Source organism: Halomonas sp. B23F22_3 (genome assembly GCF_043496965.1).
Taxonomy (GTDB): domain Bacteria; phylum Pseudomonadota; class Gammaproteobacteria; order Pseudomonadales; family Halomonadaceae; genus Halomonas.
This window is the reverse complement of record NZ_JBIEKG010000004.1, coordinates 54,764-110,570: the sequence shown is the minus strand read 5'-3', so window position 1 is coordinate 110,570 and position 55,807 is coordinate 54,764. Positions and strand designations below refer to the sequence as shown.

The window sequence follows — 55,807 nt, the reverse complement described above, 5'->3', positions numbered from 1 at the left end:
CGGCGCCCTCCACGCCCTGTCCGGCGGACCGATCGACGTCGACGCGCTCGACCCACAGCGGCACGCCGAGGTGCGAGGCGAGCCGGCGGCAGTGGCGCGCGAAGTCGTTACCGGCGGCCTGCAGGCCGTGATGGACGTGCAGGGCGCGCAGCGGGCGGGGATGGCGTCGGCAGGCGTCGACCGCCAGCGTCAGCAGCAGGGAGGAGTCCAGGCCGCCCGACAGGGCGATCCAGACACAACGCCCCGGCGGGGTTCCCGCCAGGGCGTCGTCGATCGAGGACTGCAGCGCGCTTTCCTCGCGCATCGGGGGCTTACACCGGGGCGCCGTAGCTCATCAGGCGCTGGTAGCGGCGCTCGAGCAGGCTCTCCATGTCCATCGCCTCGAGACGATCGAGGCTCGCCAGCAGCGAGGACTTGATGCGCTCGGCGGTGGTCACCGGGTGACGGTGGGCGCCGCCCAGCGGCTCGGCGACCAGGGTGTCGACCAGGCCCAGCTCCTTCAGGCGCTCGGCGGTGATGCCCATGGCCTGGGCCGCATCGGGAGCCTTGTCGGCGCTCTTCCAGAGGATCGAGGCGCAGCCCTCGGGAGAGATCACCGAGTAGGTGGAATACTGCAGCATGGCGAGCTCATCGCAGACGCCGATGGCGAGCGCCCCGCCGGAGCCACCCTCGCCCACCACGGTGGCCAGGATCGGCGTCTTGAGGCGAGACATCACGGCGAGGTTGTAGGCGATGGCCTCGGACTGGCCACGCTCCTCGGCGTCGATGCCGGGATAGGCCCCGGGGGTGTCGATGAAGGTCAGCACCGGCATCTTGAAGCGCTCGGCCATCTCCATCAGCCGGCACGCCTTGCGATACCCCTCGGGGCGCGGCATGCCGAAGTTGCGGCGCACCTTCTCCTTGACGTCGCGGCCCTTCTGGTGGCCGATGACCATCACCGGCTTGTCGTCCAGCCGGGCGATCCCGCCGACGATGGCGGCATCATCGGCGAAGTGGCGATCGCCATGGAGCTCGTCGAAGTCGGTGAAGACGTGCTCGAGGTAGTCCAGGGTGTAGGGCCGCTGGGGATGACGCGAGAGCTGGGAGACCTGCCAGGGAGAGAGATCCTTGAAGATGGACTCGGTGAGCTTGCGGCTCTTCTCCTCGAGGCGGCCGATCTCGTCATTGAGATTGACCTGGCTGTCGTTGCCGACCAGCCGCAGCTCCTCGATCTTGGCCTGGAGCTCGGCAATGGGCTGTTCGAAATCGAGATAGTTGGGGTTCATTGGCCAGACGCCTTGTCATGTTTCATCGCCCCTCCCACCCGGGAGGGCGATGCCAAAAAATTGCGCGTGGCGAGCATTATCGCACCCTCAACGCAAGGCGCAAGGCAGCAGCGAATGGCGCCTGGGCGAGGAGCGTCGGGGACGGCGCGAAAGGGAGGTCATTTGCCAGGGATGGCAAATGTAGCGCCCAGGGAGGGGTTCACCGCGCCTCCCTGTAGCGCCGTCGCCGGCATCGATCGGGTCGGAAACGCTCGTACCAGCCTCCCGGACTCGCTCCTGATCTCTCCTCCGCTCAGCGGTACTTGAGGCGCACCCCGTTCTGCCCCTGCACCTCGCGCAGGCCCGTGAGCAGGTCGTCGGAGGGCGTGACCCGCCAACCGTCGGCGAGCTCCAGCCAGCCCGATGCCTCGGCGTTGCGATACTTGAGCCGCACCGGCAGGCCCGCCTCGTCGCAGTAAGGCGCTAGGCTCGCGCGCAGGCTGTCCACCAGGCGGCCATTGAGGCGCTCGCCGTCCAGGGAGAGCTCCACCGCCTGGCCGAAGCGGCTGCGCGCCTCGACCATGGGGGTGACCTCCTTGCCGCGCAGGCGCAGCCCGCCGGAGTAGTCGTCGCTGGAGACCTCGCCCTCGACGATCATCACCTGATCGGCCTCGAGGCGGCCGCGCAGCTGGTCGAAGAGCTCGCCGAACAGCGACGCCTCGATGCGCCCAGTGCGATCGTCCAGGGTGAGGAAGGCCATGGTGTCGCCGCGCTTGGACTTCATGGTCCGCACGCCGACGACCAGCCCGGCGACGCGCTGGGGCTCCCGCGACGGCTTGAGGTCGCCGATGCGGGTCGAGACGAAGCGGGCGAGCTCCTGCTCGTACTCGTCGATGGGGTGCCCGGTGAGGTATAGCCCCAGGGTGTCCTTCTCGCCGGCCAGGCGCTCCTTGTCGGTCCACTCCCGGGCCTGGCGATAGTCGGCGTAGGCGTCCTGCTCGCCTTCGTCCGGCGCGGCGAAGGCCTCGCCGAACATGTCCATCATGCCGAGGTTCTGGTTGGTCTGGTTCTGGGCCGCGGCCTTGAGGGCATCCTCCAGCGCCGCGGTGAGCACCGCGCGGCTCGGCCCCAGGGTGTCCAGCGCTCCGGAGCGGATCAGCGCCTCGAGGGTGCGCTTGTTCATGCGCTTGGGGTCGACCCGGCGACAGAAGTCGAAGAGGTCCGCGAAGGGGCCGTCCGCCTCGCGAGCCTCGACGATGGCGCCGATGGGCCCCTCGCCGACGCCGCGGATCGCGCCCAGGCCGTAGACCACCCGCGCCTGCTCATCGACGGTGAACTTGTAGCCGCCGACGTTGACGTCCGGCGGGGTCACCGTGAGCCCCAGGTGGCGGCATTCCTCGATCAGCGGTACCACCTTGTCGAGGTTGTCCATCTCGGTGGACATCACCGCGGCCATGAAGGGCCCCGGGTAGTGCGCCTTGAGCCAGGCGGTCTGGTAGGAGACCAGCGCGTAGGCCGCCGAGTGCGACTTGTTGAAGCCGTAGCCGGCAAACTTCTCCACCAGGTCGAAGATGTTGCCGGCGAGGTCCTTGTCGATGCCGTTGGCCGCGCAGCCCTCCATGAAGCCGGCGCGCTGCTTGGCCATCTCCTCGGGCTTCTTCTTGCCCATGGCGCGGCGCAGCATGTCGGCCTGGCCCAGGCTGTAGCCGGCCATCACCTGGGCGATCTGCATCACCTGCTCCTGGTAGAGGATGATGCCGTAGGTGGGCCCGAGCACCGGCTTCAGGAGCTCGTGCTGATAGTCCGGGTGGGGGTAGGAGATCTCCGCCCGGCCGTGCTTGCGGTTGATGAAGTCGTCGACCATGCCCGACTGCAGCGGGCCGGGGCGGAACAGCGCCACCAGGGCGATCATGTCCTCCAGGGAATCGGGCAGCAGGCGCTTGATCAGCTCCTTCATGCCGCGGGATTCGAGCTGGAAGACCGCCGTGGTCTCGGCCTTCTTGAGCATCTCGAAGGTCGGGGCGTCGTCGAGCGGGATGGTGTCGATGTCCAGCGGCCCCTGCCCCTCGACGGCGCGCACCTTGTCGACCATCTCCAGCGCCCAGTCGATGATGGTCAGGGTACGCAGGCCCAGGAAGTCGAACTTGACCAGGCCCGCGTCCTCGATGTCGTTCTTGTCGAACTGCACCACCAGGCCGTTGCCCTCCTCGTCGCAGAGCAGCGGCGAGAAGTCGGTGAGCTTGGTCGGCGCGATCACCACGCCGCCGGCGTGCTTGCCGGTACCCCGGGTGATGCCCTCGAGCTTGAGCGCCATCTCCCAGATCTCGGCGGCCTCCTCATCGGCCTCGAGGAACTCCTTGAGCTGGGGTTCGGCCTCGATCGCCTTGGCCAGGGTCATGCCGACCTCGAAGGGGATCAGCTTGGAGAGCTTGTCGCCCAGCGAATAGGGCTTGCCCTGGGCGCGGGCCACGTCGCGCACCACCGCCTTGGCGGCCATGGTGCCGAAGGTGACGATCTGCGAGACCGCGTCCCGGCCGTAGCGATCGGCCACGTAGTCGATGACGCGGTCGCGCTTCTCCATGCAGAAGTCGACGTCGAAGTCGGGCATCGAGACCCGCTCGGGGTTCAGGAAGCGCTCGAACAGCAGGTCGTAGCCGATGGGATCGAGATCGGTGATCTTCTGCGCGTAGGCCACCAGCGAGCCGGCACCGGAGCCGCGCCCCGGCCCCACCGGGACGTCGTTGTCCTTGGCCCACTGGATGAAGTCCATCACGATCAGGAAGTAGCCGGGGAAGCCCATCTGGATGATGATGTTGAGCTCGAAGTCGAGGCGCTCGCGGTAGCGGGCATCGATCTCAGCGTACTCCTGGCCGTCCCTCGGATAGCGCTCAGCCGGAAAGAGGAAGTCCAGGCGCTCGGTGAGACCGTCGTGGGAGACCTTGCGGAAGAACTCGTCCTGGGTCATCCCCTCGGGGATCTCGAACTCGGGCAGGAAGATCTCGCCCAGGCGCACGTCGACGTTGCAGCGCGCCGCGATCATCACGCTGTTCTCGATCGCCTCGGGGATATCGGCAAACAGCTCGGCCATCTCCTCGGGGCTCTTGAGGTACTGCTCCTCGGTGTAGCGGCGCTCGCGGCGCTTGTCGTCCAGCGCCTTGCCCTCGCCGATGGAGACCCGGGTCTCGTGGGCCCAGAAGTCCTCGCGCTCGAGGAAACGCACGTCGTTGGTGGCCACCACCGGGGTGCCGGTCTCGAGGGCGAGATCCACCGAGAGGTGCACGCACTCCTCCTCCAGGGAACGCCCGGTGCGGGTCAGCTCCAGGTAGAAGCGCCCCGGGAAGGCGGCATTCCACTCCGCGAGCAGCTCGCGGGCCTCGTCGGGGTGGTCGCTCAACAGGTGACGGCCCACCTCCCCTTCCCGGCCGCCGGAGAGCGCGATCAGCCCCGCGCTCTGCTCCAGCACCCAGGCCTTGTCGAGCAGCGCCTGGCCCTGGCGCTGGCCGTGCATCCAGCCCCGGGAGATCAGTTCGGTGAGGTTGCGATAGCCGGTGTCGTCCATGGCCAGCAGGGTCAGGCGATAGGGGTGCGCCTCGTCGTGGGGATTGGCCAGCCACAGGTCACTGCCGATGATCGGCTTGAGCCCGGCGCCCTGGGCGCCCGTGTAGAACTTGACCAGGGCGAAGAGGTTCGCCTCGTCGGTGAGCGTCACGGCGGGCAGGCCCTGCGCCACGGCGGCCTTGATCAGCGGCTTGAGACGCACCAGGCCGTCGACCAGGGAGAATTCGCTGTGCACGCGAAGATGAACGAAGGGTGCGGTCATGGCAGGCTCAGGCTTGAGTGATGAATGAATCAGCGAAAGAACGAAGGCACAGGGCTAGCGACTCCGGCGCTGTCCTCGGGGCTGATCCGTCGACGAGTCTGCGAGGAGGCGCTGTGAACCCATCCCTGGGCGCTACTTTTGCCTTCCCTGGCAAAAGACCTCCTCTTCGACTCGTCCCCGGCGCCCCTCGTCGCGGACACTGTTACTGGGCTAAAGCAGCGCCAACTGGCGCTTTACCGGGCCGAAGGAGCGGCGATGCTCGGACAGCGGCCCCAGGCGCTCTAGGGCGGCCAGGTGCTCGCGGGTCGGGTAGCCCTTGTGGCGGGCGAAGCCGTAATCGGGATGCCGGGCATCGAGGGCCACCATGCCGGCGTCGCGCTCGACCTTGGCCAGGATCGAGGCGGCAGCGATGGCCGGATGGCGGGCATCGCCCTTGACCACCGCCTGGCCGGGAACATGATGCCCGGGCAGGCGATTGCCGTCCACCAGCAGGTACTCGGGCCCCGGGTCCAGGGCGTCGATGGCACGACGCATGGCGAGATGGGTCGCGTGATAGACGTTCAGCGCATCGACCTCGGCGGCGCAGGCCTCGGCCACGGCGAAGGCCAGCGCCCGCTCGCGGATCTGGATGGCCAGCGCCTCGCGCCGACGCGCCGTGAGCGCCTTGGAGTCGTTCAGGCCCTCGATGGGGCGCTCAGGATCGAGGATCACCGCCGCGGCGACCACCGGGCCGACCAGCGGGCCGCGACCCACCTCGTCGACCCCGGCCAGCCGGTCGCCGACGTAGTCGATCGAGAGCGGCGGTAGCGTCTTGCCCTTCACGACCGGCCCTTTCATCGCTCGCCCTCGAGGAGGGCGGCCTCGCCCGCCTCGGGGGCCACGCTCGCCGGCAGGGCGCGCCCCGCCACCAGCGCCTCGATGGCCTCGCTGGCGCGCCGACTGGCGTCACGTTGCAGGGCCGCGTGCATCTCAACGAAGCGCGCCTCCAGGGCCTGGCGTCCCGCCTCGTCGTCGAGCAGTGCCCCGAGGCGCTCAGCGATCGCCTCGGGGCTCGCCGCGTCCTGGATCAGCTCCGGTACCAGGGTCTCGCGGGCGATCAGGTTGGGCAGCGAGATCCACTCGGTGTTGACCAGGCGCTTGGCCAGCCAGTGGGTCGCCGGCGCCATCTTGTAGGCCACCAGCATGGCGCGGTGGCAGAGCATCGCCTCCAGCGCCGCGGTGCCGGAGGCGAGCAGCACGGCATCAGCGGCCACCATGGCCTCCCGCGAGCGGCCGTCGATCAGGGTCACGCGCCCGTCGAGCGCCGGACGCGTCGCCAGCAGCGCCTCGAGCTCGCCGCGCCGGGCCGGGGTGGCGGCCGGCATCACCACCGAGAGCGTCGGGCGCTCGCGGCACAGCCGCTCGACGGCCTCGAGGAAGGTCGCGCCGAGGAAGCGGATCTCGTTGGCGCGGGAGCCGGGCAGCACCGCCAGCAAGGGGCCCTGCTCCGGTTCCGGCAACCCCAAGGTCTTCCGCTCACCCTGCCGGTCATTGACCAGCGGCAGCTCATCGGCCAGCGGGTGGCCGACGAAGGCCACCGGCACCCGGTGTCGCGCGTAGAAGGCCGCCTCGAAGGGCAGGAAGGTGAGCATGGCGTCCACGGAGCGGGCGATGCCTTTGACGCGCCCCTGGCGCCAGGCCCATACGGAGGGGCTGACGTAGTGGGCGGTGGTGAGGCCGGCCTCGCGCAGCTGACGCTCGAGGCCCAGGTTGAAGTCCGGGGCGTCGATGCCGACCATGATGTCCGGCCGCCAGGCCAGCGCATCGCGCTTCAGCGCACGGCGCACCATGACGAGCCCCGGCAGGTGCTTGAGCACCTCGACGAGGCCCATCACCGAGAGCGTCTCCAGGGGATAGCGGGTTTCGATGCCCTCTTCGATCATCTGCGGGCCGCCGATGCCGCGGAACTCGACGCCCGGATGGCGCGTCTTGAGCGCACGCATCAAGCCGGCGCCGAGGATGTCGCCGGAGAGCTCGCCGGCGACGAGATAGACGCGGCGGACCGTCATGACCTCGCCCACCTCAGCGGACGATGCCGCGGGTCGAGGCCTCGATGGAGGCGGCGAAGGCCTCGGTCTCGGGCAGCGCAAAGCTGACACGGATCTGCTCGAGCGCCTGGTCGGTGGTCAGTCCCTGGCGATAGACCAGCTTGTAGGCCTCGCTCAGGCCACGGATGGCCTCCTTGGAGAAGCCGCGGCGGCGCAGCCCCACCAGGTTGAGGCCATGCACCTGGGCGGGGTTGCCGTTGATCATCACGTAGGCCGGGGTGTCCTTGGTGATAATCGAGCCGCCGCCGGCCATGGCATGGTCGCCGAAATGGCAGAACTGGTGGACCGCCGAGAGCCCGCCGAGGATCACGAAGTCGCCCAGCTTCACGTGGCCGGCCAGGGTCACCTGGTTGGCGAAGATGCCGTCATTGCCGATCACGCAGTCATGGCCGACGTGGACGTAGGCCATGAAGAGGTTGCGCGAGCCGATGACGGTCTCGCCGCGATCCTGGACGGTGCCGCGGTGCAGGGTGACGCCCTCGCGGATGACGTTGTCGTCGCCCATCACCAGGCGGGTCGGCTCGCCGGCGTACTTCTTGTCCTGGCAATCCTCCCCCACCGAGGCGAACTGGAAGATGCGGGTGCGCGCGCCCAGCACGGTGGGGCCCTTGATCACGACATGGGGACCGATGCGGCTGCCGGGCCCGATCTCGACATCGGCCCCGATCACGCTGAAGGGGCCGACCTCGACATCATCGGCCAGGCGCGCCGCGGGATCGATGAGGGCGGTGGGGTGTATCAAGCGACCTTCCTCTCGGCACAGGTGATGTCGGCCTCGCAGGCCAGCTCGCCGCCCACGGTGGCACGGCAGATGAACTTCCAGATGCCGCGCTTGGTGCGCTCGACCCGAGCCTCGAGCACCAGCTGATCGCCGGGCATCACGGGGCGCTTGAAGCGCACGTTGTCGCTGGCGACGAGGTAGTAGACGTAGCCGTCGGCGGGCAGCTTGTTGACGGTCTTGAAACCGAGGATGCCGCAGGCCTGGGCCAGGGCCTCGACTACCAGCACGCCGGGCATGATCGGGTGATGCGGAAAGTGGCCGTTGAAGAACGGCTCGTTGATGCTGACGTTCTTGTAGGCAACGATGGATTCGCCCAGCGTGAGCTCCGTGACCCGATCCACCAGCAGGAAAGGATAGCGGTGGGGCAGATACTCACGAATCTCGTTGATGTCCATTACCATCGTAGCGACCTCTGAAATGACAGGATGCCCTTCCCGGGGAGGGGCACGGCCGGCGCTCGGGCGCCGGCGAAGACAGGCGGTGGATTATACCGCCCCATGACCGGGCCTCAACCGCCGCGACCGACCTTCTCGAGCCGCGACAGGCGACGGGCGATGTCGTCGAGCTGCTTGAAGCGCACCGCGTTGCGGCGCCACTGGGCGTTATCCATGGCGCCGGTGCCAGACGAATAGATACCCGGCTCGAGGAGCGAGTTGGTCACCAGGCTCATGCCGGTGACCTGCACGCCATCGGCGATGGTCAGGTGGCCGGAGAGGCCCACGCCGCCGCCCAGCATGCAGTGCTTGCCCACCCGGGTGGAGCCGGCGATGCCCACGCACCCGGCCAGGGCGCTGTGATCGCCGATCTGCACGTTGTGGGCGATCTGCACCTGGCTGTCGATCTTCACGTCGTCGCCGATCACGGTGTCGCCCAGCGCGCCGCGATCGATGCTCGAGCAGCTGCCGATCTCGACGTCGTCGCCCAGCACCACGCCCCCCAGCTGGGCGATCTTGTGCCAGCGCCCGCCGTCATGGGCGAAGCCGAAACCGTCGCCGCCGATCACGCAGCCGCTGTGCAGGATCGCCCGCCGGCCGATCACCACCCCGTGGCAGACGGTGACGTTGGCGTGCAGGCGCGAGCCTTCGCCGATGCGCGAGTCCGCCCCCACCACGCAGCCGGCGCCGATGACGACGTCGTCGTCGAGCGTGACCCCGGCCTCGATCACCGCCTGGGGACCGATGGCCACGTTGTCGCCCAGGCGAACGTCATCGGCGACCACCGCCGTGGGGTGGGTGCCGGTCGGCGTGCGACCGATCAGGGGGTCGAAGAGGCGCGACAGCTCGGCATAGCCGAGGTAGGGGTTGTCCAACTCCAAGCTGGCCACCGGGCAGGCCTCGCCGTGGGCGGGCGCCAGCAGTACCGCGGCGGCGCGGGTGTCGGGCAGGTCCTTGAGGTAGGCGCGATTGGCGAGGAAGGCCACCTGATCCGGCGTGGCGTCGCGCAGCGTGGCCAGGCCGCTCACCCGCCGCTCCCCGTCGCCCTTGAGGCGGGCTCCCAGGCGCTCGGCGATGTCGGCCAGTGTGAGGGTTCGGGCGTCTTGATTCATGGGGACTCACTATCGTGGGGGGACGGCCGGCTCAGTAGAGGGCGTTGAGGCGCTCGGTGACTTCGCCGGTCAGATCCGGCAGGTCCTGCTCGGCGTGCAGCACGCCGTTGGGCTCCACCAGCACCGCGACGCCATGGCGATCGATGACCTGCCGGACCACCTGATCCAGCTTGGGCTCGGCCTCTTCGAGGAAGCCCTGCTCGGCCTCGCGGCGCGCCTGGCCGATCTCCCGGCGCAGCTGCTCGAAGCGCCGCCCCTTCTCCCGGAACGCCTGAAGGGTGGTGCGTCGCTCGGTCTCGGTCATGCTCTCACGGCCGCCCTGCAGGCGCTGCTGCATGCCCTGAAGCTCCTCGCCCAGGGCCTTCGCTTCCTGCTGCTGGCCGGCGAGGCGAGCACGCAGGTCGTTCATGGTGCGCTCGGCGGCATCGGTCTCCATCAGCGCGGCCCGCCAGTCGAGCACCGCCACCTCGGCGGCCTGGGCCGGCGCGATGGTGGCGACCAGCAGGCCGAGGCAGAGGGCGGCAGTCAGCTTGCGCATGCGGGCTTCCTCGGACGGGGCCGGATCAGAAGGTCTGACCCAGCGAGAACTGGAAGAACTGGGTATCGTCCCCGTCCTTGTCGTTGAGCGGCTCGGCGACGCTGAAGGTCAGCGGCCCCACCGGCGTCAGCCAGGAGAGGCCGATACCGGCGCTGTAGCGAAGCTCGCCCAGATCCACGCCGGACTCGCAGCGCTGGCGGTCGGCGTCCTCGTCGAGCACCGGGTAGCAGTCGGTGAGGAAGGTGTTGCCGGCATCCAGGAACAGCGAGGCCTGCAGCGAACGCTGGTCCTCGACGAAGGGCACCGGGAAGAGCACCTCGGCGCTGCCCTCCACCAGGACGTTGCCGCCCAGTGTGCGATCGTCGCCGCCGGCACGCTCGGTGGTGGGCGGCCCCAGGGTGTTGCCGGTGAAGCCGCGCACCGAGCCGAGGCCCCCGGAGAAGAAGTTCTCGTAGAACGGATAGGGATCGTTGCCGACGGTATCGGCGTAGCCCAGCTCGCCGCTGAACTTCAGCCCCCAGGTCTGCTCCTCGTTGAAGGGGATGATCTGGCGGGCCTGGGCACGCATCTTGTAGTACTCGGCATCGCTGCCGGGCACCGAGGACTCCAGCGACAGCCGCTGATAGTTGCCGGAGGTCGGCATGATGCCGCGATTGAGGTTGTTACGGGTCCAGCTGGCCGAGAGCTTCAGGCTCTGCGCATCGCTGCCCTGGTCGTCGACGTAGCGCTGAACCTCCGAGGAGGTGTCGCGATAGGTCTTGATCGACAGGTCCTCGACGCTGGCACCGAAGTTCAGGCGGGTCAGCTCGTTGATCGGGTAGCCGAAGTTGATCCCGCCACCGAAGGAGTCGGTGGAGTAGGTCGAGATGTCGGAATCCTCGTAGTCGGTCTCGCGGTAGAAGAGGTTGTAGCCGCGGGAGATGCCGTCGAGGGTCCAGTAGGGATCGGTGAAGCCGAAATTGAGGCTGGTGTAGGTGTCGCTGCGCTGGGCGCCGATGTTGACGCGATTGCCGGTGCCCAGGAAGTTGTTCTGGGAGAGCGAGGCGCCGTAGATCACCCCGGCGCTCTGGGAGAAGCCGATGCTCGCCGAGATCGAGCCCGAGGGCTGCTCCTCCACCGTATAGGTGACGTCGAGCTTGTCGGGCTGGCCGGCCACGGGCCGCGTCTCGACGTCGACCTGCTTGAAGAAGCCCAGGCGCTCCAGGCGCTGCTTCGAGCGACTGATCGACTCGGTGGAGGCCGGCGCGCCCTCCATCTGGATCATCTCGCGGCGCAGCACCTCGTCCTGGGTGGTGGTGTTGCCGGTGAACTCGATGCGCCGCACGTAGGCGCGTCGGCCGGGCTCGACCCGGAAGACCAGGTCCACGGTATCGCCGGAGGTCGCGACCTCGGGAATCCCGTCGACGTTGGCGAAGGCGAAGCCCTCGGCACCGAGCCGCGAGCGCAGGGCCTCCGTGGAGGCGGTGACGTCGCTGCGCGAGAAGATCTCGCCGCTCTCGACCTCCAGCAGCTCCCGGGCCTCGCGCTCGGCGATGCGCAGGTCGCCGGAGAAGCGGATGTCGCCGAGCCGATACTGGCGGCCCTCGTCGATGTTCACGGTGACGAAGATCTTTGACTTGTCGGGGCTGATCGAGACCTGGGAGGACTCGATGGCGAAGTTCACGTAGCCGCGATCCAGGTAGAAGGAGCGCAGCCGCTCCAGATCGCCGGCCAGGGCCTCCCGGGAGTACTCGTCGCTGGAGAACCAGCCGAAGAACCAGCCCGGGGAGTCCTCGAGTTCGAAGAGCTCGCGCAGGCGCTCGTCCTCGAAGTCGCGATTGCCGACGATGTTGATCTGGCGGATCTTGGCGACCGCGCCCTCGTCGATGTCGATGTTGACCTGGACCTGCCCCTCGCCCACCTCCTCGACGGAGGTCTCGATGCGGGCGCTGTAGCGACCCTGGGACTGGTAGACGCCCTCCAGCTCACGCTGGATCTCCTCGAGGGTGGAGAGCTGCAGGACCTGTCCCTCGTTGAGGCCGGCCTGCTTAAGGCCGTCGCGCAGATCCTCGTCGGGAATCTGGCTGTTGCCCTCGATCTCGAGCCGCGCCAGCGTCGGCCGCTCGACCACCTGGATGATCAGCACGTCGCCCTCGCGGGCGAGGCTCACGTCCTCGAACAGGCCGGTGGCGAAGAGCTCGCGGGCCGCCTCGGCAAGTTCGCGCTCGTCGACCCGGTCGCGCGCCGTGACGGGGAAGGCGTTGAACACGGAGGCAGGAGAGACACGCTGCAGTCCTTCCACCCTGATGTCGGAAACGTCAAAGGGATCCGCCAGTGCCGTCTGGGCACCGGCAAGCAGCAGCGCCGCCAGTCCGATGGTCTTGATTTTCATGCAATCGATTCGCTCGCGTTGGTCTGCCGTCCGGTCCAGACAGGCACCTTATACATTTGTCATGGCCACTGACAAGCCGGCGCCCGGCTACCAGAGCCGCATCAGGTCGAAATAGAGCGCCATCAGCATCAGGGTGCCAACCAGGGCCAGACCGATGCGCAATCCCACCGCCTGGGCCTGCTCGGAGACCGGACGACCGCGCACCACCTCGACGAAGTAATAGAGCAGGTGGCCGCCATCGAGCACCGGGATCGGCAGCAGGTTCAGCACCCCGAGGCTGATCGAGAGGTAGGCCAGGAAGCTGACGAAGCTCTCGAAGCCGCTGCGCGCGGAATCGCCGGCGATGCGGGCGATGGTGATCGGGCCGGAGAGGTTGGACGGCGAGATCAGGCCCACCACCATCTTGCGAATGGCGCCCAGGGTCAGCACCGTCATCTCACCGGTGCGAGCAAGCGACTCGCCGACGGCGGCCAGCGGCCCATAGCGGATCTCGCGGCGATACTCCTCGGGCCAGGCGACGGGCTCGGCACCGGCGCCGATATAGCCGATGGCCTCCCCCGCCTCCTGCGGGCGACGCCGGGGCGTGAGGGAGAGGGTGCGCCGCTCGCCGTCACGGCGCACCGCGACCTCGAGGGTCTCGCCGGGGCTTGCGCGCACGCGATCGACGAAGGCCATCCAGTCGGCCACCGGCTCGCCGTTCACCGCCACCACCTCGTCGCCGGCCCGCAGGCCGGCCTCGGCGGCGGCCTCGCCCTCGACCACCTGGCCGAGCACCGCCGGGATCATCGGTCGCCAGGGCGTCACGCCCAGGGTCGTCAATGGCTGCGGCGGATCCTGACGCACCAGCCAGTCCTCGACCGGCAGTCGATAGGTCCGGGGCGTGGCGGTGGCATCGTCGCGCGCCGCCACCTCGAGCGCGCCGCTCTCGCCGATGGCCGACACCAGCTTGAGGTTGATCTCCTCCCAGGAGCGCACCGCCGCGCCCTGCACCGCGGTGATCTCCTGACCCGGCGTGAGCCCCCCCTGGCTCGCCGGGGAGTCGGGCGTGACGCTGCCGACCACCGGCGCCACCGTGGTGGTGCCTGCCACGAACAGCGCCCAGTAGGCGACGATGGCCAGCAGGAAGTTGGCCAGGGGGCCCGCGGAGACCACGGCGATGCGCTGCCAGACGGTCTTGTTGTTGAAGGCGAGGTGCCGCTCGGCGGGGTCGACGGGGCCCTCGCGCTCGTCGAGCATCTTCACGTAGCCGCCCAGCGGGATGGCGGCCACCGCGAACTCGGTGCCGTGGCGATCCCGGCGCGACCAGAGCGGTTTGCCGAAGCCCACCGAGAAGCGCAGCACCTTGACGCCGCAGCGCCGCGCGACCCAGAAGTGGCCGAACTCGTGAAAGGTGATCAACAGGCCGAGTACCACGATGACGGCCAGCACGTTCTGGATCAGGCCCACGGCAGTCTCCTTGCAGTCAACAGCGTCATGGCGCGCGCCTCATTGCCGCGCCAGCCAGTCATGGGCCGCCTGCCGGGCGAGGGCATCGGCCGCGAGCACGGTCTCGAGATCGCGCACGGCCTCGACCGGACGCGCCTCGCGCACCCGCGCCACCAGTTCGCCGATGCCGGTGAAGCCGAGGCGGCCATCGAGGAAGGCCTCCACCGCCACCTCGTTGGCGGCATTGAGCACCGCCGGCGCCGTCCCTCCGGCCGCCATGGCCTCGCGGGCCAGGCGCAGGCAGGGGAAAGCAGATTCGTCGGCGGGCTCGAAGTCGAGCCGCGCGACCTGGAAGAGGTCCAGCGCCTCGACGCCGGCCTCGATGCGCTCCGGCCAGGCGAGCCCGTAGGCGATCGGCGTGCGCATGTCCGGGTTACCCAACTGGGCGATCACCGAGCCGTCGCTGTAGGCGGCCATCGAGTGGATCACGCTCTGCGGATGCACCACCACCTGCACCTGATCGGGGCGGGCATCGAAGAGCCAGCACGCCTCGATCAGCTCGAGCCCCTTGTTCATCAGGCTGGCGCTGTCCACCGAGATCTTGCGTCCCATCGACCAGTTGGGATGGGCGCAGGCCTGATCGGGGGTCACCGAGGCGAGATCGGCCGCCGTCCAGCCGCGAAAGGGGCCGCCGGAGGCGGTCAGCAGCAGCTGCGTCACCCCATGACGCGCCAGGCCGCCGCGATGTTCGACGGGTAGACACTGGTAGATGGCATTATGTTCGGAATCGATGGGCAGCAGGGTGGCGTCGTGGCGCGCGACCGCGTCCATGAACAGCGCCCCGGACATCACCAGGGCCTCCTTGTTGGCCAGCAGCACCCGCTTGCCGGCCCGCACGGCGGCGAGCGTCGGCAGCAGGCCGGCGGCGCCGACGATGGCCGCCATCACGGTGTCCACCTCGGCGGCCTCGGCCACCTCGACCAGAGCCTCGGCCCCGGCACGTACCTCGGTGGCGAGCCCCGCCTCGCCCAGGCGTGCGCGCAGCCAGGCGGCATCCCGCTCGGTGTCGAGCACCGCCAGGGCCGGCCGGTGGACCCGGCACTGGGCCAGCAGCGCCTCCCGGGAGCGATGGGCGGTCAGCGCATGCACCCGGTAGCGTTCCGGGTGGCGAGCGAGCACCTCCAGGGTGCTGGTGCCGATGGAGCCGGTCGCGCCCAGCACGGTCACCCGGCGCGGCATCACAGCACGCCTCCCTGCAGCAGGGCGAACAGCGGCACCGCGGCGGTCAGGCTGTCGATGCGATCGAGCACCCCGCCGTGGCCCGGCAGCAGCCGGCTGGAGTCCTTGATGCCGCGATGGCGCTTGAGCATGCTCTCGAGCAGATCGCCCAGCACCGAGGCGAGCGCCACCACCAGAGTCGCCGCCAGCAGCGCCAGGCCGGAAGCGAGGCCGAGGCCCTGCCAGACGGCGAAGACGATCGCCAGCACGGCGGTGACCGCGAGCCCCCCGGCCACGCCCTCACGGGTCTTGCCGGGGCTGACGGCGGGCGCCAGCTTGCGACGGCCGAACGCCTTGCCGACGAAGTAGGCGCCGATGTCGGCGCCCCACACCAGCAGCAGCACGAAGAGCAGCCAGACGGCACCGCTCTCGCGCAGCACGTTGAAGCCGACCCAGGTGGGCAGCAGCACCCAGAGCCCCATGGCCAGGCGCATACCGGTCGATTGCCACTGCGCGAGGCGATCGGGATAGCCGGTCACCCAGTAGAGGTTGACCAGCCAGCCCAGCGCGCCGAGCCACAGCGGCCAGGTGGCCCCGGCCGCGCCACTCGACCAGCACAGCGCGATCAGCACGGCGAGGCCGGCCACCGGCCACAGGCGCCGCGCCGGCGCGGCGATGCCGGCGAGGTTGGCCCACTCCCAGGCGCCGAGCAGCACGATGGCCGCGGTGAAGAGGCCGAAACCCCCGCCCTCGAGGCCGAACAGGCCGAACAGGGCCAGGGGGGCCAGCCAGGCCGCGGTGATGATGCGTTGTCTGAGCACGTGGTTACTCCCCCTGCTGCGCCTCGAGCTGCTCATCGGTCATGCCGAAGCGCCGCTGGCGGCCCTGGTAATCGGCCAGGGCACGATCGAAGGCCTCGCCGTCGAAGTCCGGCCACAGCACGGGCGTGAAATGAAGCTCGGCGTAGGCCATCTGCCAGAGCAGGAAGTTGGAGATACGCTGCTCGCCGCTGGTGCGGATGCAGAAGTCCACCGGGGCGTCGCCGGCCAGGCTCACCGCCTCGTCCATGGCCTGCTCGTCGATCGCCTCGGGGGCGAGCTCGCCGGCGGCGACCCGCTCGGCCAGGCGACGCGCGGCGCAGGCGATGTCCCAGCGCCCGCCGTAGTTGGCCGCGATCACCAGGTGCAGGCCGGTATTGTCGCGGGTCAGCGCCTCGGCGCTCTCGATGTGCTTCTGGATCGAGGCGGAAAAGCCGCTGCGCTCTCCGATCACCGAGAGGCGTATGCCGTGGCGGTGGAGCTTCTTGACCTCGCGCTGGAGCGCCATCAGGAAGAGCTCCATCAGGGCGTTGACCTCGCTGGGAGGACGCTTCCAGTTCTCGCTGGAGAAGGCGAACAGGGTGAGGGTCTCGATGCCGCGCTCGGCAGCGCGGCGAATGACGGCACGCACCGCCTCGACGCCGGCGTGGTGGCCGCGGATGCCGGACAGGCCGCGAGCCTTCGCCCAGCGGTTGTTGCCGTCCATGATGATCGCGACATGGCGCGGCAGCGGGGCCTCGGAGGCGGCAGAGCCGCGGGGGGAGTGCGGTGACGTCATGATGTCTCGCATGGCGGGTAAGAGCATGAAGGCCGACGAGCCGCGAGCCGAGGGCCCGCGGCTCGCCGAGGGGCGTTCCGTCGCCGTCGGCGCTCGCCAGCGCCGATCGCCGTCCTCAGACCTGCATCAGGTCGTGTTCCTTGGACTCCAGCGCCTTGTCGATCTCGGCGACGATGCTGTCGGTCAGCTTCTGGATCGCATCCTCGGCCTGGCGCTGCTCGTCCTCGGTGATCTCCTTCTCCTTGAGCAGCGACTTGATGTCGCCGTTGGCGTCGCGGCGCACGTTGCGCACCGCCACCCGGGCGTGCTCGGCCTCGGAGCGCGCCTGCTTGATGTAGCCCTTGCGCGTCTCCTCGGTCAGCATCGGCATCGGCACGCGAATCACGTTGCCGGCGCTGGCCGGGTTGAGGCCCAGATCGGAGGTCATGATGGCCTTCTCGATCTTCGGCACCATGCTCTGCTCCCAGGGCACCACGCTCAGGGTGCGGGCGTCCTCGACGTTGACCGAGGCCACCTGGTTGAGCGGCATCTGGCTGCCGTAGTACTCGACGGTCACCGCATCCAGGATGCTGGGATGCGCCCGACCGGTACGGATCTTGTTGAAGTTGGAGTGAAGGGCCTCGAGGCTCTTCTTCATGCGGCTTTCCGCATCCTTCTTGATGTCGTCGATCACTGTCTCACCCTCTGTCAATCAGCGTGCCTTCCTTGCCACCCACCACCAGGTTCAGCAGGGCGCCCGGCTTGTTCATGTTGAAGACCCGCACCGGCATGTCATGGTCCCGCACCAGGCAGATAGCGGTCAAATCCATCACGCCGAGCTTCTGGTCGAGCGCATCATCATAGGACAGCTGCTCGTACTTGACCGCATCGGCGTACTTGACGGGGTCCTTGTCGTAGACGCCGTCCACCTTGGTGGCCTTGACCACCACGTCGACGTCGATCTCGATGCCGCGCAGGCAGGCCGCGGAATCGGTGGTGAAGAAGGGGTTGCCGGTACCGGCCGAGAACATCACCACGTCACCGGAGGTCAGGTAGCGAATGGCGGTGCGGCGATCGTAATGCTCCACCACGCCGCTCATCGGAATCGCCGACATCACCCGCGAGCGGATGTTGGAGCGCTCCAGGGCGTCGCGCATGGCCAGGGCGTTCATCACCGTGGCCAGCATGCCCATGTGGTCGCCGGTGACGCGATCCATGCCCGCCTCGTGCAGGGCGGCGCCGCGGAACAGGTTGCCGCCGCCGACCACGATGCCGACCTGGACGCCGATGCCCACCAGCTGGCCGATCTCCAGCGCCAGGCGATCCAGCACCTTGGGGTCGATGCCGAAGTCGGCATCTCCGGTGAGCGCCTCACCGGACAGCTTGAGCAGGATACGCTTGTACTTGGACACCTCGGAACGGGATTTCTCGGGCTTGCTGGGGGCGGGTTGATCGGCGCTGGTCATGGGATGTCTCCGGAATTCTCGACGCATGGGACCTGGTGGGGTGGCCGGATCTACCGGCCGGATACGCGATGGCGTGCGCTCGCGCGCACGCCATCGTCACTCTGGAACCTGCGACCTTAGCTGCGCTTGGCCTGTTCCATCACTTCCGTGGCGAAGTCGACCTCTTCCTTCTCGATGCCCTCGCCCACTTCGAAGCGGGTGAAGCCGATCACTTCGCCGCCAGCGGCCTTGGCGAACTCGGCCACGGTCTGGTCCGGGTTCTTGACGAAGGCCTGCTGGGTCAGGCTGTTCTCGGCCAGGTACTTCTTCAGGCGGCCCTGAACCATCTTCTCGGCGATCTGCTCGGGCTTGCCGGCCATGTCCGGCTGGGCCAGGATGATCGCCTTCTCGGCGTCCAGCTGCTCCTGAGGCATGTCCTCGGGATGCGCCACGGTCGGGTTGATGGCGGCGACGTGCATGGCAACGTCACGGGCCGTCTCGGCGTTGCCGCCCTTGAGCACGGTCAGCACGCCGATGCGGCCACCGTGGACGTACTCGCCGACCAGGTTGCCATCGCCGGCCTCGATCACGACGCAGCGACGCACGCCGATGTTCTCGCCGATCTTCTGCACCAGCTGCTCGCGCGCGGTCTCGAGCTCACCGTCCATCACGGCGGCCACGTCTTCGCTCTTGGCGGCGAAGAAGGCGTCGGCGATCTTCTTGGCGAAGGCCGTGAAGTTCTCGTCACGGGCGACGAAGTCGGTCTCGGAGTTGATCTCGACCATCACGCCGTAGCTGCCGTCCTCGGCCACACGGGTGACCACGGCGCCTTCGGCGGCGGTACGGCCGGCCTTCTTGGCGGCCTTGAGGCCGGAGTTCTTGCGCAGGTTCTCGATCGCCTGCTCGATGTCACCATCGGTCTCGGTGAGTGCCTTCTTGCACTCCATCATGCCGAGCCCGGTACGCTCGCGCAGTTCCTTGACCTGGGAGGCGCTGATAGCTGCCATGGTAGTGTCCTCTGAATGGTTCGACCTGGAATAATAGCGGGGAAGAAGAGAGAAAAGGGGGCCTGGGCCCCCTTGCGCCTGTCCGGCGAGCCGTCACCGAAGTGACGGCAGACGGGCCGGCCCAGGCGGGCCGACGATCACTCGGCGGCGGCGTCGCTCTGGCTCTCTTCGGCTTCGGTCACTTCGACGAACTCGTCGGGACGACCTTCCTTCGCACGGGCGCAGGCGTCGGCGACGGCCTTGACGTAGATCTGGATGGCGCGGATGGAGTCATCGTTGCCCGGGATCACGTAGTCGACGCCATCGGGGTTGGAGTTGGTGTCCACCACGCCGATGACCGGGATACCCAGCTTGTTCGCCTCGTTGATGGCGATGCGCTCGTGATCGACGTCGATCACGAACAGGGCATCGGGCAGGCCGCCCATTTCCTTGATACCGCCCACGGACCGCTCGAGCTTGTCCTGCTCGCGGGTCGCCATCAGCACTTCCTTCTTGGTCAACTTCTCGAAGGTGCCGTCCTCGTGCATGGTCTCGAGGTCACGCAGGCGCTTGATGGAGACGCGGATGGTCTTGTAGTTCGTCAGCATGCCGCCGAGCCAGCGGTGGTTGACGAACGGCTGACCGACGCGGTTAGCCTCTTCCTTGATGATCTTGCTCGCGCTGCGCTTGGTGCCGACGAACATGATCTTGTTGTTGGCCGCTGCCATCTTCTCGACCACGTCGATGGCCTCGTTGAGGGCCGGCAGGGTGTGCTCGAGGTTGATGATGTGAATCTTGTTGCGGGCGCCGAAGATGTACTTGCTCATCTTCGGGTTCCAGTACTTGGTCTGGTGACCGAAGTGAGCACCTGCTTTGAGCAGGTCACGCATGTTGACGTGTGCCATGGATGACTCCTGAAAAATCGGGTTAGGCCTCCACGCACCCCATGGATCCGACCGTCGCGTCATCGAGGATGGCCACGACAGCACCCGGGACCATGTGCCGGTGCATGTGTGTTTTCAAGGCATTGCGTTGATTGTCGCGCCTCCCCGTGGCTCGCCGAGGTGCCGAAGTCTCGACCAAGCTCCGCGATTGCAGGAAAGCGCGCAGCTTTATACCATGGATGACCTCCAAGATGAAGTCGCCCGTTGTCCGTCCCTGCCGTTTCCGGGCGGCCCCACCCCTGATTCGAGATTCCATGAACGTACCCATCAAGACGCCCGACGAGATCGAGAAGATGCGCGAGGCCGGTCGTCAGGCCGCCAGCGTGTTCGAGATGATCATCCCGCACGTGAAGGCCGGCGTGAGCACCGGCGAGCTCGACCGGCGCTGCCACGACTTCATCGTCGACGAGCTCGGCTCGACCCCGGCGCCGCTCAACTATCACGGCTTCCCCAAGTCGATCTGCACCTCGATCAACCACGTGGTCTGCCACGGCATCCCCGATGACGCCAAGAAGCTGAAGAAAGGCGACATCATGAACATCGACATCACCGTGAAGACCGCCGACGGCTATCATGGCGACTCGAGCATGATGTTCATCGTCGGCGAGAGCATCCAGGGCGAGCGCCTGTGCCGCGTCACCCAGGAGTGCCTCTACCGCAGCATGGCCCTGGTCCGCCCGGGCGCGCGCCTCTCGGAGCTGGCCCGCGCCATCCAGTCCCACGCCGAGGAGAACGGCTACTCGGTGGTGCGCGACTTCTGCGGCCACGGCATCGGCGCCGGCTTCCACGAGGACCCGCAGATCCTGCACTACGACGGCTACGCCCCCGAGGCCGACATCGCCCTCGAGGAGGGCATGTGCTTCACCATCGAGCCGATGATCAACGTCGGCGGCCACCAGACCAAGGTGCTGCGCGACGGCTGGACGGCCGTGACCAAGGACAAGAGCCTCACCGCCCAGTGGGAGCACACGCTGCTGGTCACCGCGACGGGGGTCGAGGTGCTGACCGCCCGCAGCGACGAAGACCTCTCCTTCCTCGACCGCTGAGTCGACGCCATGCTGCTGCACCACTATCGCTTCACGCCCGACGAGAGCCTCTTCGACGTCGAGGCCTTCCGGGCCGAACTCGCCGGCGAGCGCTCCCCCATCGCCCCCTTCAAGGCGGCGCTGCGGGGCATCCAGGCCCGCCTCGACGAGCGCTTCCGCGCCGGGGCCGACATCCGCGATCTGGTGCACGGCCGGGCCTGGTGCCTGGACCGCCTGCTGGCCATCGCCTGGGAGCAGCATGACTGGCCCGGCGATGGCGTGGCGCTGCTCGCCGTGGGCGGCTACGGCCGCGGCGAGCTGCACCCCCACTCCGACGTCGACCTGCTGCTGCTGCTCGAGGAGGACGACGACACGCCCTTCCGGGAGGCGCTGACCGCCTTCATCACCTTCCTGTGGGACATCGGCCTGGAGATCGGCCACAGCGTGCGCTCGCTCGCCGACTGCGAGCGCGAGGCCGACGCCGACGTGACGGTGATCACCAACCTGCTCGAGACCCGCACCCTGGCCGGCCCCGAACGGCTGCGCGAGGCGATGCAGGCACGGCTCGCCACCGACCGGCTGTGGCCGGCGGACCGCTTCTTCGAGGCCAAGTGGCAGGAGCAGATCAGCCGCCACTACCGCTACAACAACTCCGAGTACCACCTCGAGCCCAACATCAAGAGCTCGCCCGGCGGGCTGCGCGACATCCAGATGATCGGCTGGGTGGCCAAGCGCCACTTCGATACCCAGCGCTACGAGGACCTGGTCGCCGGCAGCTTCATGAACGATGCCGAGCTGCGCATCCTGAGCCAGGGCCAGGCCTTCCTGTGGCAGGTGCGCTACGCGCTGCACATGCTCACCGGCCGGGCCGAGGATCGACTGCTGTTCGACCACCAGCGCACCATCGCCGAACTGTTCGGCTTCCGCGACACCCCGGAGCGGCTGGCCGTCGAGCAGTTCATGAAGCGCTACTACCGCCATGTCACGGCGCTGGCCGGGCTCAACGACATGCTGCTGCAGCACTTCGACGAGGCGATCCTGCACGCCGGCCAGGTGCTGCCCACGGTGCCGCTCAACGAGCGCTTCGAGATCAAGGGCAGCTACATCCAGGCCCGCTCGCGCCACGTCTTCCGCAAGCGCCCCTCGGCGCTGCTCGAGCTCTTCCTGCTGATGGCCGAGCACCCGGAGATCGAGGGGGTGCGCGCCGCCACCATCCGCCTGCTCCGCGACCACCGCCACCAGATCGACGATCTCTACCGCGACGACCTGCGCCACCAGAGCCTGTTCATGGCCCTGCTGCGCTCCGGCGGCAACGTCGCCCGCCAGCTCAGGCGCATGAACCGCTACGGCCTGCTCGGCAAGTACCTGCCGGAGTTCGGCCAGGCCGTGGGGCTGATGCAGCACGACCTCTTCCACATCTACACCGTGGACGCCCACACCCTGCGCCTGCTCAAGTGCATCCACGGCTTCCGCAAGCCCGAGGCCCGCGAGGAGTTCCCGGTGGCCGCCACCCTGATCCACCAGCTGCCCAAGCTGGAGCTTCTGTGGATCGCCGGGCTCTACCACGACATCGGCAAGGGCCGCGGCGGCGACCACTCGATCCTCGGCGCCCGGGATGCCGAGCGCTTCTGCGAGCGTCACGGGCTCTCGGGCCGCGACACCCGCCTGGTCAGCTGGCTGGTGGAGCACCACCTGATGATGTCGATGGTGGCCCAGAAGCGCGACATCACCGACCCCGACGTGATCGCCGAGTTCGCCCGCCTGGTCGGCGACGAGACCCGGCTCGACTACCTCTACGTGCTGACGGTGGCCGACATCAACGCCACCAACCCGACGCTGTGGAACGGCTGGCGCGCCTCGCTGCTGCGCCAGCTGCACGGCGAGACCAAGCGCGCCCTGCGCCGCGGCCTGGAGAACCCCCTGGAGCGCGACGACTGGGTGCAGGAGACCCGCAGCGAGGCCCACTCGCTGCTGGCCACGGTGGGCGCCGACATGGCCCGGGTCGACCGGCTCTGGGAGTCGCTCGGCGAGGACTACTTCCTGCAGTACGCGCCCAGCGAGATCGTCTGGCAGACCCAGGGCATCCTCGACCACGGCGACAGCCAGCTGCCGCTGATCCTGATCAACGCCCCCACCGACGACATGGCCGAGGGCGGCACCAAGGTGTTCATCCACACCCGCTCGGTGGACGACCTGTTCGCCGCCACCGCCGCCGCCATGGACCAGCTGGGGCTGTCGATCCATGACGCCCGCATCGCCACCTCGAGCAACGACTGGACGCTGAACACCTTCATCGTGCTCGACGATCACGGCCAGGCGATCCGCGACCCCGAGCGCATCGCGGCGATCCGCCGCCACCTGGTGGAGGAGCTCGACGACCCGGACGACTATCCGCAGATCGTCACCCGCCACACCCCGCGCCAGCTCAAGCACTTCCGCGTGCCCACCGAGGTCAGCATCGAGCAGGACCCGGCCAACGAGCGCACCCTGCTCGAGGTGGTCGCCCCCGACCGCCCCGGCCTGCTGGCCCGGGTGGGGCGCATCTTCATGGAACAGGACATCGCCCTGTCGGCGGCCAAGATCGCCACTCTCGGCGAGCGGGTCGAGGACGTCTTCTTCATCACCGACAAGGCCGGCGCGCCGCTCACCGATCCCGAGCGCCAGCAGCAGCTGCGCGAGCGGCTCATCGAGGTGCTCTCGGTCGCCGGATGAGCGCGCAGGGCGGTCGGCGTTTGAGGCCGCCCCGGGGCTTCCCTATAATCGACGCCCTCCCCGCCCGCGCGCCTCGGCCCGAGTGGGGCATCACCGATAACGACGCCGGCGCTCGAACGCCCAAGGCGCACCTGGACACCCATGAACCCCGACCTCGACGCCCTCAAGCCCTACCCCTTCGAGAAGCTCGCCGCCCTCCGGGCCGAAGTGACGCCGCCCGAGGGGATCGCGCCGATCTCGCTGACGATCGGCGAGCCCCAGCACGCGCCCTACGCCGCCGCGCTCCAGGCGCTCGACGACCACCGCCAGGCCTTCGCCCGCTACCCGGCCACCGCCGGCATCCCGGAGCTGCGCGGTGCCATCGCCGCCTGGGCGACCCGGCGCTTCGGCCTGTCGAGCCTCGACGCCGAGCGGCAGGTGCTGCCGGTCAACGGCACCCGCGAGGCGCTCTTCGCCTTCGTGCAGGCGGCGCTGGATCGCAGCCGCCCCGCCCGGGTGGCCATGCCCAACCCCTTCTACCAGATCTACGAGGGCGCGACCCTGCTCGCCGGCGGCCAGCCGCTCTACCTGGACTGCCGCGCCGAGACGGGCTTCCGGCCGGATCTCGAGGCGGTGCCGGCCGAGACCTGGCGCGAGGTCCAGCTGGTGTTCGTCTGCTCGCCGGGCAATCCCACCGGCGCGGTGACGCCCTTCGCGGAGTTCGAACGGCTGCTCGAACTCGCCGACGAGCATGACTTCATCATCGCCTCGGACGAGTGCTACTCCGAACTCTACCTGGACGAAGCCACCCCGCCGCCCGGGCTGCTCGAGGCCTGCGCGCGCCTGGGCCGCCACGACTACCGGCGCTGCCTGGTGTTCCACTCGCTCTCCAAGCGCTCCAACCTGCCGGGGCTGCGCTCGGGCTTCGTGGCCGGCGATGCCGACCTGATCGCCCCCTTCCGGCGCTACCGCACCTATCATGGCTGCGCCATGTCGCTGCCGCTGCAGCACGCCTCGATCACCGCCTGGAACGACGAGGCCCACGTGCGCGCCAACCGCGACGCCTACCGCGAGAAGTTCGCCGCGGTCACCGAGATCCTCGCCCCGGTGATGGACTTCCCCTCCCCCGAGGCCGGTTTCTACCTGTGGCCCGCGGTGCCGGGCGGCGACGACGAGGCCTTCGCCCGCGCCCTCTACGCCGAGGAGCACGTCGGCGTGCTGCCCGGCAGCTACATGGGACGGGCGGGACACGACGGCACGAACCCCGGCGCCGGACGCCTGCGCCTGGCCCTGGTGGCCGAGGTCGAGGCCACCGCCGAAGCTGCGCGCCGCCTGCGCCGCTTCATCGAGAGGAGCCCCCGATGCTGACGCTCTACGTGATCAAGAACTGCGACACCTGCCGCCGCGCCCGCAAGGCCCTGGACGAGAAAGGCATCCCCTTCCAGGTCCACGACCTGCGCGAGGACGGCCTCTCGGCCCCGCTGCTCGAGCACATCCTGCACCGGGTGCCGCTCCTGGAGGTGCTCAACAAGCGCAGCACCACCTGGCGCCAGCTCGACGACGAGGAGAAGGAGAACCTCGACGCCAACTCGGCCCGCGAGCTGCTGCTGGCCCACCCCACCCTGCTCAAGCGACCGCTGCTGGAGAACGGCGACGAGATCCTCGTCGGCTACCGCGACGGCGACTACGACTCACTCTAAGAGGGCGCCCCCGCCCCTCCCCACGCTTTCAGAGGACACCTCCCATGCTGAGCTTTGCACTCGGAATCGGCACCCAGAACACCCAGGGCGACTGGCTGGAGATCTACTACCCGGCCCCGCTGCTCGGCCCGGACGCGAGCCTGGTGGCCGCCGCCGCCGAGGTGCTCGACGCCCCCGACGGCAACGCCGCGGTCAGTTTCCTGCCGGAGCAGTGCGGCGCACTGGCCGGCGCGCTGCGTGACGCCGGCCATCCGGAGCAGGCCGAGCTGGCCGAGACCCTGGCGGCCAGCCAGCGTCCGCTGGTGGCGATGTTCCTCGACGTCGACGCCCCGCCCCAGAGCGCCCCGGAGGTCTATCTCAAGCTGCACCTGCTCTCCCATCGCCTGGTCAAGCCCCACGGCCTGGACCTCACCGGCATGTTCGGCCTGCTGCGCAACATCGCCTGGTCGAGCGAAGGCGCCATCGACATCGAGGAGCTGCCGGCGCGTCGCCTCAAGGCTCGCCTGGCGGGCCGCCCGCTCTCCGTGGACTGCGTCGACAAGTTCCCCAAGATGACCGACTACGTGGTGCCGACCGGGGTGCGCATCGGCGACACCGCCCGGGTGCGCCTGGGCGCCTACCTCGGCGAGGGCACCACGGTGATGCATGAAGGCTTCGTCAACTTCAACGCCGGCACCGAGGGCCCGGGCATGATCGAGGGCCGCATCTCCGCCGGCGTGATGGTCGGCAAGGGCTCGGACCTGGGCGGCGGCTGCTCCACCATGGGCACCCTCTCCGGCGGCGGCAACATGGTCATCAAGGTCGGCGAGGGCTGTCTGATCGGCGCCAACGCCGGCATCGGCATCCCGCTGGGTGATCGCTGCACCGTCGAGGCCGGCCTCTACATCACCGCCGGCGCCAAGGTCACCGTGCTCGACGACCAGGGCCAGGTCGCCGACACCGTGGCCGCCCGGGAGCTCGCCGGCCAGGACGACCTGCTGCTGCGCCGCAACTCCCAGAACGGCCGCATCGAGTGCCTCACCAACAAGAGCGCCATCGCGCTGAACGAGGCGCTGCATGCCCACAACTGAGGCCGCCGAACTCTCGCCGACCCTGGCGCTCGCCTGCGAGCTGATCCGGCGCCCCTCGGTGACGCCGGATGACCTGGGCTGCCAGGCGCTGATGATCGAGCGCCTGGAGGCGCTCGGCTTCCACATCGAGCGCCTGCCGTTCGGCGACGTGGAGAACTTCTGGGCCACCCGCGGCCACCACGGCCCGCTGCTGGCCTTCGCCGGCCACACCGACGTGGTGCCGAGCGGTCCGCACACGCACTGGGACACCCCGCCCTTCGAGCCCGTCATCGACGACGACGGCATGCTGCGGGGCCGCGGCGCCGCTGACATGAAGGGCAGCCTGGCGGCGATGGTCACCGCGGTGGAGCGCTTCGTCGCGGCCCACCCGGATCACCACGGGCGGATCGGCTTCTTGATCACCTCCGACGAGGAGGGCCCGGCGGTGGACGGCACCCGCGCCGTGGTCGAGCACCTGCGCGAGACCCACGACCGGCTCGACTACTGCATCGTCGGCGAGCCCTCCTCCACCGACCGCCTCGGCGACGTGATCAAGAACGGCCGGCGCGGCTCGCTGGGCGGCGTGCTGCACATCAAGGGCATCCAGGGTCACGTGGCCTACCCGCACCTGGCGCGCAACCCCATTCACCAGGCGATGCCCGCCCTGGACGCCCTGACCCACGAGCACTGGGACGAAGGCAACGCCTTCTTCCCGGCGACCAGCTTCCAGATCTCCAACCTCCGCTCGGGGACCGGCGCGACCAACGTCATCCCCGGCGACGTGGAGGTGGTGTTCAACTTCCGCTTCTCCACCGAGGTGACCCACGAGCAGCTCCGGGCCCGCACCGAGGCGCTGCTCGATGCCCACGGCCTCGACTACCGGCTGGACTGGACGCTCAACGGCGAGCCCTTCCTGACCGCCGAGGGCGATCTGGTCGAGGCCGCGGTGGCCGGCGTGGAGGAGGCCGTGGGCATCCGCCCGACGCTCTCCACCTCCGGCGGCACCTCCGACGGGCGCTTCATCGCCACCCTGGGCAGCCAGGTGGTCGAGCTCGGCCCCTGCAACGCCACCATCCATCAGGTCAACGAGCGGGTACGGGCCACCGATCTCGACGACCTGAGCCGGGTCTACGAGGCGATCCTCGGACGGCTCTTCGTCAACGGCACGGCGCGGCCCTGAGGCATCCATGGAATCCTATCCCGATATCGAGATCTACCTGGCCCGCGGCGACATCGCGCGCCTCGACGCCTGGCTCGCCGAGGCCATCGGGGCCGCGGCGCTGGCCCCCGCCGGCAAGCGCCAGTGGCGCACCCGCGGTGGGAAGGACGCGGCGCCGGTACCGGTGCTGCTGGTGGAGAAGGCCGCCGACGGCTTCGCCAGCCTGTGGTTCGACAGCCCCGAGACGCCCTGGGCGACGGACGCCGAGTGCGCCCGGGAGGCCGCCCGGCGGCTCGAGTGCGAGGTGCGCTGTTCGCTGGGCGGCTGGCAGCCCGGCGACGATCCGGACCGCTTCCTGCAGGTGCTGCCCGACGGCACCGAGCAACCGATCGACTGGCCCGATTCTGGTCAGTAGCCCCGACACGACAGCGCCCCGCTCAAGGCGGGGCGCTGTCGTTGGAGGCGCTGCGGGTACGCCGAGCGCAGGCGCTTCGATTTAGGTGATAACGGTGACGTCGTCGGCTTGAAGCCCCCGCTCGTTCTGGATGACGTGGTAGCGCACCTTCTGACCCTCGGCCAGGGTGCGATGTCCGCGCCCGCGGATGGCCCGGAAGTGCACGAAGACATCCTCGCCGTCGTCGCGGGTGATGAAGCCGTAGCCCTTGTTGACGTTGAACCACTTGACCTCGCCGATCTCGCGATCGTCGTCCTCGACCTCGGCCAGGTTGACCAGCTGGGGCGTCAGGGCGTTGAGCGCCAGGGTGGCAATCAGCAGCAGCAGGAAGACCGCGACCGCGGCGGCGAAATAGACCGCGGCCACGCCGCCGACCTCGAGGCTGGCAAACAGCTCACGGGACAGCACGCCGCCGGTGAGATGGACGAGCAGGGCGATCAACAGCGGCGCTGGCGCCGCCAGCAGCAGGCTGATAATACTGCAACGAAACACGACCTTTCGATTCATGGACCTGTAAAACTCTCTGGTAGTGGTGAAAGGAAGAAAGGGACCCTCATGCATGAAGGTGCCACGATGAACGGTGACACGCAGCACAAGGATTCTATCATGAGCGATGCAACGACGCCTGGCGAGCTGGCCCGCCGCCTGGAGGCCCTGGAGAGCCGGATCGCCTACCAGGAGCACTGGCTCGACACCCTGGACGAGGCCGTGGCCGGCCAGGAGCGGCGGCTCTCGCAGCTCGAGCGGATCAACGTCCTGATGCAGGAGCGGCTGCGCCACCAGCAGCGGGCTCTACAGGAGGGCGATGAGGCCGCCCCCCGCCCCGAGGACGAGCTGCCGCCGCACTACTGATCCAAGGGCAAGGAGCAAGGGGCAAGGAGCCAGGAAAGTATGGCGCCACCAAGGTGAGCGGCGCCGGGGCAGGTCGGAAGGGGGTCCTATGCCAGGGATGGCATCGGTAGCGCCCAGGGAGGGGTTCACAGCGCCCCCGAACCGGCCTGCCCCCCCGGATAAGCCGCGACATCGGGCCGGCAGGCTCACCCCCTCTGCTATAGCTCGTCGAGGTAGCGCTCGGCGTCCAGTGCCGCCATGCAGCCGGTGCCGGCGGAGGTCACGGCCTGGCGATAGACGTGGTCCATGACGTCACCGGCGGCGAATACGCCCGGCACGCTGGTGGCGGTGGCGTTGCCCTCGAGGCCGGACTGCACGCGGATGTAGCCGCCGGCCATCTCCAGCTGCCCCTCGAAGATGCCGGTGTTGGGGCTGTGGCCGATGGCGATGAACACGCCCGGCGCCGCCAGCTCCCTGGTCTCGCCGGTCTCGGTGGAGCGCAGCCGCACGCCGGTCACGCCGCTGTTGTCGCCCAGCACCTCGTCGAGGGTCTGGTTCCACTCGAGCACCACGTTGCCGCTCTCGGCCTTCTCGAAGAGCTTGTCCTGGAGGATCTTCTCGGCCCGCAGGCTGTCGCGGCGATGCACCAGGGTCACCTTCGAGGCGATGTTGGAGAGGTAGAGCGCCTCCTCCACGGCGGTGTTGCCGCCGCCCACCACCACGACCTCCTGGTTGCGGTAGAAGAAGCCGTCGCAGGTGGCGCAGGCCGAGACACCCTGGCCCATGAACGCCTGCTCGGAGGGCAGCCCCAGGTAGCGTGCACTGGCGCCGGTGGCGATGATCAGGGCGTCGCAGGTGTAGGTCCCGCCATCGCCCTTCAGGGTGTAGGGCTTCTCGCGCAGCTCGACCTCGTTGATGTGATCGAACAGCACCTCGGTGTCGAAGCGCTCGGCGTGGCGCTTCATGCGCTCCATCAGCTCCGGGCCCTGCACGCCTGCGTCATCGCCCGGCCAGTTGTCGACGTCGGTGGTGGTGGTCAGCTGGCCGCCGGCCTGGATGCCGGTGATCAGCAGCGGCTTGAGGTTGGCGCGGGCCGCATAGACGGCCGCGGTGTAGCCGGCGGGGCCGGAGCCGAGGATGATCAGGCGTTCGTGACGCGCGTCGCTCATGGAAGGACCTCGTGGAGTCGGGAATGGCACAGTGGGCTGGGCGATGCCGACGGATGGTACCGGCATGGCGCAGGCCGCTGGACGCTCGTGAAACGCGCCGGCGCCGTTGGCACTATCAACGCTTGCTAGAGCACGTCGTCGTCGCGCCCCAGCATGAGCGAATCGAGTTCGCCGCTGACCGGCGAGACCTCGATGCGCAGCTGGATCGGGGCGCAGCAGCGCGGGCAATCCTCCCAGGTGGCGTGACTGCCCTGGGAGAGATCGACCAGCAGGTCGAACGGCGTGTCGCAGTAGGGGCAATTCACCTCCCGCGACTCGAGCTGTTCCTCGTTCATTCGGCGTTCACCGCCTTTTGTGGTGTTGCAGCAATATGGAGGGCCACGTCCACCATTTCAAGGGTGCCCGGGGGCCGACGACCCCGGGCACCGCTTGAAAACGCCCTCTATCATGACCATGTAGCGAAGAGGCGCCAGGATGGTGGCCCCTACTCCCCGCGATGCGAAAGGAGGACAGACAGCATGAGCAACGACGCCCTACCGGATACCCTGGAGACGCTGGATGCCGGCGGTCATACCTACCACTTTCATAGCCTGCCCAAGGCCGCCGAGGCGCTCGGCAACATCGATCGACTGCCCAAGACGCTGAAGATCCTGCTGGAGAACCAGCTGCGCTTCGCCGATGACGAAAGCGTCGAGCGCGAGGACCTGCAGGCGCTGGTCGACTGGCAGCAGCAGGGCCACTCCGATCGCGAGATCGGCTATCGTCCGGCCCGGGTGCTGATGCAGGACTTCACCGGCGTGCCCGGCGTCGTCGACCTGGCCTCCATGCGCGCCGCGGTGGAGTCCCTCGGCGAGGATCCCGCGCGCATCAACCCGCTCTCCCCGGTGGACCTGGTCATCGACCACTCGGTGATGGTCGACAAGTTCGGCAACCCCACGGCGTTCAAGGACAACGTCGCCATCGAGATGGAGCGCAACCACGAGCGCTACGAGTTCCTGCGCTGGGGCCAGCAGGCCTTCGACAACTTCCGCGTCGTGCCCCCCGGCACCGGCATCTGCCACCAGGTGAACCTGGAGTACCTGGGCCAGACCGTGTGGACCAAGGAGCAGGACGGCAAGACCCTGGCCTACCCCGACACCCTGGTCGGCACCGACTCCCACACCACCATGATCAACGGCCTGGGCGTGCTCGGCTGGGGCGTGGGCGGCATCGAGGCCGAGGCGGCCATGCTCGGCCAACCGGTCTCGATGCTGATCCCCGAGGTGGTCGGCTTCAAGCTCACCGGCAAGCTGCGCGAGGGCATCACCGCCACCGACCTGGTGCTGACCGTCACCGAGATGCTGCGCAAGAAGGGCGTGGTGGGCAAGTTCGTCGAGTTCTACGGCGACGGCCTCAAGGACCTGCCGCTGGCCGACCGCGCCACCATCGCCAACATGGCGCCGGAGTACGGCGCGACCTGCGGCTTCTTCCCGGTCGACGATGAGACCCTCACCTACATGCGCCTGACCGGCCGCGACGACGCCCAGCTGGCGCTGGTCGAGGCCTACAGCAAGGCCCAGGGCCTGTGGCGCGAGCCCGGCGACGAGCCGATCTTCAGCGACACCCTGGCGCTCGACATGAATGACGTCGAGGCGAGCCTCGCCGGCCCCAAGCGGCCCCAGGACCGGGTGGCGCTCAAGGACATGAGTGCCGCCTTCGCCAAGGTGATGGAGGACGACGGCAAGCCGCTGTCGAGCACCGAGAAGGGCAAGCTGATGTCCGAGGGCGGCCAGACCGCCGTCGGGGTCGAGGCGAGCTACGAGCATCACGACAGCCAGGACGTCGATCTCGACGGCGAGGCCTTCCGGCTGAACCCCGGCGCCGTGGTCATCGCCGCCATCACCTCCTGCACCAACACCTCCAACCCCAGCGTGATGATGGCCGCCGGCCTGCTGGCACGGAAGGCCCGCGAGAAGGGACTCGGCACCAAGCCCTGGGTCAAGACCTCCCTGGCGCCGGGCTCCAAGGTGGTCACCGACTACCTGGCCGCCGGCGGCGTGCAGGAGGACCTCGACGCGCTGGGCTTCCACCTGGTGGGCTACGGCTGCACCACCTGCATCGGCAACTCCGGTCCGCTGGCGGGCCCGATCGAGGAGGCCATCGAGACGGGCGACCTGGCCGTGGCCTCGGTGCTCTCGGGCAACCGCAACTTCGAGGGCCGGGTGCATCCGCTGGTCAAGACCAACTGGCTCGCCTCGCCGCCCCTGGTGGTGGCCTATGCGCTGGCCGGCAACGTCCAGCTCGACCTGACCCGCGAGCCGCTGGGCACCGACCGGCACGGCGAGCCGGTGTTCCTCAAGGATATCTGGCCCAGCCAGGCGGAGATCGCCGAGGCCGTGGAGCAGGTCAACACCGAGATGTTCCGCAAGGAATACGCCGAGGTCTTCGACGGCGACGAGGTCTGGAAGGCCATCGAGGTGCCGAAGAGCAAGGTCTACCAGTGGTCGACGGACTCCACCTACATCCAGCACCCGCCCTTCTTCGAGGGCATGGGGCGCACCCCCGAGGCCATCGAGGACGTCAAGGACGCCCGGGTACTCGCCCTGCTGGGTGACTCGGTGACCACCGACCACATCTCGCCGGCCGGTGCCATCAAGCCCGACAGCCCCGCCGGGCGCTACCTGCAGGAGAACGGCGTCAAGCCGGTGGACTTCAACTCCTACGGCTCGCGGCGCGGCAACCACGAGGTGATGATGCGCGGCACCTTCGCCAACGTGCGCATCAGAAACGAGATGCTCGACGGCGTGGTCGGCGGCGAGACCCGCCACGTGCCGAGCGGCGAGCAGATGGCGATCTACGATGCGGCGATGCGCTACCGCGAGGAGGGCACGCCGCTGGTGGTGATCGCCGGCAAGGAGTACGGCACCGGCTCCAGCCGCGACTGGGCGGCCAAGGGTACCCGCCTGCTCGGGGTGCGCGCGGTGCTGGCCGAGTCCTACGAGCGCATCCACCGCTCCAACCTGATCGGCATGGGCGTGGTGCCGCTGCAGTTCCCCGAGGGCGAGAGCCGCACGTCGCTGGGCCTGACCGGCGACGAAACGGTCTCCATCGAGGGGCTCGACGCCCTCACCCCGGGCGGCAAGGTCACGGTGACCATCGCCTCCGAGAAGGGCGAGAAGAAGATCGAGGCGCTGTGCCGCATCGATACGGCCAACGAGCTGGAGTACTACCGCCACGGCGGCATCCTCCACTACGTGCTGCGCAAGATGATTGGGGCGGCCTGACCCCAACGGGCGAGAGGCCGTCGGGGACAGGCCTAAGAGGGGGTCCGATGCCAAGGATGGCATCGGTAGCGCCCAGGGATGGGTTCACAGCGCCCCCTCGTGTCCTGTCGCCGAAAGAGCCCGAGCCCTGCCACCATGACGAGCAACGAAAAGGCCCCGCCGGAAAACCGGCGGGGCCTATTTCATGCCCGGAATCCGCTCAGAAGGAGCGGCGACGATAGCGACGATACTCCGGCGTCCAGCTGTTGCGCTCGATGGCCTGGCGCAGCTTGATGCCGTTGGTCTTCAGCGCCACGCCCTCGCCCTGGGCCTGGGCGGCGACGTCGAAGGCGATCGCCTTGGAGAGTTCGCGGATCTGGGAGAGCGGCGGCAGCAGCGCGCCCTTCCCTTCCTTGACCAGCGGCGCCTCGCGGGCCAGCGCCCGGGAAGAGGCCATCAGCATGGCATCGGTGACCCGCTTCGCCCCGGCCGCCACCACGCCGAGGCCGATGCCCGGGAAGATGTAGGCGTTGTTGCACTGGGCGATGGGGATGCTGCGCCCCTCGTACTCGACCGGCGCGAAGGGGCTGCCGGTGGCAACCAGGGCCTGGCCGTCGGTCCAGCGGATCACGTCCTCCGGCACCGCCTCGGCCCGCGAGGTCGGGTTGGAGAGCGGCATGATCAGCGGCATCTCGCAGTTGGCATGCATGGCGCGCACCACCTCCTCGGTGAAGATGCCCGGCATGCCGCAGACCCCGATCAGCACCGTGGGCTCGATGCGGCGCACCACCTCGAGCAGCGACTGGCCCTCCCACTCGGCCACCAGGGCCGGGTCGTGGGCGAGGCGCCCCTGGAAGTCGCGCAGCCAGGCCTGCTCGTTGGTGACCAGGCCCTCGCGATCGACCATGTAGATGCGCGAGCGCGCCTCCTTCTCGGTCAGCCCCTCGGCCTGCATGGCCACCACCACCTGCTCGGCGATGCCGCAGCCGGCGGAGCCCGCGCCCACGAACACCACCCGCTGCTGGCCGATGCCCTCGTCGCGCGCCTGGCAGGCCGCCATCAGGGTGCCCACCACCACCGAGGCCGTGCCCTGCACGTCGTCATTGAAGCAGCACAGCTCGTCGCGATAACGATCCAGCAGCGGCAGGGCGTTGGCCTGGGCGAAGTCCTCGAACTGCAGCAGCGCATTGGGCCAGCGGCGCTTCACGGCGGTGATGAACTCCGCCATGAAGGCATCGTACTCCTCCTGGGAGACCCGCCGGTGGCGCCAGCCCATGTACATGGGGTCGTCGAGCAGCGCCTGGTTGTTGGTGCCCACGTCGAGCATGATCGGCTGGGTATAGGCCGGGCTGATGCCGCCGCAGGCGGTGTAGAGCGCCAGCTTGCCGATGGGGATACCCATGCCGCCGATGCCCTGGTCGCCGAGCCCCAGGATGCGCTCGCCGTCGGTGACCACGATCACCTTGACGTTGTCCTTGGTGGAGCTCCTGAGGATGTCATCCATGCGATCGCGGTCGGGATAGGCGATGAAGAGACCGCGGTGGTTGCGGTAGATGTTGGAGAACTCCTCGCACGCCTTGCCGACGGTGGGGGTGTAGATGATCGGCAGCATCTCCTCGAGGTGCTCGGAGACCAGCCGGTAGTAGAGGGTCTCGTTGTCATCCTGGATGGCGCGCAGGTAGATGTGCTTGTCGAGGTCGTTCTGGCACTGGCTGTACTGCCGATAGGCCCGTTCCGCCTGCTCCTCGATGGTCTCCACATTCTGCGGCAACAGCCCGATCAGGTTGAATTCCAGTCGCTCCTCACGCGTGAAGGCGCTGCCCTTGTTGAGCAGCGGCATCTCGAGCAGCGGTGGACCGGCATAGGGAATGTAGAGGGGACGCTTGTGTTCGATGGTCATCTCTCGCCTCGATAGGGTGACTGGAACGGGCCGTTGGCGCTCTCCCGGCGCCATTGGCGACACTCTACCACGCCCGAAAAGACGACGCCCCGACCGGGGCCGGGGCGCCTGAGATGTCGATGACCGCGAAGCTCAGCAGCCCTTCGCCGTCGCGACCCGAGCGGCAGGCCCCGAGAAGAAGAAGGGCCGCAGCTTCACCCCGAGCATGTTGCCGGCGAAGGCCGCCACCAGCCACACCCAGCCGTGCAGGCTGCCGGAGGCGATGCCACCGAAGTAGGCGCCGATGTTGCAGCCGAACGCCAGGCGAGCCCCGTAGCCCAGCAGGATGCCGCCGATCACCGCGGCGACCACGGAGCGCGCGGGGATGCGCAGGTTGGGGGCGAACTTGCCGGCCAGCGACGCCGCCACCAGGGCGCCGACCATGATGCCGACGTTCATCACCGTGGTGATGTCGCCCCACACGCTGGCCTCCAGCGCCCTGGCGTTCCACGAGGCCTGCCAGTAGCCCCACTGGCCGACGTCGCCGCCCAGCCACTCGAAGCCCTTGGCGCCCCAGAGGGCGAAGGCCGAGGTCACCCCCCAGGGACGCCCGGCGAGCGACAGGGTCGCGAAGTTGAGCAGCGCCAGCGCCACGGCGCCGGCCAGCAGTGGCCAGGGGCCGGTGAGCCAGCGCCGGTTGCCGACGTCGATCCGCGGCGCCTGCTCCAGCTGGCCGTGGCGGCGACGCTCCATCACCACGGTCAGCGCCGCGATGGCGGCGAACAGCGCCAGGCTGATGGCGATGCCGCCGCCGGCGCCGGCGCTCTTCACCAGCGAGACCGGCTGGAAGGCCGGCAGGCTCTGCCACCAGCTGAAATGGGCCGTGCCGATCACCGAGCCGACCACGAAGAACAGCAGGGTGATCAGCATGCGGGCGTTGCCGCCGCCGGCGGTGAACAGGGTGCCGGAGGCGCAGCCGCCGCCCAGCTGCATGCCGATGCCGAACAGGAAGGCGCCGACGACCACCGATACGCCGATCGGCGCCACGAAGCCGTAGACGGACTGGCCGAACAGGCTGCCGGCCGAGAGCGCGGGGAAGAAGAGCGCCACGGCGATGGCCAGCATCACCATCTGCGCGCGCAGGCCGCGGCCGCGACGCTCGGTGATGAAGACCCGCCAGGCGGCGGTGAAGCCGAAGGCGGCGTGGTAGAGCACCATGCCGAGCAGTCCGCCCACCACCATCAGTGCGCCCAGCCGGGCGCCGAAGGCGCTGCCCACGGCCAGCGCCCCCAGCAGCAGGCCGGCGGCGGCGAGAAGCGGCAGGGTCAGGCGGGAACGCCGGATCAGGGCGACATCACTCATGGGGGAATCCTCCGGATGCATCCGGGTCAGCGGTCGGGGTAGAGCGCAGCCTAACGAATCCGGAGCAGAACATGAAATCATCGTATGGATGGTTTTCATGCGATCCGGCAATAAAAGGGCCGGACTCCCCCGGGAGTCCGGCCTGTGGCCCGCGCGACGTCGCTCGGTCGACGTTTAGACGAAGCGGCCGAGGCCCGCCGCCTGCCGCAGGCGGTCCATGAAGGGCGCCGCCTCGGCGCGGGCCCGCTCGGCGCCCTGGAGCAACACCCGCTCGATATGGCCGGGATCCTCCATCAGCCCCTGATAGCGCTCGCGGGGCTCGCGCAGCTGCTCGTTGAGCAGCTCGAAGACGCGGTTCTTGGCCTCGCCCCAGCCGATGCCGTTGGCGTACTCGGTGCGCATGGCCTCGGTCTCGTCGGCCGTCGCGAAGGCCGCGAAGATCTGGAACAGCGTGCAGCCCGCCGGGTCCTTGGGCTCGCCGGGCTCCAGGGAGTTGGTCTTGATCTTGCGCACCAGCTTCTGGAGCTTCTTCTCGGAGACGAACAACGGGATGGTGTTGTTGTAGCTCTTGGACATCTTGCGCCCATCGAGCCCGCCCAGCACCTCGACCCGCTCATCCACCACCGCCTCGGGCTGGGTGAAGTACTGCCCCTTGTAGAGGTGGTTGAAGCGTCCGCCGATGTCGCGCGCCATCTCGATGTGCTGGATCTGGTCGCGTCCCACCGGCACCTTGTGGGCGTTGAACATCAGGATGTCCGCCGCCATCAGCACCGGGTAGCCGAACAGCCCCATGGTGATGCCCTTGTCCGGGTCCTGGTTGCCGGCGGCCTCGTTCTCGGCCACCGCCGCCTTGTAGGCGTGGGCGCGATTCATCAGGCCCTTGGCGCAGACGCAGGAGAGCATCCAGGTCAGCTCCGGGATCTCCGGCACGTCCGACTGGCGGTAGAAGATGGCGTTGTCGGTATCCAGGCCCAGCGCCAGCCAGGTGGCGGCGATCTCCAGGCGCGACTCCTGCACCCGCCGCGGATCCTGGCACTTGATCAGCGCATGCAGGTCGGCGAGGAAGTAGTAGGACTGGACGGTCGGATCCTGGCTCGCGGCGATGGCGGGCTTGATCGCCCCCACGTAGTTGCCGAGATGAGGGGTGCCGGTGGTGGTGATGCCGGTGAGGACACGGGTCTTGTCGGACGATGCGGTCATGAAAGCGGGACTCTGCTGACTCTCGAATGGCCGCTATGGTAACGCGAGGCCCCGATCAAGGCGACCGGGGCCAGTCGTGTCGACCCGCAGGGGCGCGGGTCAGCGCGGAGGTCCTTTTCCAGGGAAGGAAAAGGTAGCGCCCAAGGAGGGGTTCACAGCGCCTCCGCAATGGCCCGGCGCCCCGGAGGCGCGCTTCCTGCGACGCTTCGCCCTGTCCTCGGCGCCGCTCGCGCTGCCGGCACCGAACGGTCAGGGGCTCTCTTACTTGACCAGGCTGGCGGGATCGACGCTCTCGAGGCCGAAGGCGTCCGCCACCGCCTGGTAGGTGACCTGGCCGTCATGGACGTTGAGGCCGGCGGCGAAGTGCGGGTCGTCGGCCAGGGCCTTCTGCCAGCCCTTGTCGGCCAGCGCCCGCACGAACGGCAGGGTGGCGTTGGTCAGCGCCTGGGTGGAGGTGCGCGCCACGGCGCCCGGCATGTTGGCCACGCAGTAGTGCACCACGCCGTCGACGATGTAGGTCGGCTCGGCGTGGGTGGTGGGCCGGCTGGTCTCGAAGCAGCCCCCCTGGTCGATCGCCACGTCCACCAGCACGCTGCCCGGCTTCATCTCGGCGAGCATCGCGCGGGTGATCAGCTTGGGCGCGGCGGCACCGGGAATCAGCACGGCGCCGACGATCAGGTCGCACTCACGCACCGCCTCGTCGATGGCGTCGGCGGTGGAGAAGACGGTCTTCATGCGCCCCTGGTAGCGGTCGTCCAGGGTCTCGAGACGCGGGATGGAGGTGTCGAGCACCGTGACCTCGGCACCCAGGCCCAGCGCCATGCGGGCGGCGTTCTCGCCCACCACGCCGCCGCCGATCACGGCCACCTTGGCCGGAGCCACGCCGGGCACGCCGGGCAGCAGCACGCCGGCCCCGCCCTGAGCCTTCTCCAGGCTGTGGGCGCCGGCCTGCACGGCCATACGGCCGGCCACGGTGCTCATCGGCGCCAGCAGCGGCAGCCCGCCCTGACGATCGGTGACGGTCTCGTAGGCGATACAGGTGGCGCCGCTTTCCATCAGGCCGCGGGTCAGGGTCTCCTCGGCAGCCAGGTGCAGGTAGGTGAAGAGCGTCTGCCCCTTGGTAAGCCGGGCGACCTCCTCGGCCTGGGGTTCCTTGACCTTGAGGATCAGCTCGGCCTCGCTCCAGACCTTCGCCACATCGGCCTCGAGGCGAGCCCCGGCGGCCTCATAGGCGGCGTCATGGAAGCCGGCGCCCTCGCCGGCCCCGGCCTGCACGGTGACCGTGTGGCCACGGCCGACCAGCTCCCGGGCCCCCGAGGGGGTCAGGGCGACGCGGTACTCGTGGTTCTTGATTTCCTTGGGCACGGCGATCTGCATGGCACGCTCCTGCGTTGGGTGACGGAATCGGTGTTCCCCCATTACAGCACAGGCAGTCGATACACGAAGAGTCCACGCAGAAGAACAAAAAGGATGAGTAGACACCGGCTTTTTCACCGGAAAATCTTCTATGAGAGAAGGCGTCTACAGAAAACCCTGTGGCCAGGGCCGAGCGGCCGTGACGATCACGCGGAGAGACGGGCATCTTCCCTGCCCGCGTGACGCGCTAGTCCCATGCCTCGCGGGTGGCACCGCAGTGCCAGCAGGTGTCGAAGGCGCCCTCGAGGCGCTCGCCGCAGCCGGGGCAGGTCCAGGCCGGGCGTTCGCTTCCCCCATGGAGGGCCTGGCGAATCAGCGCCTCAGCCCGCTCGCGGTTGTGGGGCGCCACCCAGACCTCCGGCTCGCACTCGCCCAGAGGCAGCTCGCCGGCGCCGCCACCCAGGGTCATGTTGCGCAACTCCACCGGGATGCCGGCCGCGGTCAGCACGTTATGCACGTGACTGACCAGCAGCGCATTGGAGTGGGCGAAGGCGCGAACGTAGCCGGGCACCACGGCGACCTAGTCCCGGAAAACGCGCACGCCCAGGGCCTTCAGGTAGGCGGTCTCGGGGATCGCCGGATGCACCGGATGATCCGGCCCCTGATGGCCCTGGAAGAGGATCTGGCCCTGGCGATCCTGGTGGCGCACCGCGCCGCGCACCACGTCGACCAGGCGTTCCGGGGCCAGGTGCATGGAGCAGGAGGCCGAGAGCAGGAGGCCATCGCGGCCGAGCAGGCGCATCGCCTCGCGGTTGAGCTTGCCGTAGGCCCGCTCCCCGTTGGGGATGTCCTTGCGCTTGCGGATGAAGGCGGGCGGATCGAGGATCACCACGTCGAACTCCTCCCCCTCGGCCTTGAGGGCGGCGAGCACCTCGAAGGCATCGCCCTCGCCCACCGCCACCTGCTCCTGCAGGCCGTTGAGGGTGGCGTTCTCGGCGACCCGCTCTAGGGCCGCGCCGGAGGCATCCACGCAGAGCACCTCGCTGGCGCCGCTGGCCGCGGCCTGCACGCCCCAGCCGCCGACGTAGCTGAACAGGTCCAGCACCCGCTTGCCGGCGACCAGGCCGTTGAGCCAGGTGCGATTGACCCGGTGATCATAGAACCAGCCGGTCTTCTGACCGTCGAGCACGGGCGCCACGAAGCGCACGCCGTTCTCCTCCAGCAGCACCTGGTCGGGCAGCTCGCCCTTCACCACTTCGACGCTCGCCTCGAGACCCTCCTGGCGACGCCCGCTGGTGTCGTTGCGGAACACCACGGCCGCCGGCGAGAGCACCTTCTCCAGGGCGTCGAGCAGCTCCTCGGCCACGGCCTGCATGCCGGCGGTATTGAGCTGGACCACGACGACGTCGCCGAAGCGGTCGATGATGAGCCCCGGCAGCAGGTCGCCCTCGCCGTGCACCAGGCGGTAGAAGGGCTTGTCGAAGAGCCGCTGGCGCAGGGCCAGCGCCTGGTTCAGGCGGTGCACCAGCAGCGAGCGGTCGAGCCTCTGCTGGGGGTCGCGGGAGACCATCCGCGCGCAGATCAGCGAGTGCGGATTGACGTAGGCCACCCCCATGCCCTTGCCGTTGGCCGCCTCGACCACTACCTGCGTACCGGGGACGATCTCCTTGAGCGGCGTGGCCTGGATATCGATCTCGTTGGAGTAGAGCCACAGGTGGCCGGCCTTGAGGCGACGGTCGGCATTCTTCTTCAGGCGCAGGGTGTGCTGGGTCATGGGGGTCTCGCAGGGGGAAGAGAGGGTCATTCAGGTCTGGCACTGGCCGCAGAAGACGCTGGCCCGCTGGCCCAGGGTCACCAGGCGCAGCTCGGCGCCGCAGCGCCGGCAGGGCTCACCGTCGCGGCCGTAGACGTTGAGGCGCTGCTTGAAGTAGCCGGGCTCGCCGGTGCCACCGACGAAGTCGCGCAGGGTGGTGCCGCCCTGGGTGATGGCGGCCGCCAGCACCTCGCGCACCGCCGCCGCGAGGCGCTCGTAGCGCTCCCGGGCGATGCGACCGGCGGCCCGGCGCGGGTCGATGCCGGCCAGGAACAGCGCCTCGGCGGCATAGATGTTGCCCACGCCCACCACCACGGCGTTGTCCATCAGGAAGGGCTTCACCGCGAGGCGCCGGCGACGGGACATCTCGAAGAGCCGAGCGCCATCGAAGGCGTCCGACAGCGGTTCCGGCCCCAGTCGGGCGAGGCGCGCATCTGGCGCCGGGCCCTCGGCCAGCCAATCGACGAAGCCGAAGCGGCGCGGGTCGTGGTAGCGCAGGATGCCGCCATCGTCGAGCACCAGGTCGACGTGGTCGTGCTTCTTCGGCAGCTCGCCCAGGCGGGCGAGGCGCAGGCTGCCGGACATGCCCAGGTGCCAGAGCAGGGTGCCGGCCGAGCCGCCGGCGTCCGGAGTCGACAGCGGCACCAGCAGGTACTTGGCGCGGCGCGCGAGGGCGCCGATCCGCGCCCCGACAAGACGCTCGGCCAGGTCCGCCGGCACCGGCACGCGCAGGCGGGCCTGGCGGACGATCACCTCGGTGATCTCGCGACCCTCCACGTGAGGCGCGATGCCGCGGCGGGTGGTCTCAACTTCGGGCAACTCGGGCATGGTCTCGTCCGGAGAAGCGAGGATACGCAAGAACCCGACCATCGGGTCGGGTTCAGGCAGACAGGCTCGTACCTGCGGCGGAAGCGACCAAGGGTTACTTGATCTTGCCTTCCTTGTACATCACGTGCTTGCGGATCGTCGGATCAAACATCTTCTTCTCGAGCTTGTCCGGCGTATTCCGCTTGTTCTTGTCGGTGGTGTAGAAGTGGCCGGTACCGGCACTGGAAATCATTCGGATCTTGTCGCGCATGACGGATATCTCCCTGTGGAACGCTTAGACGGCTTCGCCGCGCTTGCGAATGTCGCCGAGCACCGCCTCGATGCCCTTCTTGTCGATGATGCGCATGCCCTTGGAGGAGACGCGCAGCTTGACGAAGCGCTTCTCGGACTCCACCCAGAAACGGTGGGAATGCAGATTCGGCACGAAACGACGGCGCGTCTTACGCTGGGAGTGTGAAACGTTGTTACCAGTCACCGGGCGCTTGCCGGTAACCTGACATACTTTGGACATGAGAGCCTCCAACCGCTTGGCCAGGTGTATAGACCTGAGTGTTCAAAACCTGTCGGGCAAACCGGGACGACCCCGTTGTCATTTGACCCAAGGGAATTCAAAGGCTGCACTTTATACCAGAGACCGCCACGGTCGGCAAGCGACGCAGCGATGATCCGATGGGGGCGTGGCATGGCCTGGCGACACCCGAGGGTGACGCGGCATACGGCGATGACAGGCGGGGACCCGTACCAAAGGGCCCAGCGCAACCGGTGCGGCATTATAGCGGCCCGCGCGCGTTTTTCCTATCACGATCCTCACCGACCAGGCTATCGAGGTAACACGACGGCGGGAGCTCTGGGAGCACGCCAGCGTGGATGACTCCCCTGCGCTACAGCCAGCCCCGCTCGGCGAAGGAGACCACTTCTCCGTCCCCCACCACGAAATGATCCAGCACGCGGATCTCGAACAGCGCGAGCGCCTCACGAAGTCGCTCGGTGATGCGCCGGTCGGCATCCGACGGCTCGGCCACCCCCGAGGGGTGGTTGTGGGCGAAGATCACCGCCCCGGCGCCCAGCGCCAGGGCGCGCCTGGCCACCTCGCGGGGATAGACCGAGGCGCTGTCCAGGGTGCCGCGAAACAGCGACTCGTAGCGGATCACCCGGTGCTGACTGTCAAGGAAGAGCGCGGCGAACTCCTCGTGGCCGAGGTGGCGAAGCTTGGCGGCGAGATAGGCGCGTACCAAGGTGGGCGAGGTCAGGGCGTGACCGCGCTCGAGCTGGCTCGCGAGGTGGCGCCGCGACAGCTCCAGGGTGGCCTGGAGCTGCACGAAGGTGGCGGTGCCGATGCCGCGCTCGGCACAGAATCGCGCCTGATCCGCCTCGAGCAGCGGTCGCAGGCCGCCGAAGGCCGAGAGCAGATCCCGCGCCAGGTCCACCGCCGAGCGGCCCGCCACCCCCACGCGCAGGAAGATGGCCAGCAGCTCCGCGTCGGAGAGCGCCTCCACGCCGAGGGTCAGCAGCTTCTCCCTGGGACGCTCCCCTTCCGGCCAGTCGCGAATCGACATCTCGGCCTCCCTGCCCGCCGTTCGTGGCTATCAGTGTAGTCGGGGCGGCGGCTACGCAAGGTCGGGCGCCGATGGTAAGGTATGAGGCCCGATTCCCGCTCGGATATCACCATGTCTTCACTGCCCGGCTCACGGCGCAGCGGCCGCCCGAATGCAGGCCACCCGTACGCGGGCCGCCGCATTCTGCTCGGCATCAGTGCCGGCATCGCCGCCTACAAGAGCGCCCAGCTCGCCCGCCTGCTCAAGCAGGCCGGCTGCGAGGTGCGCGTGGTCATGACCGAGGGCGCCCAGGCCTTCATCACCCCGCTGACGCTGCAGGCGCTCACCGGCGAGCCGGTGCGCACCTCCCTGCTCGACCCCGAGGCCGAGGCCGGCATGGGCCACATCGAGCTGGCCCGCTGGGCCGACACCATCCTGATCGCCCCGGCAACGGCCGACCTGATGGCGCGCCTCGCCCAGGGCCATGCCGATGACCTGCTGACCACCCTGTGCCTGGCGAGCGACGCCGAGACGGTGATGGCCCCGGCCATGAACCAGGCCATGTGGCGCCATCCGGCGACAAAGCGCAACGCCGACCGGCTCGTCCAGGATGGCTGGCGGCTACTGGGGCCGGACAGCGGCGACCAGGCCTGCGGCGACGTGGGGCCGGGGCGCATGCTGGAGCCCGAGGCGATCGTCGAGGCGCTGCTTTCCACGACGCCCGACGCCGCGCCCGCCATGGCGCCCGAGGCCACGCCCTCCTCCGTGGCGCCCGATGACGCGCCCGTCACGTCGCAGGAGGCCAACGGTCTGACCGTGATCATCACCGCCGGCCCCACCCGGGAGCCGCTGGATCCGGTGCGCTACCTCTCCAACCACAGCTCCGGCAAGATGGGCTACGCCCTGGCCGCCGCGGCGGCCTCGCTCGGGGCCCGAGTGCGGCTGATCAGCGGCCCGGTCGCCCTGCCCACCCCCGAGGGCGTGGAGCGCATCGACGTGGAGAGCGCCCGGGAGATGCACGAGGCCGCCCAGCGACTGGCCCCCGACAGCGATCTCTTCATCGGCTGCGCCGCCGTGGCCGACTACCGCGCCGAGACGGCTGCCGAGCACAAGATCAAGAAGGTCGACGGCGAGGACGGCCTCACCCTGCGCCTGGTCAAGAACCCCGATATCATCGCCGCGGTGGCGGCCCTGGCGGATCGCCCCTTCGTGGTGGGTTTCGCCGCCGAGACCCGCGACCTCGAGGCCTATGCTCGGGACAAGCTGACCCGCAAGGGGCTGGACCTGATCGTCGCCAACGACGTCTCCGATCCCGGGATCGGCTTCGGCACCGATCACAACGCCGCCCTGCTGCTGTGGCGAGACGGCCAGGCCGAGGGCCGCGAGGCACTCTCGCCCCAGCCCAAGGCCGACCTCGCCCTGGCGGTGATGCGCCGCGCCCTGGCCTGCCTGACGGCCCGCCACACCCCCTGACACCCCACCCCGAGGAGCCCCGATGTCTCTCGCCCCCGAACGCCCGCGTCTCGCCGTCAAGCTGCTCGATGAGCGCCTGCGCGACGTGATGCCCCGCTATGCCACCGACGGCTCCGCCGGCATGGACCTGCACGCCCTGCTCGATGCCCCGCTGACCCTGCAGCCCGGCCAGTGTGAGCTGATCCGCACCGGGCTCGCCATCCACATCGCCGACCCTGGCCTCGCCGGCATGATCCTGCCGCGCTCGGGCCTGGGCCATAAGCACGGCATCGTGCTGGGTAACCTGGTCGGCCTGATCGATTCCGACTACCAGGGCGAGCTGATGATATCCACCTGGAACCGCGGCCAGGCGCCCTTCACCCTCGAGCCCTTCGAGCGGCTGGCACAGTACGTGCTTGTGCCCGTGGTGCAGGCCGAGCTCGAGATCGTCGACGACTTCGACGAAAGCCATCGCGGCGACGGCGGCTTCGGCAGCTCGGGCCGGCACTGAGCCACTCGCACCCCCACAACGGATGGACCCCATGACCACAGAGACCGTACCCGCCTCGATCTTCCGCGCCTACGACATCCGCGGCATCGTCGACGACACCCTGACCGAGACCGGCGTCGAGCAGATCGGCCGCGCCATCGGCAGCGAGGCCCGCGCCCGCGGCGAATCCACCGTGGTCGTCGCCCGCGACGGACGCCTCTCCGGGCCACGACTGCTCGCGGCCCTGACCCGCGGCCTGACGTCGACCGGGTGCGACGTCATCGACGTCGGCATGGTCCCCACCCCGGTGCTCTACTTCGCCACCCACGTGCTCGAGGGCACCGCCTCCGGCGTGATGGTCACCGGCAGCCACAACCCGCCGGACTACAACGGCTTCAAGATCGTGCTCGGCGGCGAGACGCTCTCCGGCGAGGCGATCACCGCGCTGCACACCCGCCTCGCCACGGGCGATCTCGCCGAGGGCGAGGGCCAGACGCGCCAGGAAGACGTGCGCGAGGACTACCTCGCCCGAATCCTCGGCGACGTGACGCTTTCCCGGCCGCTCAAGGCGGTGGTCGACTGCGGCAACGGCGTGGCCGGCGAGCTCGGCCCGGCACTGGTCGAGCGTCTCGGCGCCGAGACGGTGCCGCTGTTCGCCGAGATCGACGGCACCTTCCCCAACCATCATCCGGATCCGGGCAAGCCCGAGAACCTCGAGGACCTGATCCGTACCGTGCAGGAGACCGGTGCCGACATCGGCCTGGCCTTCGACGGCGACGGCGACCGCCTCGGCGTGATCACCCCGAGCGGCAAGCTCATCTACCCCGATCACCTGCTGATGGCCTTCGCCGAGGACATGCTGTCGCGCAACCGCGACGCCCGCGTGATCTTCGACGTCAAGTGCACCGGCAACCTGACCCGGGTGATCGAGGAAGCGGGCGGCACGCCCGAGATGTGGCGCACCGGCCACTCGCTGATCAAGGCACGCATGAAGGAGACCGGCGCGGCGCTTGCCGGCGAGATGAGTGGCCACATCTTCTTCCAGGAGCGCTGGTACGGCTTCGACGACGGCCTCTACGCCGCGGCGCGGCTGCTCGAGATCCTCGCGAAGCAGCCCGAGACCCAGGACGCCGATGCCTTCTTCGCCCGCTATCCCCAGGATCTGGGCACCCCCGAGATCAACATCGCCGTGACCGACGAGACCAAGTTCGCCCTGGTGGACCGGCTGGCGCGGGAGGGCGACTTCGGCGACGACGGCATCAAGACCACCCTGGACGGCATCCGCGTCGACTACCCGGACGGCTGGGGGCTGTGTCGCGCCTCCAACACCACGCCGGTGCTGGTACTGCGCTTCGAGGGCAAGGACGAGGCGGCGCTCACGCGCATCCGCGCCCGTTTCGCCGACGCCCTCACTCAGGTGTCGCCCGAGCTCGAGCTGCCCCTCTGAGGGGCGGCTCGCCACACGAAACAGGACAGGGAACCCGACCGATGACCGAACAGACCCGCGACCCGCGCCAGGTGGTGGAGGTGCTCTCCGAGGCGCTGCCCTACATCCAGCGCTTCTCCGGCAAGACCGTGGTGGTGAAGTACGGCGGCAATGCCATGACCGAGGACACCCTGATCGACTCCTTCGCCCGCGACATGGTGCTGATGAAGGAGGTCGGCATCAATCCGGTGGTGGTGCACGGCGGCGGCCCGCAGATCGGCGACCTGCTCGCCAAGCTCAACATCGAGTCGCGCTTCGTCAACGGCATGCGGGTCACCGACGCCGAGACCATGGACGTGGTGGAGATGGTGCTGGGCGGGCTGGTCAACAAGGGCATCGTCAACCTGATCAACCAGTCCGGCGGCAAGGCGATCGGCCTGACCGGCAAGGACGGCGCCCAGATCCGCGCTCGTCAGCTCAAGGTGGAGCACCAGAGCCCGGAGATGACCGCGCCGGAGATCATCGACATCGGCCACGTCGGCGAGGTGGAGCATATCTCCACCGACCTGATCGAGATGCTCGCCGCCCGCGACTTCATCCCGGTCATCGCCCCCATCGGGGTCGATGCCAAGGGGCGCAGCTACAACATCAACGCCGATCTGGTGGCCGGCAAGGTGGCCGAGGCCCTGGACGCCGAGAAGCTGATGCTGCTGACCAACGTGGCCGGCCTGATGAACGCCGAGGGCGAGGTGCTCACCGGCCTGACCACCGGCCAGGTGGACGCCCTGATCGCCGACGGCACCATTCACGGCGGCATGCTGCCGAAGATCCGCTGCGCCCTGGAGGCCGTGAAGGGCGGCGCCAAGAGCGCCCACATCATCGACGGCCGCGTGCCCCACGCCACCCTGCTGGAGATCTTCACCAACGCAGGGGTCGGCACCCTGATCACCGACGAGCCGCAGGAGCCCGGCGAAAGCTGAGCCCCGCATCCCATCCGCTTGAGCCAGCCGCCAAGAGCTGGCCTTGCGAGCCGCGCCCCACGGGGCCGGCCCGATCCACCCGACCGACAAGAACATAACGACATGACGCAGGAAACCCACACCCCCAGCCGCCGCGAGCAGATCCTGCAGGGCCTGGCGCTGATGCTGGAGGAAGACAGCGGCAAGCGCATCACCGTGGCCGCCCTGGCCCGCCAGGTCGGCGTCTCGGAGGCGGCGCTCTATCGCCACTTCCCGAGCAAGGCGCGAATGTTCGAAGGCCTGATCGAGTTCATCGAGGAGAGCCTCTTCGAGCGCATCGGCCGGATCCTCGAGGAGGTGCCCGAGGCGGTGCCACGCTGCGGCCAGATCCTCACCCTGGTGCTGGCCTTCGCCGAGAAGAACCCGGGCCTCTCGCGCCTGCTCGGCGGCGACGCCCTGACCGGCGAGACGGCGAGGCTACGCCTTCGCATCCATCAGCTCTTCGAACGCCTGGAGACCCAGCTCAAGCAGGTGCTGCGCGAGGCCGAACTGCGCGAGGGGCGCCGCCCCGCCCTGCCGGTCTCCGCCGCCGCCAACCTGATGCTGGCCCAGCTCGAGGGCCAGATCTCGCGCTACGTGCGCAGCGACTTCCGCCACCGCCCCACCGAGCACTGGGACGACCAGTGGCCGCTGCTCTCGGCGCAGCTCTTGCGCCCCGCGACGCAGACGGCCTGACCCGCGCCCGCACGTCCTCGCGGCATAACGCACGAAGCCCCGGCCAATGGCCGGGGCTTCGTCGTCGGGCTCGAAGGAAAGCGCCGGGCAGGGATCAGGCCGCCAGGGCGTCGCCGATCTGCTGACGGATCTTCTTCATGGCGTTCTTCTCGAGCTGGCGGATGCGCTCGGCGGAGACGCCGTAGACGTCAGCCAGCTCGTGCAGGGTGGCCTTGCCATCGCCGAGCCAGCGGCGCTGCAGGATATCCCGCGAGCGCTCGTCGAGGGCCGCGAGGGCCGTCTGCAGGCGCTGGGTGGCGTCCTGCTCCCAGTCGCTGTCCTCGAGCTGGGTGGCCGGGTCGGCACTGGCGTCGTCGAGGAAGTGCACCGGCGCCTGGTAGGCGGACTCGTCGTCCTCACCGGGTGAGGCATCGAAGCCGGCGTCGTGGGCCGACAGGCGGCCCTCCATCTCGCGCACCACCTCGGGCTTGACGTCCAGATCCTTGGCGATCGCATCGACCTCATCGCTGTTCAGCCAGGCCAGGCGCTTCTTGGCGCCGCGCAGGTTGAAGAACAGCTTGCGCTGGGCCTTGGTGGTGGCGATCTTGACGATGCGCCAGTTCCGCAGCACGAACTCGTGGATCTCGGCCTTGATCCAGTGCACGGCGAAGGAGACCAGCCGCACCCCCTGGTTCGGATCGAAGCGCTTGACGGCCTTCATCAGGCCGACGTTGCCCTCCTGGATCAGGTCCGCCTGAGGCAGGCCGTAGCCGGAATAGCTGCGGGCGATGTAGACGACGAAGCGCAGATGCGACAGCACCAGACGGCGAGCCGCCTCCAGGTCCCCCTCGTCGTGCAGCCGGAAGGCGAGATCTCGCTCCTCTTCGACGGTCAGCATGGGGATGCCGTTGACCGCCTGGATGTAGCCGTTCAGGTCATGACCCGGGGAGAGTTGCCCCACCGGCAGAAGACTGGTGCTCATGTGCAGGTTGTCTCCTTCGAAGCCCATAGTGCTGTACGTGATCGCTGACTACGACGATAAAAGCCGTTGAAAGTTCCAAATATGCTCGCATATAGCGAGGAATCACCCGGCCACTTGCTTCAGCGAGGCCGGATCTCCGCCAGGTGCCGATTGACGGCCAGCCAGGCACCCAGCCAGCCAAGAAGTGTACTACAGCCCAGCAGTATTGTAGACCCTTCGCCCCCCAGCCGCGGCAGGGCGAAACTGGCGCCGTAGCTGGCCGCCAGGGCGGAGACCGGGGCCGCCAGCCAGTCGCTGCCGAGGCTCAATAGTCCCCAGGCGAGCAGGCCGCCGCCGAGGCCGAACCAGGCGCCGCTGTAGAGGAAGGGGCGCCGCACGAAGGCGTGGGTGGCACCGATCAGGGTGACCACCTCGATCTCCTGGCGACGGCTCTCCACGGCCAGCCGAATGGTGTTGCCCACCACCAGCAGCACGCCGAGCGCGAACAGCACGCCGAGTGCCAGGGTGACACGCTGGCCCAGCGCGGCGAGGTGGCGCAGGCGCTCCAGCCAGGCGAGGTCCAGGCGCACCTCGTCGACACCGGGCACGGCCGCCAGGCCGTCGGCGAGCCGGCGCACCGCCGCGGGATCGGCATCGGCGGGGCGCACCACGACGCTGGCCGGCAGCGGGTTCGTCTCGAGCCGCGCCAGGGCGTCCTCGAGCCCCAGCGCCTGCTGGAACTCGGCCATGCCCTCGGCGGCGGTGATCAGCCGGGTGGACGCCACGCCCGACTGGGCGGCCAGGGCCTGCTCGATGCGCCCGGCCTCGGCCTCGCCGACCCCCTCCTCCAGGTAGGTGGTGAGGGTGGCGCTCTGCTCCAGCTGGGCATCGAGCAGGCGGGCGCTGTCGAGGGTCAGCCACAGGCCGGCCGGCAGCACCAGGGCGATGGCGATGGCCAGCATGGTCAGCAGGCTGCCCAGGGGCCGGCGCAGCAGCCGGCGCGCGCTGTCGACGGCCATGGCGCGGTGGTGACGGGCCCAGGCGCGCCAGCGCAGGGCGTTTCTCGGCCGGTGCGTGCGGGCGCCGCGGGGCGACGGCTCGGGACGACTCATGCGATCTCCTCGTCGGCCACCAGGCGGCCCTCGCTCAGCCGCAGGGTGCGGTGGCGCAGCCGGGCGATCAGCGCCAGGTCGTGACTGGCGACCATCACCGTGGTGCCGATGCGGTTGAAGTCCTCGAACAGCCCCATGATGTCGGCGGAGAGCTGGGGGTCGAGGTTGCCGGTGGGCTCGTCGGCCAGCAGCAGCGCCGGCTTGTTGACCACCGCCCGGGCGATGCCCACCCGCTGCTGCTCGCCGCCGGAGAGCTCGATGGGCAGGGCCGCCTCGCGATGCAGCAGGCCGACCTTGTCGAGCGCCGCCCGCACCCGGCGAGCGGCCTCGCGGCGCTCGATGCCCTGGATCTCCAGCGGCAGCGCCACGTTGTGGTAGATCGAGCGGTCGAAGAGCAGCTGATGGTCCTGGAAGACCACCCCGATCTGGCGGCGATAGAAGGGAATCTGGCTGTGGTGCAGGCGATCGATGTCGTGGCCCGCCACCCGCACACGGCCGCGACTGGGCCGTTCCAGGCGCATGATCAGCCGCAGCAGCGAGCTCTTGCCCGCCCCGGAGTGACCGGTCAGGAAGACCATCTCGCCGCGGCATACGCGGAAGTCGATGTTGGCGAGCGCATCATAGCGCCCTCCATAGCGCTTGCCGACGTGCTCGAAGGCTATCATGACGCGGGCGTGTCCTGGTCCCGGTCGAACAGGGCATCGACGAACTCGCGCGCCACGAAGGGACGCAGGTCATCCAGCCCCTCGCCGACGCCGATGAAGCGGATCGGCGTGCCGAGCTGGCGCGCCAGGGCGAAGATGATGCCGCCCTTGGCCGTGCCGTCGAGCTTGGTCAGGGTCACGCCGGTGATCGGCACCGCCTCGTGGAAGGTCGAGGCCTGGGCCAGGGCGTTCTGCCCGGTGCCGGCGTCGAGCACCAGCATCACCTCGTGGGGGGCGCTGCCGTCGATCTTGCCCATCACGCGATGGACCTTCTTCAGCTCCTCCATCAGGTGCGCCTTGTTGTGCAGGCGCCCGGCGGTATCGGCGATCAGCACGTCGACCCCGCGCGCCTTGGCCGCCGAGAGCGCATCGAAGATCACCGAGGCGCTGTCGGCGCCGGTGTGCTGGGCGATCACCGGCACGTCGTTGCGCTCGCCCCACACCTTGAGCTGCTCCACGGCGGCGGCGCGGAAGGTATCGCCGGCGGCCAGCATCACGCTGCGTCCCTCGCGCTGGAAGCGCTGGGTCAGCTTGCCGATGGTGGTGGTCTTGCCCACGCCGTTGACGCCGATCACCAGGATCACGAAGGGCCCCTCGCCCTTGGGCGGCAGGGCCAGGGGCTCGGTGACCGGCTCGAGGCTCGCCGCCAGCTCCTCCTGCAGGGCACGGTAGAGCGCCTGGGGATCCTTGAGCTCCTTGCGCGAGACGCGATCGGCGAGCCGGTCGATGATCTCGGTGGTGGCCTCGATGCCCACGTCCGCCATCAGCAGCTGGGTCTCGAGCTCCTCCATCAGATCGTCATCGATCTGCTTGCGCCCCATGAAGAGGTCGGCGAGGCCATCGGTAAGGTTGGCGCGCGTCTTGCCGAGCCCGTCGCGAATGCGCGCGAACCACCCCTTCTTCTCGCTGACCGGCTTCTCCTGCAGGGCAGCGGGCGACTGAGCCTGAGCCGGCTCGGGTTCGGGTTCGGGTTCGGGTTCGGGTTCGGGTTCGAGAACAGGCTCGGACACGACCTGCTGCGCCGCTTCTTCCGCGGGCTCCTCAGGGGTGGGCTCGGGGCTGGGCTCAGCGTGAGGCTCGGCCGCGATCGTCTCCTCGGCGACGGGCGGCTGCTCGGCGTCGGGTGCGGTCTCGGTGGACGCCTCGCGGGATGCCTCTGCCGCGGACGCTTCCGGGGCCGTGGCGGACTCGGCTTCCTCGAGCGCGGTCTCGTCTGCTAGCGCGTCCTCGTCCGACCGGCGCTCGGCCTCCTGTTCCGGTGTCGTCTGCTGCTGTTCCTGCTTCTTCTTGCGCTTGAGAAAACCGAACATGGGGGGATCACGCCTCACGGATGAACGAATCGCCTCATCCTACCATTGCGCACCATGACTGTGGACAAGCCGGCGGTTACAATCCGCTCCATGACACGTCGCGCCTCCTCCTCCCGCAAGCCCCGCCGACCGGGCCCGGCCGCCTCGACCAGGGGCCCCGGGAAGCTACGCCTGATCGGCGGCGACTTCCGCCGCCGCCAGCTCCCCGTGCTCGACCACCCTGGGCTTCGCCCCACGCCCGACCGGGTGCGCGAGACGCTCTTCAACTGGCTCACCGCCGCCGTGCCCGGGGCGAGGGCGCTCGACCTCTTCGCCGGCACCGGGGCGCTCGGCCTCGAGGCCCTGTCGCGCGGCGCCCGGGAGGCGGTGTTCGTCGAGGCCGACGCCAGGGTGGCCCGCCAGCTGGCCGACAACCTCGACACCCTGGGCGCCAGCGAGCGCGCCACGCTGATGACCACCGAGGCCCAGGCGTTCCTCGCCGGCACCGCCGCCCCCTTCTCGCTGGTCTTCCTCGATCCGCCCTTCCACCGGGACCTCGCCGCCGACTGCTGCGCGGCGCTGGAGACCGGCGGCTGGCTCGACGAGGAGGCCTGGATCTACCTCGAGACCGAGTCCTCGCTGGAACCGGCCGTACCAGCCACCTGGCAGCCGCATCGCGAGGTGCGGGCCGGCGACAGCACCGGGCGGCTCTATCGGCGCCGGCCGGCCGAGAGCCAGTCGCCCGACGGCGACGGTTGCTGAGCCCCCGCCGCGGGGTTACGCTGCCGTAAGGAGAATCCCCACCGGGCGCGGCCCGACCAGCAGGACGTAGTCAGGAGAACAGGATGAGCATCGAACTCTTCAACCAGCTCGAACAGAAGGTCACCAGCGCCGTCGAGGCCCTGGAGTTGATGAGGATGGAAGCCGAGGAGCTGCGCGAGGAAAACGCTCGCCTGAAGCAGGAGCGCGAGGAGTGGGAGCGTCGCCTCTCCAGCCTGCTGGGCAAGTTCGAGGAAGTCGAGACAACCGCGACCAGCTGAGGCGGGATCAGGCCAGCGGGAGCGACATCAGCAGCGCGTCTTCCCGTTCACGGCCGGCGAGCGGCGGATAGTAGCCGCGGCGCCGGCCGTCCTCGTTGAAGCCGGCGCGCCGGTAGAGCCCGGTGGCCGGCGCATTGCTCGCCCGCACCTCCAGCAGCAGGCGCTCGACGCCCCACCCCCTCGCCGTCTCGATCACCGCCTCGAGCAGCCGGCCTGCCAGCCCCTGGCGGCGCTGATCGCCGGCCACCAGGATGGCCTGCAGCTCCGCATCGAAGGGCAGTCGCACCACCACCGCATGCCCCACCAGCCGTTCGTCCTGCTCGACGCCGATGACCCGTGCCTCGGGATCGGCCAGCGCGGCCTCGAGCTGGCGCGGCGTCCAGGGATCACCCTGGCCGGCCTGCTCCAGGGCCGTCAGCGCCGCCAGGTCGTCGATCCCCAACGGGCGTAGCGTCGCCTCAGCCAGGCACATGGCCCGCCTCCCAGGCGTGGCGCCAGTCGGCCATCCGCGGCCAGAGTGCGCGCTTGGCCGCGGCGCTGCCGGCAAGCGACTCCAGGGCAGGACCCTGCCAGGCCGGCAGCGCCAGCAGCGGGCAGTGGGCATCGACCAGGGCGAGCAGCTCATCGAGGACGGGATCATCGCCGAACACCAGCAGACGTTCCGGCACCCAGCCGCGCCGTCGCCGGCCGGCCAGGAAGGCCTGGAGCCCCTCCCGAGCCTCCTCGAGGGGCGCCTCCACCGGCAAACCCTCCACCTGCGGCCAGCGGAAGGCTTCGAAGGCCGGCATCTGCTCGGGCACCACGCCGGCGGCCTGCAGCAGGTGGCGCAGAAGTCGCACCTCGGTGGCGCCCGGGGCCGCCTCCTGGGGCAGCAGGATCAGCCAGCGGCCATCGAGGCAGGCCACCTGCAGGGTGAAGCGCAGTGCCTCTCCTGCGCGCTGCACGGGACGCGTCGCGGCCACTTCGGAAGCGGCCTCCGCCTCGGCGGCGGGCACCATGTCACCGAGCAGGGCCCGCGCCTTGCCGGGGCCGGCCGGCGGTCGCTGGGGCGGCTCCGGCTCGACGGGCGCCTCCCGGGGCGTGGCGACCTGGGTCTGGGCGGCCTCGTCGAGCAGGGCGTGCAGGCGCTCGCCCGGCGGCGGGGGCGTCGCGGCCTCCCGCTCGGGCGAGGCCCACTCACACTCCGGCGTGGGCAGGGCATTGGGCAGGCGGTAGCGGGAGACCCAGGCCGTCAGGCCCATGGCCTCCAGGTACTGCAGGCGCTGAGGCTCCGGCGTCACGAGGTGCTGCCGCCCCGGCAGTCTGGGGAGTCGGGGCGCGACCGGGCGCTGGCCTGCCACTCCTCGGGCGTGTAGAGGTGCAGGGCCAGGGCGTGCACCGGACCCGCCAGCTCATCGGCGAGCAGCGCGTAGAGCTGCTGGTGGCGCTTGACCGGCATCAGCCCCTCGAAGCGGCGAGCGACCAGGGTGACCTTGAAGTGCGTCTCCGAATTCGCCGGTACGTTGTGCCGGTGGCTCTCGTTCTCCACCGCCACGAAGTCGGGCTCGAGGGCCTTGAGCTTGGCTTCGATGGTGTCCTGGATGCTCATTGTCGACGTCTCGATACTGGGTGAGTGAGAGGGCCATTGTACGCCTTCCGCGCGGGTCCGACGACGTCCGCCGCGATCAGGTCCGGCGCGCCTCGCGCTGCGCCCGCCCGGCCAGGCCGACCCGCGAGAGGCTCGCCAGAAGCGACAGCACGCAGGCCCCGGCACCGGCCCAGAGCGTCGCCTGCACCGGAGCGCCGGCGGCCAGGAAGGCGCCGACCAGGGCGACCCCGAGGGACTGCCCCACCGTGCGGGTGGTGCTCATCACCCCGGAGGCCCGGGCGCTGCGCTCGCGGGGCACGCTCGCCATCATCTCGCGGTTGTTGGGGGGCTGGAAGAGCCCGAAGCCCATGCCGCAGAGCGCCGTGCGCCACAGGCTGTCGGCGAGGCCCGCCTCGGCGTCCAGCCCGGCCAGCGCCGCCAGGCCCAGCAGCAGCAGGACGAGGCCGGCACTGGAGAGCAGGCTCGGGTTGACCCGGTCGGCGAAGCGGCCGGCCAGCGGCCCCACCACCATGATCGCCAGCGGCCAGGGGGTGAACATCCAGGCGGTCTGCAGCGGCGTGAAGCCCATCTCCTGCTGATAGAGGAAGGAGAGCGCCACGAAGGCCAGCCCCTGCCCCACGAAGGCCAGCCCCGAGGCGCAGACCGCCAGCGAGAAGCGGCGCTCGGCGAACAGCGACAGCGGCAGCAGCGGATGGCGCGCGCGCTGCTGGCGCCGCAGGAAGAGCCCGGCACTGAGCGCACTGCCCCCGAGCCAGGCGAGCACCTGCCAGCCGGGCACGCCGTGCCCGGCGCCGTCGAG

At 69.2% G+C, this 55,807-nt stretch carries 55 protein-coding genes (2 of these 55 cut by a window edge); 16 read left to right on the top strand and 39 right to left on the bottom strand.

The window, feature by feature from the left end; all coding sequences use genetic code 11:
* The 18 genes from tilS to rpsB all read right to left on the bottom strand — a co-directional run.
* Positions 1–304 carry the 5' portion of a tRNA lysidine(34) synthetase TilS gene (gene tilS, locus ACGTNG_RS09710; RefSeq protein ID WP_394576820.1) on the bottom strand. Its footprint begins 1,004 nt before the window's first position, so only the first 304 of its 1,308 coding nucleotides appear in the window; the start codon lies at positions 302–304; its stop codon lies off the left edge, out of view.
* A 7-nt stretch (positions 305–311) separates the two neighbouring features.
* A complete protein-coding gene (gene accA, locus ACGTNG_RS09705; RefSeq protein WP_394576819.1) occupies positions 312–1,265 on the bottom strand; it encodes an acetyl-CoA carboxylase carboxyl transferase subunit alpha in 954 nt (317 codons plus the stop codon).
* Positions 1,266–1,557: 292 nt separating this feature from the next.
* Positions 1,558–5,064, bottom strand: coding sequence for a DNA polymerase III subunit alpha (gene dnaE / locus ACGTNG_RS09700; protein ID WP_394576818.1), 3,507 nt, complete (start codon positions 5,062–5,064; stop codon positions 1,558–1,560).
* A 210-nt stretch (positions 5,065–5,274) separates the two neighbouring features.
* Positions 5,275–5,901, bottom strand: a complete 627-nt coding sequence (rnhB, locus tag ACGTNG_RS09695; protein WP_394576817.1) for a ribonuclease HII — start codon at positions 5,899–5,901, stop codon at positions 5,275–5,277.
* On the bottom strand, positions 5,898–7,112 hold the full coding sequence (lpxB, locus tag ACGTNG_RS09690) for a lipid-A-disaccharide synthase (RefSeq protein WP_394576816.1): 1,215 nt from the start codon (positions 7,110–7,112) through the stop codon (positions 5,898–5,900). The genes rnhB and lpxB overlap by 4 nt, the downstream gene beginning before the upstream one ends.
* A gap of 13 nt (positions 7,113–7,125) precedes the next feature.
* Positions 7,126–7,893, bottom strand: coding sequence for an acyl-ACP--UDP-N-acetylglucosamine O-acyltransferase (lpxA, locus tag ACGTNG_RS09685; protein WP_394576815.1), 768 nt, complete (start codon positions 7,891–7,893; stop codon positions 7,126–7,128).
* Positions 7,890–8,333 (bottom strand): 3-hydroxyacyl-ACP dehydratase FabZ, encoded by a 444-nt coding sequence (fabZ, locus tag ACGTNG_RS09680; RefSeq protein ID WP_108445272.1) that lies wholly within the window; start codon positions 8,331–8,333, stop codon positions 7,890–7,892. Before fabZ ends, lpxA begins: the two co-directional genes overlap by 4 nt.
* 107 nt (positions 8,334–8,440) lie before the next feature.
* The gene (gene lpxD, locus ACGTNG_RS09675) at positions 8,441–9,478 is read right to left on the bottom strand and encodes a UDP-3-O-(3-hydroxymyristoyl)glucosamine N-acyltransferase (RefSeq protein WP_394576814.1); all 1,038 of its coding nucleotides are present in this window, start codon (positions 9,476–9,478) and stop codon (positions 8,441–8,443) included.
* A gap of 31 nt (positions 9,479–9,509) precedes the next feature.
* Positions 9,510–10,016 (bottom strand): OmpH/Skp family outer membrane protein, encoded by a 507-nt coding sequence (locus ACGTNG_RS09670; protein ID WP_394576813.1) that lies wholly within the window; start codon positions 10,014–10,016, stop codon positions 9,510–9,512.
* 25 nt (positions 10,017–10,041) lie between these two features.
* Positions 10,042–12,387 (bottom strand): outer membrane protein assembly factor BamA, encoded by a 2,346-nt coding sequence (gene bamA, locus ACGTNG_RS09665; protein ID WP_394576812.1) that lies wholly within the window; start codon positions 12,385–12,387, stop codon positions 10,042–10,044.
* An 87-nt stretch (positions 12,388–12,474) separates the two neighbouring features.
* Positions 12,475–13,833, bottom strand: coding sequence for a sigma E protease regulator RseP (rseP, locus tag ACGTNG_RS09660; RefSeq protein ID WP_394576811.1), 1,359 nt, complete (start codon positions 13,831–13,833; stop codon positions 12,475–12,477).
* A 39-nt stretch (positions 13,834–13,872) separates the two neighbouring features.
* Positions 13,873–15,051 (bottom strand): 1-deoxy-D-xylulose-5-phosphate reductoisomerase, encoded by a 1,179-nt coding sequence (gene ispC / locus ACGTNG_RS09655; RefSeq protein ID WP_394576810.1) that lies wholly within the window; start codon positions 15,049–15,051, stop codon positions 13,873–13,875.
* Positions 15,051–15,851: a phosphatidate cytidylyltransferase gene (locus ACGTNG_RS09650; protein WP_394576809.1), complete on the bottom strand. Its 801-nt coding sequence runs from the start codon at positions 15,849–15,851 to the stop codon at positions 15,051–15,053. The genes ispC and ACGTNG_RS09650 overlap by 1 nt, the downstream gene beginning before the upstream one ends.
* A 4-nt stretch (positions 15,852–15,855) precedes the next feature.
* Positions 15,856–16,626, bottom strand: coding sequence for a polyprenyl diphosphate synthase (gene uppS, locus ACGTNG_RS09645; protein ID WP_394576808.1), 771 nt, complete (start codon positions 16,624–16,626; stop codon positions 15,856–15,858).
* 115 nt (positions 16,627–16,741) lie between these two features.
* Entirely contained in the window at positions 16,742–17,299 is a 558-nt protein-coding gene (gene frr, locus ACGTNG_RS09640; RefSeq protein ID WP_394576807.1) for a ribosome recycling factor, read from the bottom strand.
* Between the two features lie 4 nt (positions 17,300–17,303).
* Complete coding sequence (gene pyrH / locus ACGTNG_RS09635; protein ID WP_394576806.1) at positions 17,304–18,071, bottom strand: UMP kinase; 768 nt, start codon at positions 18,069–18,071, stop codon at positions 17,304–17,306.
* Between the two features lie 116 nt (positions 18,072–18,187).
* Positions 18,188–19,057 carry a translation elongation factor Ts gene (gene tsf / locus ACGTNG_RS09630; protein WP_394576805.1) on the bottom strand — a complete coding sequence of 290 codons (870 nt, stop codon included), beginning with the start codon at positions 19,055–19,057 and terminating at the stop codon, positions 18,188–18,190.
* Positions 19,058–19,194: 137 nt separating this feature from the next.
* The gene (rpsB, locus tag ACGTNG_RS09625) at positions 19,195–19,941 is read right to left on the bottom strand and encodes a 30S ribosomal protein S2 (protein WP_108445281.1); all 747 of its coding nucleotides are present in this window, start codon (positions 19,939–19,941) and stop codon (positions 19,195–19,197) included.
* 293 nt (positions 19,942–20,234) lie between these two features.
* On the opposite strand from rpsB, the gene map reads away from it, so the two are divergent.
* The 7 genes from map (at position 20,235) to ACGTNG_RS09590 (ending at position 28,019) form a co-directional block, all read left to right on the top strand.
* Positions 20,235–21,026, top strand: a complete 792-nt coding sequence (gene map, locus ACGTNG_RS09620; protein ID WP_394576804.1) for a type I methionyl aminopeptidase — start codon at positions 20,235–20,237, stop codon at positions 21,024–21,026.
* 9 nt (positions 21,027–21,035) lie between these two features.
* Positions 21,036–23,717 carry a [protein-PII] uridylyltransferase gene (locus ACGTNG_RS09615; RefSeq protein ID WP_394576803.1) on the top strand — a complete coding sequence of 894 codons (2,682 nt, stop codon included), beginning with the start codon at positions 21,036–21,038 and terminating at the stop codon, positions 23,715–23,717.
* A 141-nt stretch (positions 23,718–23,858) separates the two neighbouring features.
* Positions 23,859–25,064, top strand: a complete 1,206-nt coding sequence (dapC, locus tag ACGTNG_RS09610; protein WP_394576802.1) for a succinyldiaminopimelate transaminase — start codon at positions 23,859–23,861, stop codon at positions 25,062–25,064.
* Complete coding sequence (locus ACGTNG_RS09605; protein ID WP_394576801.1) at positions 25,058–25,396, top strand: Spx/MgsR family RNA polymerase-binding regulatory protein; 339 nt, start codon at positions 25,058–25,060, stop codon at positions 25,394–25,396. The genes dapC and ACGTNG_RS09605 overlap by 7 nt, the downstream gene beginning before the upstream one ends.
* Positions 25,397–25,440: 44 nt before the next feature.
* A complete protein-coding gene (gene dapD, locus ACGTNG_RS09600) occupies positions 25,441–26,466 on the top strand; it encodes a 2,3,4,5-tetrahydropyridine-2,6-dicarboxylate N-succinyltransferase (RefSeq protein ID WP_394576800.1) in 1,026 nt (341 codons plus the stop codon).
* A complete protein-coding gene (dapE, locus tag ACGTNG_RS09595; RefSeq protein WP_394576799.1) occupies positions 26,453–27,625 on the top strand; it encodes a succinyl-diaminopimelate desuccinylase in 1,173 nt (390 codons plus the stop codon). Before dapD ends, dapE begins: the two co-directional genes overlap by 14 nt.
* 7 nt (positions 27,626–27,632) lie before the next feature.
* Positions 27,633–28,019: a hypothetical protein gene (locus ACGTNG_RS09590; protein ID WP_394576798.1), complete on the top strand. Its 387-nt coding sequence runs from the start codon at positions 27,633–27,635 to the stop codon at positions 28,017–28,019.
* Positions 28,020–28,100: 81 nt separating this feature from the next.
* Here the strand turns inward: ACGTNG_RS09590 and ACGTNG_RS09585 are convergent, their stop codons facing one another.
* Positions 28,101–28,565 (bottom strand): cold-shock protein, encoded by a 465-nt coding sequence (locus ACGTNG_RS09585; protein ID WP_394576797.1) that lies wholly within the window; start codon positions 28,563–28,565, stop codon positions 28,101–28,103.
* A 99-nt stretch (positions 28,566–28,664) separates the two neighbouring features.
* Between ACGTNG_RS09585 and ACGTNG_RS09580 the strand changes: the two genes are divergently transcribed.
* A complete protein-coding gene (locus ACGTNG_RS09580; protein ID WP_394576796.1) occupies positions 28,665–28,910 on the top strand; it encodes a SlyX family protein in 246 nt (81 codons plus the stop codon).
* Positions 28,911–29,107: 197 nt separating this feature from the next.
* Here the strand turns inward: ACGTNG_RS09580 and trxB are convergent, their stop codons facing one another.
* Both trxB and ACGTNG_RS09570 read right to left on the bottom strand, forming a co-directional pair.
* Entirely contained in the window at positions 29,108–30,058 is a 951-nt protein-coding gene (gene trxB / locus ACGTNG_RS09575; protein WP_394576795.1) for a thioredoxin-disulfide reductase, read from the bottom strand.
* A gap of 125 nt (positions 30,059–30,183) precedes the next feature.
* Positions 30,184–30,393, bottom strand: a complete 210-nt coding sequence (locus ACGTNG_RS09570) for a zinc ribbon domain-containing protein (RefSeq protein WP_394576794.1) — start codon at positions 30,391–30,393, stop codon at positions 30,184–30,186.
* 183 nt (positions 30,394–30,576) lie between these two features.
* On the opposite strand from ACGTNG_RS09570, the gene acnA reads away from it, so the two are divergent.
* Entirely contained in the window at positions 30,577–33,321 is a 2,745-nt protein-coding gene (acnA, locus tag ACGTNG_RS09565) for an aconitate hydratase AcnA (RefSeq protein WP_394576793.1), read from the top strand.
* A 199-nt stretch (positions 33,322–33,520) separates the two neighbouring features.
* Here acnA and ACGTNG_RS09560 read toward each other — a convergent pair whose 3' ends face one another.
* The 10 genes from ACGTNG_RS09560 to radC form a co-directional block, all read right to left on the bottom strand.
* The gene (locus ACGTNG_RS09560; RefSeq protein WP_394576792.1) at positions 33,521–35,200 is read right to left on the bottom strand and encodes an NAD-dependent malic enzyme; all 1,680 of its coding nucleotides are present in this window, start codon (positions 35,198–35,200) and stop codon (positions 33,521–33,523) included.
* Positions 35,201–35,332: 132 nt separating this feature from the next.
* Positions 35,333–36,541 (bottom strand): YeeE/YedE family protein, encoded by a 1,209-nt coding sequence (locus ACGTNG_RS09555; RefSeq protein WP_394576791.1) that lies wholly within the window; start codon positions 36,539–36,541, stop codon positions 35,333–35,335.
* 174 nt (positions 36,542–36,715) lie between these two features.
* Complete coding sequence (trpS, locus tag ACGTNG_RS09550) at positions 36,716–37,741, bottom strand: tryptophan--tRNA ligase (protein WP_394576790.1); 1,026 nt, start codon at positions 37,739–37,741, stop codon at positions 36,716–36,718.
* Positions 37,742–38,002: 261 nt separating this feature from the next.
* The gene (ald, locus tag ACGTNG_RS09545; protein ID WP_394576789.1) at positions 38,003–39,118 is read right to left on the bottom strand and encodes an alanine dehydrogenase; all 1,116 of its coding nucleotides are present in this window, start codon (positions 39,116–39,118) and stop codon (positions 38,003–38,005) included.
* Between the two features lie 226 nt (positions 39,119–39,344).
* Positions 39,345–39,668 (bottom strand): putative signal transducing protein, encoded by a 324-nt coding sequence (locus tag ACGTNG_RS09540; RefSeq protein ID WP_394576788.1) that lies wholly within the window; start codon positions 39,666–39,668, stop codon positions 39,345–39,347.
* A gap of 9 nt (positions 39,669–39,677) precedes the next feature.
* Positions 39,678–40,871, bottom strand: a complete 1,194-nt coding sequence (locus ACGTNG_RS09535; protein ID WP_394576787.1) for a class I SAM-dependent rRNA methyltransferase — start codon at positions 40,869–40,871, stop codon at positions 39,678–39,680.
* 30 nt (positions 40,872–40,901) lie between these two features.
* Positions 40,902–41,738, bottom strand: a complete 837-nt coding sequence (gene mutM, locus ACGTNG_RS09530) for a bifunctional DNA-formamidopyrimidine glycosylase/DNA-(apurinic or apyrimidinic site) lyase (protein WP_394576786.1) — start codon at positions 41,736–41,738, stop codon at positions 40,902–40,904.
* Between the two features lie 94 nt (positions 41,739–41,832).
* Positions 41,833–41,988, bottom strand: coding sequence for a 50S ribosomal protein L33 (gene rpmG / locus ACGTNG_RS09525; RefSeq protein ID WP_071944136.1), 156 nt, complete (start codon positions 41,986–41,988; stop codon positions 41,833–41,835).
* Positions 41,989–42,012: 24 nt separating this feature from the next.
* Positions 42,013–42,249 (bottom strand): 50S ribosomal protein L28, encoded by a 237-nt coding sequence (rpmB, locus tag ACGTNG_RS09520; RefSeq protein ID WP_040184989.1) that lies wholly within the window; start codon positions 42,247–42,249, stop codon positions 42,013–42,015.
* 370 nt (positions 42,250–42,619) lie between these two features.
* Positions 42,620–43,294: a RadC family protein gene (gene radC, locus ACGTNG_RS09515; protein ID WP_394576785.1), complete on the bottom strand. Its 675-nt coding sequence runs from the start codon at positions 43,292–43,294 to the stop codon at positions 42,620–42,622.
* A gap of 111 nt (positions 43,295–43,405) precedes the next feature.
* Here radC and coaBC point away from each other — a divergent pair, with 111 nt between their 5' ends.
* The 5 genes from coaBC (at position 43,406) to slmA (ending at position 48,335) form a co-directional block, all read left to right on the top strand.
* Complete coding sequence (coaBC, locus tag ACGTNG_RS09510; RefSeq protein ID WP_394576784.1) at positions 43,406–44,746, top strand: bifunctional phosphopantothenoylcysteine decarboxylase/phosphopantothenate--cysteine ligase CoaBC; 1,341 nt, start codon at positions 43,406–43,408, stop codon at positions 44,744–44,746.
* Positions 44,747–44,768: 22 nt separating this feature from the next.
* Positions 44,769–45,236: a dUTP diphosphatase gene (dut, locus tag ACGTNG_RS09505; protein WP_394576783.1), complete on the top strand. Its 468-nt coding sequence runs from the start codon at positions 44,769–44,771 to the stop codon at positions 45,234–45,236.
* Positions 45,237–45,267: 31 nt separating this feature from the next.
* The gene (locus ACGTNG_RS09500) at positions 45,268–46,662 is read left to right on the top strand and encodes a phosphomannomutase/phosphoglucomutase (RefSeq protein ID WP_394576782.1); all 1,395 of its coding nucleotides are present in this window, start codon (positions 45,268–45,270) and stop codon (positions 46,660–46,662) included.
* Positions 46,663–46,703: 41 nt separating this feature from the next.
* Complete coding sequence (gene argB / locus ACGTNG_RS09495) at positions 46,704–47,621, top strand: acetylglutamate kinase (RefSeq protein WP_394576781.1); 918 nt, start codon at positions 46,704–46,706, stop codon at positions 47,619–47,621.
* Positions 47,622–47,723: 102 nt separating this feature from the next.
* The gene (gene slmA / locus ACGTNG_RS09490) at positions 47,724–48,335 is read left to right on the top strand and encodes a nucleoid occlusion factor SlmA (protein WP_394576780.1); all 612 of its coding nucleotides are present in this window, start codon (positions 47,724–47,726) and stop codon (positions 48,333–48,335) included.
* Between the two features lie 94 nt (positions 48,336–48,429).
* Here slmA and rpoH read toward each other — a convergent pair whose 3' ends face one another.
* The 4 genes from rpoH to ftsY all read right to left on the bottom strand — a co-directional run bounded on the left by rpoH (position 48,430) and on the right by ftsY (position 52,401).
* Positions 48,430–49,296 (bottom strand): RNA polymerase sigma factor RpoH, encoded by an 867-nt coding sequence (gene rpoH, locus ACGTNG_RS09485; RefSeq protein ID WP_394576779.1) that lies wholly within the window; start codon positions 49,294–49,296, stop codon positions 48,430–48,432.
* A 119-nt stretch (positions 49,297–49,415) separates the two neighbouring features.
* Positions 49,416–50,387, bottom strand: a complete 972-nt coding sequence (gene ftsX, locus ACGTNG_RS09480; RefSeq protein WP_394576778.1) for a permease-like cell division protein FtsX — start codon at positions 50,385–50,387, stop codon at positions 49,416–49,418.
* The gene (gene ftsE, locus ACGTNG_RS09475; protein ID WP_394576777.1) at positions 50,384–51,052 is read right to left on the bottom strand and encodes a cell division ATP-binding protein FtsE; all 669 of its coding nucleotides are present in this window, start codon (positions 51,050–51,052) and stop codon (positions 50,384–50,386) included. The genes ftsX and ftsE overlap by 4 nt, the downstream gene beginning before the upstream one ends.
* Positions 51,049–52,401 (bottom strand): signal recognition particle-docking protein FtsY, encoded by a 1,353-nt coding sequence (gene ftsY, locus ACGTNG_RS09470; protein ID WP_394576776.1) that lies wholly within the window; start codon positions 52,399–52,401, stop codon positions 51,049–51,051. The genes ftsE and ftsY overlap by 4 nt, the downstream gene beginning before the upstream one ends.
* Before the next feature lie 90 nt (positions 52,402–52,491).
* Between ftsY and rsmD the strand changes: the two genes are divergently transcribed.
* Together rsmD and ACGTNG_RS09460 are read left to right on the top strand one after the other, a co-directional pair.
* A complete protein-coding gene (gene rsmD / locus ACGTNG_RS09465) occupies positions 52,492–53,142 on the top strand; it encodes a 16S rRNA (guanine(966)-N(2))-methyltransferase RsmD (RefSeq protein ID WP_394576775.1) in 651 nt (216 codons plus the stop codon).
* Between the two features lie 83 nt (positions 53,143–53,225).
* Complete coding sequence (locus ACGTNG_RS09460; protein ID WP_394576774.1) at positions 53,226–53,420, top strand: cell division protein ZapB; 195 nt, start codon at positions 53,226–53,228, stop codon at positions 53,418–53,420.
* Between the two features lie 7 nt (positions 53,421–53,427).
* On the opposite strand, the gene rimI is transcribed toward ACGTNG_RS09460, so the two are convergent.
* From rimI to ACGTNG_RS09440, 4 genes are all read right to left on the bottom strand, one after another.
* On the bottom strand, positions 53,428–53,892 hold the full coding sequence (gene rimI / locus ACGTNG_RS09455; protein ID WP_394576773.1) for a ribosomal protein S18-alanine N-acetyltransferase: 465 nt from the start codon (positions 53,890–53,892) through the stop codon (positions 53,428–53,430).
* The gene (locus tag ACGTNG_RS09450; protein WP_394576772.1) at positions 53,879–54,700 is read right to left on the bottom strand and encodes a hypothetical protein; all 822 of its coding nucleotides are present in this window, start codon (positions 54,698–54,700) and stop codon (positions 53,879–53,881) included. Before ACGTNG_RS09450 ends, rimI begins: the two co-directional genes overlap by 14 nt.
* Positions 54,697–55,008 carry a BolA family protein gene (locus ACGTNG_RS09445; protein WP_394576771.1) on the bottom strand — a complete coding sequence of 104 codons (312 nt, stop codon included), beginning with the start codon at positions 55,006–55,008 and terminating at the stop codon, positions 54,697–54,699. The genes ACGTNG_RS09450 and ACGTNG_RS09445 overlap by 4 nt, the downstream gene beginning before the upstream one ends.
* A gap of 76 nt (positions 55,009–55,084) precedes the next feature.
* Positions 55,085–55,807 carry the 3' portion of an MFS transporter gene (locus tag ACGTNG_RS09440; protein ID WP_394576770.1) on the bottom strand. The gene runs 672 nt beyond the window's last position, so the window shows 723 of its 1,395 coding nt (coding positions 673–1,395); its start codon lies off the right edge, out of view; the stop codon is at positions 55,085–55,087.

Bases quoted from the DNA above. Each gene is read 5' to 3' on its own strand.
- ACGTNG_RS09535 (WP_394576787.1), bottom strand. From the start codon at position 40,871: ATGACCCAGCACACCCTGCGCCTGAAGAAGAATGCCGACCGTCGCCTC.
- accA (WP_394576819.1), bottom strand. From the start codon at position 1,265: ATGAACCCCAACTATCTCGATTTCGAACAGCCCATTGCCGAGCTCCAG.
- radC (WP_394576785.1), bottom strand. From the start codon at position 43,294: ATGTCGATTCGCGACTGGCCGGAAGGGGAGCGTCCCAGGGAGAAGCTG.
- bamA (WP_394576812.1), bottom strand. From the start codon at position 12,387: ATGAAAATCAAGACCATCGGACTGGCGGCGCTGCTGCTTGCCGGTGCC.
- fabZ (WP_108445272.1), bottom strand. From the start codon at position 8,333: ATGGTAATGGACATCAACGAGATTCGTGAGTATCTGCCCCACCGCTAT.
- uppS (WP_394576808.1), bottom strand. From the start codon at position 16,626: ATGACGTCACCGCACTCCCCCCGCGGCTCTGCCGCCTCCGAGGCCCCG.
- rimI (WP_394576773.1), bottom strand. From the start codon at position 53,892: ATGTGCCTGGCTGAGGCGACGCTACGCCCGTTGGGGATCGACGACCTG.
- rpmB (WP_040184989.1), bottom strand. From the start codon at position 42,249: ATGTCCAAAGTATGTCAGGTTACCGGCAAGCGCCCGGTGACTGGTAAC.
- trpS (WP_394576790.1), bottom strand. From the start codon at position 37,741: ATGACCGCATCGTCCGACAAGACCCGTGTCCTCACCGGCATCACCACC.
- dut (WP_394576783.1), top strand. From the start codon at position 44,769: ATGTCTCTCGCCCCCGAACGCCCGCGTCTCGCCGTCAAGCTGCTCGAT.
- slmA (WP_394576780.1), top strand. From the start codon at position 47,724: ATGACGCAGGAAACCCACACCCCCAGCCGCCGCGAGCAGATCCTGCAG.
- argB (WP_394576781.1), top strand. From the start codon at position 46,704: ATGACCGAACAGACCCGCGACCCGCGCCAGGTGGTGGAGGTGCTCTCC.
- ACGTNG_RS09605 (WP_394576801.1), top strand. From the start codon at position 25,058: ATGCTGACGCTCTACGTGATCAAGAACTGCGACACCTGCCGCCGCGCC.
- ACGTNG_RS09460 (WP_394576774.1), top strand. From the start codon at position 53,226: ATGAGCATCGAACTCTTCAACCAGCTCGAACAGAAGGTCACCAGCGCC.
- ACGTNG_RS09445 (WP_394576771.1), bottom strand. From the start codon at position 55,008: ATGAGCATCCAGGACACCATCGAAGCCAAGCTCAAGGCCCTCGAGCCC.
- ispC (WP_394576810.1), bottom strand. From the start codon at position 15,051: ATGCCGCGCCGGGTGACCGTGCTGGGCGCGACCGGCTCCATCGGCACC.
- ACGTNG_RS09670 (WP_394576813.1), bottom strand. From the start codon at position 10,016: ATGCGCAAGCTGACTGCCGCCCTCTGCCTCGGCCTGCTGGTCGCCACC.
- ACGTNG_RS09585 (WP_394576797.1), bottom strand. From the start codon at position 28,565: ATGAATCGAAAGGTCGTGTTTCGTTGCAGTATTATCAGCCTGCTGCTG.
- ACGTNG_RS09615 (WP_394576803.1), top strand. From the start codon at position 21,036: ATGCTGCTGCACCACTATCGCTTCACGCCCGACGAGAGCCTCTTCGAC.
- ACGTNG_RS09500 (WP_394576782.1), top strand. From the start codon at position 45,268: ATGACCACAGAGACCGTACCCGCCTCGATCTTCCGCGCCTACGACATC.
- dapD (WP_394576800.1), top strand. From the start codon at position 25,441: ATGCTGAGCTTTGCACTCGGAATCGGCACCCAGAACACCCAGGGCGAC.
- dapC (WP_394576802.1), top strand. From the start codon at position 23,859: ATGAACCCCGACCTCGACGCCCTCAAGCCCTACCCCTTCGAGAAGCTC.
- ACGTNG_RS09580 (WP_394576796.1), top strand. From the start codon at position 28,665: ATGAGCGATGCAACGACGCCTGGCGAGCTGGCCCGCCGCCTGGAGGCC.
- mutM (WP_394576786.1), bottom strand. From the start codon at position 41,738: ATGCCCGAGTTGCCCGAAGTTGAGACCACCCGCCGCGGCATCGCGCCT.
- rpmG (WP_071944136.1), bottom strand. From the start codon at position 41,988: ATGCGCGACAAGATCCGAATGATTTCCAGTGCCGGTACCGGCCACTTC.
- lpxD (WP_394576814.1), bottom strand. From the start codon at position 9,478: ATGAATCAAGACGCCCGAACCCTCACACTGGCCGACATCGCCGAGCGC.
- pyrH (WP_394576806.1), bottom strand. From the start codon at position 18,071: ATGACCAGCGCCGATCAACCCGCCCCCAGCAAGCCCGAGAAATCCCGT.
- ACGTNG_RS09560 (WP_394576792.1), bottom strand. From the start codon at position 35,200: ATGACCATCGAACACAAGCGTCCCCTCTACATTCCCTATGCCGGTCCA.
- coaBC (WP_394576784.1), top strand. From the start codon at position 43,406: ATGTCTTCACTGCCCGGCTCACGGCGCAGCGGCCGCCCGAATGCAGGC.
- dapE (WP_394576799.1), top strand. From the start codon at position 26,453: ATGCCCACAACTGAGGCCGCCGAACTCTCGCCGACCCTGGCGCTCGCC.
- ACGTNG_RS09590 (WP_394576798.1), top strand. From the start codon at position 27,633: ATGGAATCCTATCCCGATATCGAGATCTACCTGGCCCGCGGCGACATC.
- ACGTNG_RS09570 (WP_394576794.1), bottom strand. From the start codon at position 30,393: ATGAACGAGGAACAGCTCGAGTCGCGGGAGGTGAATTGCCCCTACTGC.
- ftsY (WP_394576776.1), bottom strand. From the start codon at position 52,401: ATGTTCGGTTTTCTCAAGCGCAAGAAGAAGCAGGAACAGCAGCAGACG.
- ftsE (WP_394576777.1), bottom strand. From the start codon at position 51,052: ATGATAGCCTTCGAGCACGTCGGCAAGCGCTATGGAGGGCGCTATGAT.
- ftsX (WP_394576778.1), bottom strand. From the start codon at position 50,387: ATGAGTCGTCCCGAGCCGTCGCCCCGCGGCGCCCGCACGCACCGGCCG.
- rnhB (WP_394576817.1), bottom strand. From the start codon at position 5,901: ATGAAAGGGCCGGTCGTGAAGGGCAAGACGCTACCGCCGCTCTCGATC.
- ald (WP_394576789.1), bottom strand. From the start codon at position 39,118: ATGCAGATCGCCGTGCCCAAGGAAATCAAGAACCACGAGTACCGCGTC.
- tsf (WP_394576805.1), bottom strand. From the start codon at position 19,057: ATGGCAGCTATCAGCGCCTCCCAGGTCAAGGAACTGCGCGAGCGTACC.
- lpxB (WP_394576816.1), bottom strand. From the start codon at position 7,112: ATGACGGTCCGCCGCGTCTATCTCGTCGCCGGCGAGCTCTCCGGCGAC.
- map (WP_394576804.1), top strand. From the start codon at position 20,235: ATGAACGTACCCATCAAGACGCCCGACGAGATCGAGAAGATGCGCGAG.
- trxB (WP_394576795.1), bottom strand. From the start codon at position 30,058: ATGAGCGACGCGCGTCACGAACGCCTGATCATCCTCGGCTCCGGCCCC.
- rpsB (WP_108445281.1), bottom strand. From the start codon at position 19,941: ATGGCACACGTCAACATGCGTGACCTGCTCAAAGCAGGTGCTCACTTC.
- ACGTNG_RS09555 (WP_394576791.1), bottom strand. From the start codon at position 36,541: ATGAGTGATGTCGCCCTGATCCGGCGTTCCCGCCTGACCCTGCCGCTT.
- rpoH (WP_394576779.1), bottom strand. From the start codon at position 49,296: ATGAGCACCAGTCTTCTGCCGGTGGGGCAACTCTCCCCGGGTCATGAC.
- dnaE (WP_394576818.1), bottom strand. From the start codon at position 5,064: ATGACCGCACCCTTCGTTCATCTTCGCGTGCACAGCGAATTCTCCCTG.
- acnA (WP_394576793.1), top strand. From the start codon at position 30,577: ATGAGCAACGACGCCCTACCGGATACCCTGGAGACGCTGGATGCCGGC.
- rsmD (WP_394576775.1), top strand. From the start codon at position 52,492: ATGACACGTCGCGCCTCCTCCTCCCGCAAGCCCCGCCGACCGGGCCCG.